Origin of the sequence: Acidaminococcus intestini DSM 21505 (genome assembly GCF_000425045.1) — a bacterium.
Taxonomy (GTDB): Bacteria; Bacillota; Negativicutes; order Acidaminococcales; family Acidaminococcaceae; genus Acidaminococcus; species Acidaminococcus intestini.
In genome coordinates this window covers 1-41,668 of sequence record NZ_AULA01000023.1, presented here as the reverse complement: position 1 = coordinate 41,668, position 41,668 = coordinate 1, and the positions used below count along the sequence as shown (strand labels likewise).

The window sequence follows — 41,668 nt, the reverse complement described above, 5'->3', positions numbered from 1 at the left end:
TGGCAGTATCAGCATGAATATTACAGAAGTGAATTGAAAAAGCATGGAATTATACAGTCAATGTCGCGTAAGGGCAACTGCTATGACAACAGTATTATGGAGACCTTTTTTGGTCGGATGAAAAATGAAATGTATTACGGAAGCGAAAAAGAATACACCTCGTTCAAGGTATTTGCTAAAGCAGTGAAAGAATACATTCATTATTTCAACAAGGAAAGGATTCAGAAAAAAACAAAATGGATGCCTCCCGAAATATATCGGGAAACATCCACTAATGCCATTTAACTAATTTATATGCGTCCAGTTTTTGGGGTACACATCATGAATCCATCATTTCTTCACAGCCTCTTTGATATCAGTAATGAACAATATTTTTGAGGTCATCCTTGCAGATGCGGGCTAGGATGGGACGAGCTTCGTCACTTTGTAGAAATGCAAGGGTGACTTCCGGAACCATGCGGGCCACGGTCTCCCAATCCCCGTCATGCAGGGCTCGGCGGACCGTTGAGGCACTCACTGTTTCCCCGTCTTTTACATTGCGGGGAATGATGCGGCAGCAGATACCCGCTTCAGGAAGGCGCTGGGCCATGATTTCATTATAGCGTCGCGTGACGGTACTTGTCGGTTCCTCCCCCACATAGCGAGCCTTGATGCCGAGCCGCTCGGCAATCTTTACAAAAATAGCAAGGTCCAGGTTGGCATGACTTTCTATGACCGCCAAATCATCTTTTTGAAAGTAGCTGGGGAACGTGGCACTGCTGATAATATAGGGACCGCTGTCATGATAAATGATATTCTTAAGGTCGGCAGTCCCCTCTTTGATGAGCCGCTTACGGACCGCATAGGGAAAATAGCTGGCATCTTCACTGACCATGAAAAGATGGAGCCAATCATTTTCCTTACAGGCCTGCTCCACCAAATAACGGTGTCCCAAGGTAAAGGGATTGGCATTCATTACAATAGCAGCAATGCGCCCTTGGGGCGTCTTTTTTTCCGCCAGGTGATCCAAATAGCAGGTAAAGCCATTCGGGTCCTTTTCCATAAAAACAACCTGATCTGGCACCCGGGCAACTTCATGGAAACCCAGATCTCCAAAAAAGAGGGCTGATGAACATTTTGTATAAAGGAAGAGGTGGATGATTCCTCGGTCATATTCATACTGGATGAGATGGGACACAATCTCATTCATGAGGCTTTCACCCTGATGGTCATGGCTAACAGCCAGGCAGCGCAGGGTATTGCCAAAGCAGCTGCCCGTGGCGATAGCATGGTACTCTTCATCGTACATGACGCAAGTGTAATCCACATGGGAATCAAGGCGAATTCCTTCCTGCTGCAGCAAAGCCTTAACATCTGCCAAGGTACGGGTATCGCCGGGATAGACGGGGCTGATTTGATAATCGGACATAACTTCTCCTTATTTCATGACCACAAGTTCATAGTCGCGGGTACCAAGACCGATCTTTTCTGCATGCTCCAGCGTCGTTTTCCAATCGACACGGGGATTGCTGTCAAGAAAATGATCTTGATGGTTCTCCCATCCCTTCTCGGCCAGATGATCAGAAAGTTGACTGTTCATCAAGGGAGAAGCGGCAAGGCAGGCGTCCGCACAGGCCTGATCCAAGGCGACAGGATCAAAGGACGCAAACATGCCGAGGTTAGGCAGGATAGGCGCGTCATTTTCCCCATGGCAGTCACAATTGGGCGACACGTCGACAATGAGGTTCACATGGAAAGCAGGCCGACCATGAACGACGGCCAAGGCATATTCCGCCATCTTACGGTCAAGCAGCTCGTTGGCATCCCACTCCACGGTTTCAATGGCATCAAAGGAACACGCCCCGATACAGCGGCCGCAGCCAGTGCATCGCGTCTTATCGATGTGGGCCTTGCCCTTTTCGTAAGTGATGGCATCCGAACCGCATTCCTTGGCGCAGCGTTTGCAGTCACGGCAGAGCGACTCATCGACAACAGGTTTTCCAGAAGAGTGCTGCTCCATCTTGCCGGCCCGGCTTCCGCAGCCCATGCCGATATTCTTGATGGCACCGCCAAAACCCGTTGATTCGTGGCCCTTGAAATGCGCCAAACTGATGAAGACGTCAGCATCCATGATAGCGCGGCCGATCTTTGCCTTCTTGATATACTCCCCTCCTGGAACCGGGACCTCCACTTCATCGGTGCCTCGCAGCCCATCACCAATGAGGACCTGACAGCCCGTTGTAATCGGGTTGTAGCCATTTAGGGCTGCACATTCAAGATGTTCCAGCGCATTTTTACGGCTGCCGGGATACAGGGTATTGCAGTCTGTCAAAAAGGGCAGGCCGCCGGCTTCCTTTACAAGGTCTGCCAGCGCATGGACGTCCTGGGGTCTCAGGGATGCCAGATTGCCCAGTTCCCCAAAATGCATCTTAATGGCCGTATACTTTCCTTCAAAATCAATTTCCTTTTCCATACCCGCACGACGACACAGGCGCTTGAGCTTTTCCGGCAGGCTAAGTCCCACAGGAACACGAAAATCCGTCATATAAACCTTAGCTTTTGTCATGTTGTTCTCCCCTTTTCTTGACAGTGCTAAAGAAAAAGGCGCTCCACAAAAGGCGCGCCATGTCCGCTCTAATTATTTTACCATAGGTCCGTTCCTCTTTAGAAGAGGCGGATTTCCGATTCATGGATATCCGGATGACCGATGATGCGCCCGTCAACAAAACGGCCGTGACAGTCGCTGCCGCCGCTGATGAGCTTATGGTGCTGCTGACAGTAGGCAAGGAGGGTCTTTGTATCTTCCTTGCTGTGGGCAGGATGACAGCATTCAAAGCCATCAAGAGGCTTTTCCCCTACTGCCTCCAAAGTCCTAGCAAGCCCCGGGCCATGAAAGTGGCTTGCCGCATGGGCCAAAAGGGCCACCCCGCCAGCTTTGTGAAGGGTCGCCACGGTCTCTTCGATAGAGGGAAAAACAGGAAAATCAAGGCCCCGCTTCTTAATGAAGATGCGGCTGAAAAAGTCCTTTACATCCCGGCATAGCCCCTTATCGATGAGATAAAAGAGGGCCTTGAAACCGCCGCGGCGCGGATCATAGACATAGGCCCGATACTCCTTGATGGAAACGGGCCAGCCTTCTTCAGATAGGATTCCAATGGCCCTTTCATCCGTTTCTTCCAAAAGACGGCAGTTATGGGCAAGATGTGCTAGAAGAATAGGGTTCGAGCAATCAAACCCATAGCCTAGGATATGAAAGCAGCGCCCTTCATAAGTACTGCACATCTCAACGCCGGCAATCACCTCGATGCCCTCTTTGGGGGCAAGTTTCATGACAGGAGCCACGCTTCCAAGAGAATCATGATCGGTCACAGCCATGATTCCGAGTCCTGCCTTTTTGGCGGCAAGAACCGCTTCCCGGGGCGTCCAGCTACCATCCGACGCAATGGTATGAAGATGTAGGTCAACTTTTCGATTCATACGGTAGGTTCCTTAGTGATGATATTTTTCGTTTCGCATAATCTTGAAGGCACGATAAACCTGCTCCAAAAGAAGGATACGAATCATTTGATGGGTAAAAGTAAGCGGTGAAAAGGACCAACGAAAATCGGCCCTTTTCCGCAGTTCATCGGTATACCCAAAAGGACCGCCAATGACAAAAGTCAGGTGGCTGACACCTTGGACCATAAGAGCTTCCAATTTCTGCGAAAACTGAGGGGAAGAAAGTTCCTTTCCCCTAAGATCAAGGAGAATGACGAAAGAATGCTCCGGGATGATCCGTAAAAGACGGTCTGTTTCCTTTTGAAGGATCTGCCTTTCTTCTTGGGAAGATACCCGATCCGGCATCTTTTCCTCCATGATGACTTTGGTCTCAAGCTGACAATAGGCGCCGAGACGTTTTACAAACTCCGCTTCGGCACGTTTTAGATAGTCTTCCTTGAGGCGCCCTACACAGGCAAGGGTGATGCGAATCACGAGTTGGTCCTCGGGATTTCCGTCAGCGTCACGGATTTATCCACTTCATCATCGCCGCGAAGGATCGTGACAGGCACCGTGTCACCGACCTTGCAGGCATTCAGGGCATCCCGAAGGGCGGCCACGGTCTTCACAGCCTTTCCATTAAACTTAAGAATAATGTCATTAGGTCTGATCCCGCCTTGATAAGCAGGTCCGCCGGCCACCAGTTTCGCAACAAAGAGACCGCCCCGAAGATCGAGTCCAAACCCCAGTCGCTGAGCTGTTTCTTCATCGATGAGGCTGGCACCGAGAAAGGGACGGGCAACCCGCCCATTTTTTGCCAGCGCTTCCAGGATTGGCTTTGCTTCGTTGATGGGAATGGCAAAACCAATGCCTTCAACACCGCTTACGGCGACTTTGGCACTGTTGATTCCAATGACCTGCCCATCGGCGTTGACAAGGGCTCCGCCTGAATTGCCCGGATTAATGGCAGCATCGGTCTGGATCAATTTAAAATTTCGTTCCCCCACATCGACAGAACGGTTGAGAGCACTGATGACGCCCGTTGTAACCGAACCGCGGAATTCAAGACCCAGGGGATTGCCAATGGCAATGGCAGGCTCACCGACCATCAGACTGTCGGAATCGCCAAATTCAGCAACAGGCAGATCTTCCTTGGCATCAATCTTTACAACAGCAAGATCCGTCGTTGGATCCGTCCCCAACACGCGGCCCGGATAAGTCCTTCCGTCCGGCAGACTGACGACAAGTTCCTTGGCGCCTTCGACGACATGGTTATTGGTCGCGATAAGCCCATCCTTACTGTAGATGACACCTGACCCGACGCCCTTTTCAACAAGCTGGGTCCTGTTGAAATAATCCCGTACCAAGGCCTTGTTTGTGATTCCAACAACCGTAGGACCAACCTTCTTGGCGGCCTTCACAATCGGCGTATTGCGCGCCGAGCTCATATTCTTTTCGACTTCCTGCATTTTCTGTTCTTGCGTGACAGCGGGCTTGGACGTCGAGTTCTCCTTTTCCGGAGCTTTTCCCGCAAAGCCGCAGCCGGCAGCAAAGATGCTCATGCTGACACTCATGGCAGCAAGGGCAAGCAAGGTCTTTTTCATCAGGGTTTTCTCAGTAATATGCTTTTTCATAGATGGCTTCCCCCTCTATTGTTATTGCAGAGCAGCTGCCTTGGAAGGAGCTGCTGCAGATTCTTGCTTCATTGCAAATAGAAGGCCTGCGATGGCCTCATCACGGCTTTCCTTAGCAATTTTTGTCCGACGCGCTTTCACTAGGTCCTTCGTTTCCTTGAGGGCGCCGAGTTCCTTTGTACTGTAATGTTCAAAATCAAGCAGAGCATAGGTTTTCTTCCCATTCCTATCTTCTTCCAGATAGCCAAGCGGAACGAGGCTCAAAGCCTTTTCCGCATCCTTTCGATGAAGAACGATGAACTCCACGGGTATAGCAACGCGCCGATTCTTTCCAAGCTCAACAATCTTATAATCCGACAGGTCGACCGCTCGGAAAAAGAGGGTCGGATTCCCAATGGTAACCTTTCCCTCATCTTTTGCTACGCGAAGGGTACGGACCTTCAAGTCAAGATTCTCCTTTTTCAGCATACTGCTAAAAAGAGCGTTGAGAACATCCATTTTCTCCGTAAGGGGAGGCATCTTGCCATCTTTATAGAGACGATTGTCTTCGACGAGCTTACTGCCTTCTGTTACGCTGACGCCATAGCGCAGTGTATTTTCGTGGATTTCCTTGGCATGAGCCTTAAGGGCGGCCTCTGCCTCTTGTTTTGTTTGGTATACCTCCGGCGCGGCTTGGACTGGGGATACCCCCACTAAGAGCAGGGCCGAAAGTAAGCCGCTGAGAAACAAGTACTTCTTTTTCATGGATTCACCTTATTTCAAGGAAAAATTGCTGACCGCCTCTTTTTGACTGGCTACATATAGGGTCACATCCCGCGTCCTGGGATTGTCTTCCAAGACGCTTTTCACCGTATCATAGGCAAGGCGCGGTGAGTTATTCATTTCGCTCAGATGAGCCAAAAAGACAACCTCAGGCGGCACATCCACCTTCTCCAGGAGATCTGCCGCGGCACGATTTGATAAATGGCCTTCCTGCCCGAGGATTCGGGCCTTTAACGGTGCTGGATAAGGACCACCCCGCACCATATCCTCATCATGGTTTGCCTCAAGGATCAAGGCTTCTGCTCCATCAACGGCCTGTTCACAGGTCTTTGTCACAAAGCCGCAGTCTGTAAGATAAGTGCATTTGCGTTCATTATAGAAAATCTCATAACCGACAGGGTCAATGGCATCATGGGGAATTGAAAAAGGTTGGATCCGGAGGCCGCCTACCACGCAGCTTCTAGGAAGGACACGCATCTGGTCACGGTTCATGGTACGCCGAAAAGGAAGGCGGGTCCAGGTTTTTTCGCTAGCAAAGATGGGAACCTCTCCATAGGTCCGTGCAAAAACCTCAAGACCTGCAATATGGTCCTTATGCTCATGAGTGAGAAAAATCCCGCCGAGGTCACGCGGCGAAAGGTTCCTCTCTTTGAGTCCTTGGACAATCCGCCGGCAGGAAATCCCGGCATCGATGAGGATTGCCGTCGGGCCAACTTGGATAAGGGCGGCATTCCCCCTACTTCCACTGGCAAGAACAGAAATTTTGAACGATGTTTTCATAGAAAATACCTGGTTTTCTCTCAATTGACCCAGGATCATGTCCTAGGCCTTATGTATCACCATTGGAAGCAGCCTTGATAAAAATGGGTCTTACCCCAACAGTATACGCCTAATTATAACAAATTCGTGGCGGAGATGTAAAAAAACACCGAACTTTAACAGTCCGGTGTTTTCTCATCACCCTTATTTCTTCTGACAATCCGGGCAGATTCCGTAGAAATAGAACTGATGACCATTGACTTTGAAGCCCGTCTCATTTTCAACAAGGCTTTCCACAGCTCTTGCATCCAGATGGGAAACGTCGTTGACGCGTCCACATTTCGTGCATTTGATGTGAGGATGTTCACTCGTCTTGGCATCGTAGCGGAAGCTGTCCTCCCCTGTGTTGAGCACTTGGATAACACCAAGCTTGCTGAAGATTTCTACAGATTTATAAACTGTAGCAAAACTCATCGTCGGATATTGTTCCTTGACCTTCTGGTAAATCATTTCTGCGGTCGGATGCTCCGTCGTATGGGAAAGCATGTCATACACAGCCAGTCGCTGCGGCGTGACCTTGCACCCATTATCCCGAAGGATCTTGGCAAGTTCGGAGGCAGTATACATAATCAATCATCTCCCGTAAAAAATATCGTCTGCGCCCTTTCCTCCAAAAGATGCGCTCATCACTAAACCCATTTTAATAGTTAATAATGATTATCTGACTATATTTTAATCATTACCTTTAAATTAGTCAAGGTTATTTTTTTAAAGTACTAGGCGCCATGCCACATTAAAGCTTTGATTTATTTTTAATAAGTATTATTAGAATTAATAATCGCGATTATTAGGCTCGTGAGTCAAGTCGTTTAGCTTCTTTCCATACAAACAGGATGATGACCAAGGTGGAAATGAAATCAGCAGCAAGTCCGGCATAAAGGATTCCATACAGCCCATAGTAAAGAGGCATAATCAGCGTTAAAGGAACGAGCAGGAAAAATTGACGCAGCATGGAAAGGATGGACGCTTTAAGCGGCTGACCGGTCGCCTGGAAATAGCTTGTTGAAATAATCTGGAATCCTGCCGTAAAGACGCCACCCAAGAAAATCCGCATGGCATCCTGGGCAAAGTGGAGGAAAAGCGGCGCATCCGAGCTCCCAAAGAACTGAAGCAGCACATGAGGAATGGTTTCGCACGCAATCCAGCCTACAGTCGTTACCAAAAGGGCATATCGGACGGCCAGAAAATATGCCTTGCGCACGCGGTCGTAGTGTTTCGCACCTGTATTGAACCCGATAATGGGCCCAGCCCCAATCCCAATGCCGACAGAAATGGAGATAAAGATCATATTGACCTTCATGACAATCCCCATGGCTCCAATGGCTGCATCCCCACCGACAGCCGCCTGATTGCCATAGTAAAGGAGGGAATTGTTGAGGATAATCTGCATGATGGTGGCACTCACCTGGACCAGGCAGCTGGAAGCGCCAATGGCGACAGCACGGCGCAGTTTTAAAAAATCCGGATGACAGAGCTTTGCTTTTTTTAAGCGCAGCGTGCCATGGTGCCAAAAATATTGGAAAAGCAGCAGCGCTGAAACAATCTGTCCGGTCACGGTGGCAATCCCGGCACCAAGGACGCCCCATCCAAGCAGGAAAATCATGACCGGATCAAGGATGCAGTTCAAAAAGACCCCTGAAAGCAGGGCCTTCATGGAAAATAAAGGTGCACCATCTGTACGGGCCATATTGGACCATCCAATCATGAGCATCGTCACAGGAAGGCCCAAGATATAGACCCCACCCAGATCACGGCTATAAGCAAGCGTAGCATCAGTAGCACCAAAAACGCGCAGCAGCGGGTCCAGATAAAAAAGTCCCAAAACCATAAGAACGATTCCCACAAAAAGACCAGCTGTCGTTTGGGTATTGAGAACCGTTTCCGCGTCCTCACGACGGCCCTCACCCAAGAGAATCGCCGCGTAAGCGGAAGACCCAATCCCGATAAGACCGCTGACTGCAATGCTGATGGTCACAATGGGGAAAGTAACGGTCGCTGCCGTAATGCCTTGATAACCAACGGCATTGCCAATGAAGATCTGATCGACCACATTATATAAAGCATTGGCCACCATGGATATGATGGCAGGCCAAGCAAACGATTTAAGAAGTTTTCCAATGGGAGCATAGCCCAAAATATTCTGCTGTGAAGTTTCTGCCATATGAGTTTCTCCTTTCCCTTTGAAATGACCGCAAGGCAGATTCCTTTCAGGGAATCTGCCTTGCCAGCAACAAAGCGCAATCCTTAGTCTTTAATTTCAACGACAGTGCCCACCTTGACGACGGAACGCAATTCCTGAAGGTCTTCGTTGTGAAGACGGATACATCCTTCAGATGCATCCGTCCCAATACTTTGAGGATCATGGGTTCCATGGATCCCAATGCCATCCCAAGCGCCTCCGCTAAGGGCCTCTGTATCGAGGCTGATGAACCAAGGGCCATAAGCCCCGGCAATTTCACCCCGTCCATCGCCAAAGTCATGGGGCCAGGAAGAAGCATCATCAATTTCATCAACCGTAAAAGTCCCAACGGGGGTCATATTGTCACCGCGCCGCTGTTTCTGTCCGAGGCCGCCCTTACCAATGGCACAGCCATAGGAACGGACCACGGTATCCCCCAACAGAAGGGACAGTCGATGGGCCTTCTTTTCGACTATAATATGGTAGCTTTTTGACGCGTCAAGGCTAATAGACTCCTTGCGGTCGGCTTCCTTTGCCTTTTCCGGGGAAATAGCCGGTTCCGGTGCCTTTTGAGGCATTTGTTTTTGTGTCTCCGTCAGGGCTGCGGTTTCCTTTCCTTTTTTAGCTGCCGCATCAGGCAAATGATAGCCCGCAGCAAAGGCCACAGCAAGAATGACAGCAACCATGGCAAGTGCCCCTGCAAGTCCCTTATGGCGAAAGAACCGGTTCTGCTTATTCATATTTAAGACTTCCTTTCTTAGGAACCCATGAATCCCAGCATCTTCAAGACGGTCAGGATCACATAGGTTATACCCCCGGCAATCAGAGGTCCTACGGCAACTCCCTTGAAGAAAATAACGCCAAGGACAGTTCCAATCATAAGGGTCAGGGTAATCTGGGGATCGGTCGTCATCATGGCGATTCCCCACCGACCCAGTAGGGCGACAAGCAGACCAATAAAAAGCGCCAAGATAGCAACGCCGCCTGAAAGACTGGCTTTCATTTCCGCCGGACCGATCCGGCCGTCAATAATAGGAACCAAGATGGCAACAGTAAGGATAATCACTCCCCAGTTGATCCCGTGACCAGCGACATACTCAAGAGCGCTGTGGGGCAGCAGGAAACGCAGGGCCAATAGGATCAGGCAGGAATAGACCATGCTCATATTATGACCAATGAAGCTTACAGCCAAAAGTGCAAGGATGAGACCAATTCCGAGCATAACGACTCCTTTCCTAAAACGGTGCAGCAGGATCCTCCGGCAGCCAGCCAAAATGGCGGCAGGCATAGAGGATGCCCCCTTTGTCAACGTCTTTGGTGATATAATCAGCTCGCTTTTTGAGGATTGGGCGAGCATTCCCCATAGCTATGGAAAAAAAAGGCTTACGGAACATGGCAAGATCATTGAGGCCATCACCAAAAACCACGGCATCATGCGGATTGGCATGCAGCAGGGCCATCATTTTCTCAATCCCCTTCCCCTTATCAACAGGTTCCACAAGATAGGTATCGTCGATAAAAGGTAAATGAGGCAAGCCATGGGTTGGCGCAGGGGACTTTCCTGCCTTTTCCCGCGCATAAGTCACTTTATAGACGTTCTGCAGGGACTCGATATCTACCGGCCCAACAAGAGTATTCATATAGTTGTGCGGATCATCCCGCGGATAATCCGCATAGGGCGTATAACGGTCATAGGTGTTGTCAATCACCACCGCCCAAGGCTGACGGCGCTGCTCCAAATCGCGAAGAAGGGCCTTTACCGGCTCAAGGGGAAGGCCTTCCATCTGGAGGAGCCTGCCGTCTACAGTAAGGCTGTTCCCGCCATCGGCAACGAGACTGCCAATACCATGAGCAGAAGCAAACTGCGCCGCATCATACTGGAGCCGTCCCGTAGCAAGGGCCACAAAATGACCGCATCGCTGAAGTTCATCAAGGCAGTACTGTGTATCAGGAGGAACCACTTTAGTAATGCCTACCCCCAAGGTCTGATCGATATCAAAGAAGAAGTATTTTTTATGCATCGGTCGAAAAGGCTCCTTCCCGCTTCAATAAAAGCGAATCCCTGTTATTATAACATAAAATAAGGGCCTCTAAAAATGACAGATTTCAAGAAATCGTGTCCTCAAAATAGGCATTACGTACCGCAGCAAGGGCATTTCCTTAGTCTGAGCTGTTTCAAAAGAAGCAATGTTATCAAAACGTCCCTTTTTCCCACACTTTTTTCACATTTCCTATTTCACTTTTCTTCAATGAATAGTAAAATAATGGAATCATGTTATTCCAAACAAAAAAGGAGGTTTCCCCATGGTCTTTCCTTTCCATAGGGCATCCCAAAAAACGGACAGCCCACGTTCCCACGGCAGGATCACAACCGTCATTGCTCTTTTCTTAATGGCACTCCTTGCAGGGGGCCTCTTTTTCCAAAATACAGCCCTAAAAGCAAAAGAACGGGAAAAAGCCCGCCAGGAAGAAATGGTCAAACGCCAGCAGGCGGATAAGGCCCGCGCCCTGAAAAAAGCGAAAAAAGAGACCGGCGTGCGTCAGCCCATGAGTCCGGGCCTTCCTCAGTCGGGGCAAAAATCCCTTCCCAAGGGATCCACGCCGTCTACCCCGCCTCAGTCTCCCGTGCAGCAGCCCCTTCACGCAGCTCCGCCTACGCCGATCAAACCGATAAAACCACGCTGATTCCACTCTTTATAAAGAAAGCAGGTGTCTAGCATGAACGACAGCAATAATCCTATGGACTCTTTTGCCACCCGCATTGGTTTCATCCTTGTATCCGCTGGATGCGCCATTGGCATCGGGAATGTCTGGAAATTTCCCTATCTCTGCGGCCAGTTTGGCGGTGCCGCATTTATCCTCATCTATCTTTTTTTCCTGCTGATCATGGGCATTCCGGTGATGATCTGTGAATTCGGTATTGGCCGCGGCAGCCGGCGCAGTGCGGCCCGCAGCTTTGATATCCTGGAACCAAAGGGAACCCGCTGGCATCATTTCAAATGGATCAGCATTATAGGATGCTATATGCTCATGATGTACTACACGACCGTCACGGGTTGGATGCTCTATTACTGTTATCTCCATTTCATCGGAACTTTTGTAGGCGCCGCGCCGAAGACCGTCGTCGCAACCTTTGGAGCCATGCTCCAAAGCCCCAGGACCATGGGGTTTTGGATGATTCTTGCCTGCCTATTTGGTTTTGTGGTCTGCTTCTTCGGAATCCAAAATGGAGTGGAGCGCATTACCAAATTTATGATGGTCCTTCTCCTAGGCCTCATGGTCATCCTTGCCGTCCATTCCCTCTTCCTTGAGGGAGCCGAAGCGGGGATCCGTTTTTATCTGGTACCGAACATTGATGCCCTTGCAAAAATTGGCTGGGGCAATGTCATCTTCGCCGCAATGAGCCAGGCATTTTTCACCCTCTCCATCGGAATCGGAGCCATGCTGATCTTTGGGGCCTATCTTCCCCATGGCCGCAGTCTCCTCGGAGAAGCGGTCACCATTACGGCACTTGATACCTTTGTTGCCCTCATGGCAGGATTCATCATCATCCCGGCCTGCTTTGCCTATGGCATCAAGCCTGATGCAGGACCAAGCCTGATCTTTCTCACCATTCCAAACCTCTTTGTAAAGATGCCCGGCGGACAGATTTGGGGCATGCTCTTTTTCATCTTCCTCTCCTTTGCTGCACTGTCAACCGTCATTGCCGTCTTCGAAAACATCATTGCCTTTGGCATGAACCTCAAGGGATGGACCCGTCGCAAGAGCGTCCTCATCAACATTGTCCTCATTATTTCCCTATCGCTTCCCTGCGTTCTGGGTTTCAACCTCTGGTCGGACTTCCAGCCTCTGGGACCGGGATCCGGCGTCCTTGACTTAGAAGACTTCATCGTATCAAATAACCTGCTTCCACTAGGAAGCCTTGTTTTTGTCCTCTTCTGCACAAAGAAAAATGGCTGGGGCTGGGAACGATTCCTGGCAGAAGCCAATGAAGGAACGGGCATGAATGTCCCTTCCGGCATCAAGAATTACCTCATGTACGGCCTGCCGTTCTTTATCCTGGTCATCTACCTCAAGGGGTATTACGATATGTTCATGCCCCAAGGGCTCGCCGTCTTTGTAAAATGGCTCTTCATGGCAGCCTGCTTCCTCGGTTTCATCATCTATGGAAGTACGGGCCGCAAAACAGAGTAACGACATCAAAAAAGGATCTCTCTCCATTTTGGGAAAGGGATCCTCTTTTTTTACCGTCCTGTAAATGGGACATTGGGATGATGGTACTGATCTTCCTTCAGGATGTGCCGCTCCCGAATAGTAATGGCCTGTTTGGGGCAGGCGTGAAGGCAGGCAAGGCAGTACGTACAGGTTTTCCCCATATGAACCGCATCCATGCCCAAGGATAGGTTCCCTACCGGACAAAGGCGCACGCAAAGACCACACTTGACGCAGCGCGCCGCATCCACACCAAGACGGAACCAGCGTCTGCCCAGGGACTTCCCCAAGGAAGTCCGGAAAAAGGAAGCCATGAGGGAGCCCTTGATGAGGGACCGGTCAGAGGTCCTGTCCTTGATCTTTTGGACAAGTTGGGGCAGGGCTTTCTCCGCCGTCACGAGTTTTTCATAAGCATAGGCAATATGCTGGCGCACGGCAGGCGTACTATTTGCCACCATGGCAAGATGGGCAGCGAAGGCAAGGTGTTGCCCCTTTTTTTGCAGGGCATTGTCAATACTCTGAAAAGCCGCACCGAAACTCGTTCCACTTGTGGCTACAGCAAAAAGATAAGGGGTCCCGGGAAACGTGAGACCTTCCAACGCGTCTGTCACAAAGTCCGGTGCATCCCCAAAATAGACGGGAAAGACGATTCCCACAACAGGATCCCGATCCTCTACAGGGCCCTCTTTCAGGGCGTGAAGGGAAAGGTTCAGGGATGTTGCCAGTTGGGAGGCAATAAAATAGGAATTGCCAGTCCCTGTAAAGTAATGAATCATGGTTCTTCTCCTTCCAGATGCCGCCGAATGGGAAGGGGGCGGCCCGTTTCACTGATGGACACATAGACAAAAACGGCGTCAGCGGCAAGAACCCGCTCACCTCCTTCTTCCACGGGTTCCAGATAGGCCTTGATTTCCACATCCAAAGAAGAGCGGCCCACATGAACAACACGGCCTTCAAGTTCAAGGACACGGCCATAGTGAATAGGCACATAGAAATTCATGCCCTTTACAGCAGCCGTTGTCACCCTTGTCCAGACATAACGGTGTGCTGTTATGCCCGAAAGTTCATCCATCCAGGCCATCAGGGTACCGCCAAAAAGATGACCCGCTGAATTGGCCATCTTGAGCATGACAGACCTTGTCATGACGGATACATCACGGCTCATACACGATCTCCCATAAGAGGACGGAAAAAGTCCACAAACGCATCGGCAAGCGCGGCATATCCTTTTTCATTTGGATGGATACCATCAACAAGGAGATTTTCACTGGCTTTTTCTTGGATTGCTTCAAATACGGCCTCCATATCAAAGAAAGGAAGGTCACGGCGTGCAGCCTCTTGTTTGAGGAACTGCCGGTAGGCCTTTAGGGCTGCATCATGTTTAGCAAATTCACTGGGAAGCTGCCATCCCTTTTCCGTGCTTTCCGGCCGCGCCAAGATAGGGCTTCCCAGCATAATGAGGGGGATGCCGCCTTCTTTTGCCGTATCAAGGGTCACGCAGATATTTTCTTTCATCTTTTCCAGGGGTTCATCAAGCAGAACATCATTGATGCCGCATTGAATAAAGACGCCGTCCGGGGCTTCTGCCAAGGCATCGCTGCAAAACATCCCCCGCATAAGGATGGTCAGGCGACCGCCGGCAGCATGATTGACAGCCGTAAAGCCAAGCTTTTTGGCGGCAATTTCCGGCCACGTGGCGGCAAGGGCAACATTGGTGCAGCTGACGAGGCTGTCTCCGACGAATACGATTTTCATCTTGTTTTCTCCTTTTGGACGGTCTCAAGTCTTTGACGAATGGCTTCATCTATTTTTTTGGTCACAGGGACAGGAACTGCATATTTTTTAGCCATATCAATAAGAAATCCGGAAAACAGTTCCAGTTCACCGGCTCGCCCCAAGACGATATCCCGGGAAAGAGAGGTCGTCTCCATTCGGTCTTCTTTTTGGGTGATACGTTCAAAATGGGCCCGTTTGAGATCATTAGGCAGGATAACACCCATCGCGCCAGCAACAGCCGCACTTTCTGCAAGCAGGCCCTGGATCAGGTTCTTACTTTCTGGTTCAGCAAGGACGCTGCCCAAAGGTTTTCCATAATAAGCCGTAATAAGGTTCAGTGCACAGTTAAAAATATACTTTTCCCACGTCTCAAGGCGGATATCCAAGGTTTCATAACAGCGAAACCCCGGATGGATGAACAGGTTATGGACAGCGGTCACCGCTTCTTCATCATCGCCGCCTATATAAAGACGCACCACTTTGCCTCGTTCATGGATTCCATAGTGTTCATCCATTTCACTGTTGATGTACAGGGCCGTATCCACGATACGCCCCACAGGAAGGATGCGGCGCAGCCACGTTTTGTGCTCAGCTCCATTCATGATGGGAACGAGGATGGTTCCATCTGTCACAATGGGTTTGATGTTTTCCAGTGCTTCCGTCAATTGGTCAGCCTTGACGCAAATAAAGATGACGTCCTGTGCTGGAAGCTGGGAAGCATCTTCGACGACAGGCAGCTGCAGATGAAGCGTTCCCAAGGCATCACTTTCCACATAAAGTCCCTGCTCAATAAGGGCCTTTTTGTGATCTTTCCGAGCAATCAAGGTCAGATTCCCTGATTCATATTTTTTTAGGTATCCGGCAAGGTAACCTCCGACCCCGCCGATCCCAATAATGGATATTTTCACAAAATCACCTCTTTGCATTTTGGTACTCCGGCGCCTCTAAGAAAGGCTTCCATCTTTTTGGAAAAAGGCATGATCTGCTGAAAGGGCGGCGAGGGCCTTGATGACTACGCCAGCCATCAGCCGAGATCCCACTTCAAGAGCCTTTTCATCAGGGCAGCAACGAGCATTATGAAGCCCGGCAGCCGGTGTACCAGGGGTACTGCAGCCTAGCCACAAAAAGGCCCCTGGCACTTTTTGAAGATAAAAGCCAAAGTCTTCGGCCGTAAGATCCGGTTCCACATGAGCCATGACAGCCTCTTCGCCCAGTGTTTCCTGAGCCGTCTGCCTGACAAGTTCAGCCGGCTTGGGCCAGTTCATCAGGACCGGATAACCTCGAAAATAGTTAAATTCATAAGTGATGCCTGCGCTTTGTTCAAGTCCCTTCAGGATGCCCTCAAGCCACTGGGGGATATGGTCCCTCGTTGTTTCGTTAAGGGTCCGGATGGTTCCCTCTAAGATACAGGAACCGGGCACTACATTGTAACGGCTCCCGCCGGAAATGGTTCCCACATTGATGGTTGCTGTATCAAGGGGGCTCACACGCCGTGAAACAATATGGCTGACTTCCTGCAGAAAATCAGCGGCAGCCAAAATGGCATCAACCCCCTCATGGGGATGCCCCGCGTGGGCCGTACGCCCCTTGATGGTGACACGGAACCGGTCAGAAGCAGCCATGAGGGGACCACCTTTGATGCCAATCCTACCTACGGGATAGCTAGGCCAGACATGAAGGCCAAATACACCGGAGACCCCGTCAAGGAATCCATCCTTCATCATGAGCCGGGCGCCGCCTGTAGGTGACAGTTCCTCCGAGGGCTGAAAGAGGATACGAACCGATCCAAACAAGTCATCGCGGCGCTGCAGAAGCCGCAGGACGGTTTCAAGCAGGATTGCCATATGGACATCGTGACCGCAGGCATGCATGACGCCTTCATTTTGGGAAGCAAAGGGCAGCCCTGTTTCTTCCCTTACAGACAGGGCATCCATATCGGCGCGAAGGGCAATCAGCGGGCCCTCTGACTTTCCTTTGAGGGTCGCCGCCACTCCATAGTGGCCCGTTCCCCTTACAGGGGAGAGCCCCCACTCTTCAAGAAGCGAAAAAATCTTGGCACTGGTTTCCGCTTCCTGGGTGCTTATCTCTGGGTGAGCATGAAAATAACGACGGCATTCCCGCCCTATTTCTACGATTTTCTCTTCAGACAGCGCAGCTGGGTTCATTTCAATCCACCTTCCTTTATAAAAAAAGAAGCGCATACTCGTATTGTATCACGGATAGGGCCCATGCGTAAGAGGCAAGTCCCTATTCCAAGAACGCCTTTGGCTTTTCATCATCCGGAGATAGAAAAAAGACCGCGAAGAGGGAGCATCTCTTCACGGTCTGTTTTGCCTTAGGCAAATTCCGCACCGTCCCAAAGGATAATCCTCTTTTCCTTGAGAGAGCGGGGTACATCAATGATTCGCTGGTTCCTGCTGCCCTTGAAGCGCAGGTTGAGGTCCTTTTCAGAAAGGACGAATTCCCCGTCAACAAGAACGTCCAAATAGCCCAGCATTTCCATCGTAATGGATGGGTCACCCAAGCGCCCTTTCAGCATATCTTCATCAAAGAGATAGCCGCTGTAGCACCAAATGGTCTTTTGAGGATAGTGCTCACGCACATGGCGCAGGACGCCAACAAGAACCGCTTGATTTTCCGGTTCAAAGGGCTCCCCACCCAAAAGGGAGAAGCCCCTGATATAGTCAGGTTCCAAGGCTTCCATGATTTCCTTGACGGCATGTTGGTCAAAAGGCTTGCCATAAGAAAAATCCCAAGCTTCCTCATTGAAACAGCCTTTACAGTGATGGGTACAGCCGCTTACGAAAAGGGAGACACGGACACCCGGTCCATTGGCGACATCTGTTTTTTTGATAGCGGCATAATTCACGGTGCGGCCCCCTTACAGATGAAGGACGCGGGACTTGATTTCCTTCGTTTTCCCGACGTTCCAGAAGTTTTCGCCCAAATAGCCACAGGTCCGGCGCACAACATTCATCTTACTCTGGTCCTTATTATGACATTGGGGGCATTCCCATTCCAAGTTGTCATTGACCTTGATTTCTCCGTCAAATCCGCAGACCTGGCAGTAGTCGGACTTTGTGTTAAATTCGGCATACTGGATATTGTCGTAAATAAAGCGAACAAGGTCTTCCACAGCTGTCGGATTCTTCTTCATATTAGGAATCTCGACATAGGAGATGCAGCCTCCTGTAGAAATGGGCTGGAACTGATTTTCGAACTTGAATTTGCTGAAAGCATCGATATGTTCACGGACATCAACATGATAGGAATTGGTATAGTATCCTTTGTCCGTAATATCCTTGATAGTGCCGAAGCGTTCCTTGTCGATGCGGGCAAACCGGTAGCACAGGGATTCAGCCGGGGTTCCATACAGAGAGAATCCCAGTCCCGATTCAGCACGCCACTTCTTGCAGGCCGCGTTGAGGTGCTTCATGACACGCATAGCAAATTCCTCGCCTTCCGGTGTCGTGTGGCTGCATCCCTTCATGGCCACCGTGCATTCATAAAGGCCGATATACCCCAACGACAGCGTGGAGTAGCCATTTTCCAAGAGCTTATCAATGGTTTCGCCCTTCTTTAGACGGGCAATGGCCCCGTTTTGCCAATGGATTGGGCTGACATCGCTGCGAATCCCCTTGAGGGCATTATGACGGACCATAAGTGCTTCACGGCAGAGTTCCAAGCGTTCGTCAAGGAGTTTCCAGAACTTATCCTCATCGCCCTTGGCAATGATGCCAATCTGGGGCAGGTTGATGGAAACAACCCCTTGATTGAAGCGGCCTTCAAATTTATAGTGTCCATCCTTATCCTTCCAAGGTACGAGGAAGCTTCGGCATCCCATGGGGGAAAAGACATTGCCTTCATAGTTTTCGCGCATCTTCTTGGCCGAAATATAGTCCGGATACATCCGTTTAATGGAGCAGCGTACAGCAAGCTCAGTCAAGTAATCATACTTACCACCCTTGAGGCAGTTATTTTCATCAAGGACATAAACCAGTTTCGGGAAGGCCGGAGTAACGTAGACACCGGCTTCATTCTTGATGCCTTCCAAACGTTGCTTGAGGATTTCCTCGATGATTTGAGCATTTTCTTCAATGTACTCGTCCTTGGGATCCAAATGAAGGAAAAGGGTTACGAAAGGAGACTGTCCATTAGTCGTCATCAAGGTATTGATCTGGTACTGGATTGTCTGGACACCGCTTGCCAGTTCTTCCTTCATGCGGGCATCGAGGATTTCGTTGAGTTCCTTTTCACTCAGTGAACCTTGGGTGGATTCCACAAGGCGTTTACGGAACTTATCCCGGCTGCGGCGGAGATATTTGCCCAGGTGGGAAATATCAACGGACTGTCCGCCATATTGGGCAGACGCGACAGACGCAATGATCTGGGTCATGACCGTGCAGGCAACTTGGAAGCTCTTTGGGCTTTCAATGAGTTTGCCATGCATGACCGTTCCATTATCCAGCATATCCCCAATATTGATAAGGCAGCAATTGAACATGGGCTGGATAAAATAGTCCGAATCATGAAAGTGAAGGATACCTTCATCATGAGCACGGGAAATCTTTTCCGGCAGCACAATCCGGCGCGTCAAATCACGGGATACTTCTCCGGCAATAAGGTCACGCTGGGTGGAAACCATAACGGCGTTCTTGTTGGAATTTTCTTCCATGACATCCTTGTTCTTGTTGCTGATCAGAGACAGGATGGATTCATCCGTCGTATTGGCTTTACGGACAAGGGCCCGGTTGTAGCGATAAATAATGTAGGCTTTGGCCAGTTCGTAACGGCCGCGGTTCATGATCTGCTTTTCGACCATATCCTGGATATCTTCCACAAGGAAGCGTTTCCTTTTCTTTCCTTCTACGAAGGAGGCGATGGTATCAATATCAGATTCCGGAAGTCGTTCTCCCTCCTCCACTGCTTTATTGGCCTTTTGAATGGCAACCACGATCTTATGCCGATCAAAGGATACAGTTGACCCATCCCGCTTTATGACTTGCATTCCCATCGCACTCATCCTTTCTTGATTTTTCTCTTATAGAAGGTGAAAGAACACGCTGTCCTAACGTGCCCTTTGCTGACCAAACATAAAAGCATCCGCTCCCTTTCCTTAAAAAAGCGGTGGAATAAAAAGCGAATCCGCCCAGAGCGATTACGCATATAGAATACACCATATTGGGTCGGAGCGCAAGAAAAATATCAACATATAGTGCTATTTGGGTAATTTTTCACGGCTACTACACAACACCTAGTTTGCACATTTGTCATGGACAGAGGTTACGATTGAGCATAAAAAGAAAGGACTGGACAATTTTCCAATGAGAAGATTTTGCTTCACAAAGTCACGCTAACATGCCATTCTCATCATAGAATGGCAGGAGGAAACAGGATTACACTTTTTAAACACGATTAATAGACAAAGAGGAGAAAAATCCACTGAAATATCATGAGAATTTTTTTCCTTCCTTTATCCGTTAGTAATGTTTGTAATAATTATTACTTCTTGATAAAAGCAGCCAGAAACATCCCCATATGAAAAAGGCTGCCCCCAAAGGGACAGCCTTTTTGCAATCATCAGAGGCTTTCAGCAAATGCTTCGAGAGCCGTCGTAGCTTGACCAAAGTCACGGGTCATTTGATCGACGCCAACTTTGATATGAGGAATGTGGTGACGATCCAGCGCCTTCTTCAGGTCAGGATATTCCATTTCCTCAGGATCGCAGAACTGCATCATGAAGACAATGACGCCTTCAGCACCGCTTTCCTTCACAAGGCTGCAGACATGTTCATTTCTCGTATCTTCCTGGTAGGAAGGATCGTAGAGGAGAACATCGTTGCCCTGTTTGGAGAACTGGACAGCCAGTGCCTGCAGGCCATTATCCAGGTCTTCCGGAGCATCCACAGCGAAGCTGCGGCTTTCATAAGCACAGTCATCAGCAGCAATGGCGAGTTTGTTGTCATCAAGGGCTTTCAGGATGCCAGGCATATTGTAGATAATTCCGGAAACGACAACCTTATGGCCATCGAACTTGCCAACAGGAGCAGCGGCCAGTTCTTTGTTGAGGGCTTCCAGTTTGTCCGAATATTCATCCTTCAGCATGAAGTAAGCTGCACGCAGAACGGCTGCACGAACAGAAGCAGGGATCAGGTCAGGATGGGCGTTCGTCAGCTTGCAGAATTCGCGGCGGGCCTTACGGCTGCGATTATACACTTTGATGGCATCAAGGATGGCATCATTGGTGATTTCATGACCGCAGATTTCTTCCAAATGGCCTTTGACTTCATTGTATGCGTCATAGGTGAACTGCTTGCCGGCAGCATTCTGACGGACCTGAGGATGAGCCAGGAAGATAACAGGCATCTTGTCTTTCATGGCAACCTTGAAGTTCTGACTCATCGGACGCAGGGTATCGCACAGAACCGGCGTAATGATTCCGTCAATATCATCGAGGGTCCCATCAAGCAGCATTTCGAGGGACTGCTGAGCAATCGTGCAGTAGAAGGTTGCACAGTATTCCTTGGAACGGATCTGCTGTTTGCCGTTGCTGCCCCAGATTCCCATCGGAACCATACCAGCAGCATAGACGAGTTCTTCCGGAACATAGTAAGGCAGGCAGCCAATTACTTTTTTGCCTTGACCCTTATATTTGGCCAACATGGTCTTCGGGCTGGCAGATACTTTTTTGAATTCTTCAATCAGTTCACTGATAGCCATTGTCAATTCCCCTTCTTTGCGTCATTTGCTTCCATGGCTTCGACCAAGCCCTGTACACGCGTTTCATACTGAGCAGCGTTGAAGTTTCTCGGGTCAGCCTGGTCACCGTCGAAGCCGGCGGTCGGAATGCCCAGATCCTTCGTGAAGCGGCGCTGCATTTCAGGCATGTACCCGCTCCAAGGTTTGCAGGAACGGTTGTAGTGGACCAGAACGCCGTCGACTTTGTTGTCACGGATAAGACCCTCACGCCAAGCAACACCTTGTTCGATGGAAACGGAGTTCGGAGCCTTGCAATAAGCCTTGACGAGTTCATCAAGATTGTTATAAACAAAGCCAAAGGCCGGTGCGTACACAACGCCCGTGATGTTAAGGCCGTTAGCTTTGAGCGGCTTGAAGAGGTCAGGCAGTTTCGGCCAGCAAGGAATGCCTTCGAACATGATACGATGCTGTTCCTTGAAAGGAGCGGTCGTCGTGCCGTTCTTGACGTGTTCTTCCAGTTCGCTGGCGAGCAGTTCGAATGCTTCAGCAGCTTCGACACGGCCGCGGGCCGTTACGACGTCAGCCATATGGTTGAAGAGGTCAAAACCGTTGAACGGGGACGGTTTGTACTGGAGGTAGTCACAAACCTTCAGCCAAGCTTTTGCCGTACGGTTGGCGTTTTGGCAGCACTGTTCAAACTTATCTTCGTCGAACTTCTTGCCGGAAATTTCTTCCATTTGACGGATAGCCGTATCGAGCTGGCTGCGGATATATTTGACGTTGGCTTCGTTGACATGGTCAAATTCATTGTAAGGAACGTCGATCATGATGAGGGGAATGTTATGACGGCGGGCAATGTCTTCATACCATTTGGTCATGCAGTTGCAGATGTTGTTGCAACACAGAACGAAGTCCGGCATCGGCATGGTCATCTGACGATATTTATGAAGCGCGTTCTGACGGCGGGTCTTTTCTTCTCCGTCCGGAAGGGCAGCAATTTCATAGATATTATCCGTCGTTGCATACGGTTTCAGGGTCTTCGGATCCTTGACCGGCTTACCATTTTCATCGAGGACTTTATTGCCATTGGCATCTTTCAGGGGTTTGCCACTGTTCGGATTGATGACATAGTTGCCATCTTTATCCATTTTGTTGGCACCACGGTAACCAGCAGCATAAGCCAAGGAAATACGGGAATAACCACAGATATCGTTGTCATAGCCCAGGTCTTCAGCAGCCTGACACATAACTTCGCCGTCACGGTTAGCTGCAATACCGGCAGCCTGGTTTTCAGGGTAACCAACATGCAGCCCAAAGGATTCAGCCAGTTCGCAAGGGAACTTGGAAGACGACCAGCCTACAGGTTCGCCAGCTTCTTTAGCTTCTCTCAATTCACGATAAACTTTTTCAACTACGTCTCTTAATGCCTGGACGCCAGGACTTACAGTTTTTGCCATAATGATCCTTCCTTCTTTTCATCAAGTTGAGCGCTTACTTGCTCGCCTTTCGATATGCATAGAGAGCCGCTCCCAAGGCCCCATTGTACTGGGCCAAGGGAGATGTCTTGATTTCTACGCCAAGGCCTTCCTCCAATGCATGGACAATGCCGTAGTTTTGTGCCACCCCACCGGTCATGGCCACGTCTGGAGAAACCCCGACGCGGTTGACAAGACCAATGACACGGCTGGCAACGGAACGATGGATACCGGCAATGATGTCGATTTTATTGGTTCCTTTCGACAGCTGACTGATGACTTCCGATTCCGCAAAGACCGTGCAGGTTGAGCTGATAGGCACACGTTTTGTAGACTGCGCCCCCAGCGGAGCAAGATCACTGACCTTGACTTCGAGGACACGGGCCATAACATCGAGGAAACGTCCCGTACCTGCGGCACATTTATCGTTCATCTGGAAGTTGGTCATCGCACCATTTTCAATATGGATAACCTTGGCATCCTGTCCCCCGATATCAATGACCGTGTGGACATTAGGCCAGAGGAAATGGGCCCCCATGGCATGGCAGGAAAGCTCACTCATCTGCTTATCAGCAATGCCTTCCAAGGAATTCCGGCCATACCCTGTTGCCAGGGTAAAGGCCAGATCTTCTCTTTTCATGTTGGCACTCTCAAGGACTTCGGAAATGGCACGGGCCGGTCCAGTCGTGCCAGCCCCAACGTCCACGAGGGACTTGGCGACAATGTCTTTGCCATCCTTGAGGATGATGCATTTTGATGCAGTGGAACCAATATCAATTCCGAGGGTATAGATACTCATTCAGTAAAGTTCCTCCTAAGGAAATTATTTCTTCGTGAAGGTATCGAACTCTCTGATGGCTCTTGGCAGCAGCATTTGATGGAACGGGCAAACAGATTTCGGATTCTGGTAAGCAGCTTCGGCGAAGGCTTCTACATAGCCACGAAGGTTAGTGAAATCAACGATTTCATCGACAAGGCCGAGTTCAGCACAAACCTTCGGACGAGATTTCGTATGGAAAGCTTCGATTAGGGCATTCATCTTGTCTATGGTCGGCTGCAGGTCCTTGCCGGCTTTCTTATCTTTAGCAAGACGTCTGGAATACATAGCCACAGCAGCGGTTTCGCCGTTCATGACATAGATTTCCGTGGCAGCCGTGCCAATGGAGAACGCGTTCGTATCGTTGCCCTGAGGCCCGCCCAGTACGTAGTGAGCAGCTGCAGAACCTTTTCTCAGAGTAATTTCGAATTGCGGAATGTTGGAATTCTGGATGGAATAGATCAGGGATTGACCCAGACCAAGCAGTTCGGCTTTTTCAGCGTCGTTGCCAACGTCGATACCGGACGTATCCTGGATCCAGATGATTGGCAGACGGTCTCTCGAGCAGAGCGTCACGAATTCGTTCATCTTGATGAGACCCTGCCGATAGAGCTTACCGCCCATACCAACAGCACCGGTCTTGTATTCAGGATAGTTCATCAACAGGCCCATGAAGTTGGCAACAACACCGACCACAAGGCCGTTGACCTTTGCCATACCGGTAATCATTTCAGGGCCGTAACCCTTCTTGTATTCACTGAATTCACTGTTATCAAAGAGTCGGCCAATGACGTTATACATATCATAGGCTCTCTTGTCGTTCAGCGGAACCAAGGAGTAGAGGTCATCCAGAGGCAGGGCCGGTGCTTTCGGATCGTCAACACGGAAGAATTCCGGATTGTAGCTCGGCAGCATGCCAATATATTTTTTGATGCCTTCAAGAACACCTTCTTCGGAAGCATAAACTTCACGGAAGAAACCCGTTTCAGTGTAATGGATATCAACCGCTCCAGGGGGCTCGGTCTTGCCGCTTTTTGCAACAGATTCAGCAATCTGTTCAGCGCCTTCCATATCAATGTAGCCTTTCGGGCTCATTCCGCCAAGGATTCCGGCGCCGCCAACAGCCATATTGGCTTTTTCGTGGGCAATGAGGATGGTCGGGCTGATGGAGTGGTAACCGCCGCCAGCAGGGTTCGTCCCATAAATGCCTACGATAACAGGAATACCGAGTTGGTTCAGTTCAGCATTGCGGAAGAAAGGCGTACCACCGCCACGGCGGTTCGGATAAACCTTTTCCTGTTCGTCGAACTTAACGCCAGAGCAATTCAGGACATAGACAAGAGGGATGCGCAGGGTCTTTGCCGTGTCAGAAGCACGGAGCAGGCATTCGGCCTGGCCCGGTACCCAGGCACCGGCAAGCTTCTTGTTGTCAGAAGCAACGATAACAGCCCACTTGCCGTTAATGCGGCCCAAGCCCTTGACAATGCTGACGGAACCGTTCTTGTTGCCTTCGGGATTGTACAGGGTGTTGAGCGGTCTGAAAGTGCCCGGTTCAACCAGTTTTTCAACGCGCTGCAGTGCAGTCAGCTGACCGGATTCATTCAGGGATTCATCACTGCGGCCAGCAGACTGGGCGGCTTTGATGAGTTCGTGGATCTCGGCTTCGATGGCTTTCAGCTGAGCTTCGTTTTCCGGATTCGCTTTCTTCATCGGTTTGCCGACCTGCGGCATATGTTCAAAATAACGGGGCATAGAGTAAAAACCCATGTTTTTCGTTCCTCCTACTTATCTCTTATTTGGCTTCCGGCACAGGCACTTTGATGAAGGCTTGGCCCGGGTCAATTTCTTCACGAATCAATTTGATAACGGACGGTTCCGGAGCTTCCAATTCAACAGCGCGGGAAACGTCGATTTCAAAACCCGTATTTTCAATGACGTCTTCGGGGGAAGAGGTCGGATAATATCCAGCCAGGTACATTCTCTTGGTCTTTTCGTCGAATTTGAGGATCCCGCGGTCCGTAACAACCATTTGAGGCCCTACTTCGCCGGGAAGGCCCAGTCTTTCACGTCCGCCAGGGCCATCAATCCAACCCGGGCTGGTCACGTAGTCGATCTTGTCCATGAATCTGCGTTTTTCATGCTGCATCATGATGATCGTATTGGAATAGGTTGCAATGCCGTTTGCGCCGCCAGAACCAGTGAAACGGGTCTTCGGATGATGATAGTCACCAATAGAGGTGGAGTTTACGTTACCATAGGGGTCGATCTGCGCACCGCCGATGAAAGCGATGAGACGGTTTTCCTTATGGAGGTATTCGTTGATTTCAAAACCGACGAAACGAACGTTAGGCCAAATGGTACCGCAGTGAGCCATGAATCTCAAGTCACCAACGGAACGAGGTACTTCAACAGGGGAGCAGTCCATGAGGCCACTTTCTACGATGATGTGGCAGTCCGGAGCATAGACTCTCTTAGCAACGCTGGCACCGATCAAGGGGAGCCCGGTCCCAACGGTTACGACTTGACCATTTTTAATCTGCTTGGCAATGGTAACTGCCTGCATTTCTTTATTGGTGTAATTCGTGTAATCAGCCATCCTAATTAGCCCTCCTTCGTCATATCAACATGATACCCAAGACCAGGAACAACCTTCAGGTTGATGAGGCGGGTTGCGCCCAGTTTGTTCAGGTATTCATCGTGATCTTTCAGGTCGAAGACCCATTCCTTGCAGAATGCATCGAAATCTTCCTGGGTCTTGGAAACAACATCGTAGACCTTCAGGAACGGATTATCATAGTCATACAGGCCGAAGCACTGAGACGGATGAGCGCCATAAGGAGCCAAGACAACCGCATCTACGCACATGCAGGGGATGTCGTTTTGGGTCGGATCGCGGCGGATTTCTTCGTTGCTGATGATTTCTTCGCACGTAACAATGGTGTGCTTAGCAGCCATAGCAATATCGACATCCTGGAACTTGCCGCCCCAGATGCGAACCGTACCATCCGGAGAAGCCTGCTGGGCATGGATGATGGCTACATCAATCTGAGGAACAGGAATGGCGAGGACGCGCTGTTTGTCGTTGAACGGGTTCTTGATTTCGACAAATTTGTCATCAGGAACCTTATCGAGGGTCTTGCGGACTTCCTTACTGATGCCCCATTCGGTTTCAAGACTGGAGCCCTGCATCAGGGAAACCGGAAGGAACGGAAGGCCAAGGGCAGCGGCATGCCACATCATATAGATGACATCCTGGGAATAATCTTCCATGGTGAGTTTGCCCGCTTCGAACCATTTACGGAAGCGTCTGGAAACATTCGTTACACCAGAGTTAGCCGTGTAGCAGTTGATATATGCCTTGACACGGCCACAGCCAATGAGCATATCCCAGTCACCGCCGGCAGCACCGGAAAGTCCGGTCAGGTCCGTGATTCCCTGTCTCAGGATTTCATAGACGGCTGCATACGGTTTACGGTCAGTCGTAAAACCACCCAGTGCAAGATGGTCACCACTGTGGACATACTTTGCAATAGCGTCTTTTAACGTCATTACTTTACTCAAAGCAAAAACCTCCTTTTAATTTCCATACTTTGGCTAAGCATGCTGAAGTTCCGGAACCATCGTCCGCTAAATCATCCATCCCCCTTTGAACATTCTCGATTCAGGTTCCGATTGGTATCACTCTTCATAGTACAAAGCGATTATAACACAAATAACTATTTTTTTAAATTCAATTTCAAGGATTTATGCGTTTTTTAACAATTTTATATGAATTCGGACAATTTTTTTATTAAAAAACTAAAAAAGCCCATTTTTCCTAGGTTTTTTCTAAATAGGCCCCATAACAATAATCGTGCTTTTTCCTTTTTTCCACGAAAATAGATAAAAAAATGTTACATATGAAAAAAAACCGGGACCCCGTTTTCAAGGGGTATCCCGTATGCAATCAAAATGTAGTTATATTTTTAAACGGAAACGTTAAGACGTGGGTCCTTTTTCTTTTTCCTTTTTCCACCAGATGTCCGCTGCTCTCTGGAGCGCTTCAGGGGTATTGGAAAGATTTCGGTCCTGAACACGGGAAAGAAGCAGGGGCAGCAGCCTTTTAAGGACCCTTTGCGGAATTCCCGCAGCAATAAGGTCCCGCCCGCTTATGGCAAGGTCTGCTGTATGGACGGGCATAGTACCGGCCATCAGAAAAAGCTGATCTGCAAAATGGCGCGCCAGCGCCTGACTTTCTGCCGAAGCCGTTGTGGCTGCCATATCGGCAAGGCAAAGGGTCCCCAATTCCCGGAATGCTTCCTGCAAGTCCTTGGTACAGCGGAACGCCCCGCTGCGGGCTTCCTTCCGAAGCCAGCGCCAAAGTGCCGCATCCGGCAGGAATCGAGCAGGTCCAAAATGCATATGGTTTCCTACAAGAAAAGCCACACGGTTCACTAGGGCTCCGTTTTCCCCCAGACGGTGGAGAATGCTTTCCGCCATGGCTTTTCCCACCTTGTCGTGTCCATGGTCACTGGGCATGCCATCGGGGCGAATGCCCCTGACACCTTTCCTTCCCTTCCCCACATCGTGAAGCAGGATGGCCCATCCCAAAGTCAGGGAACCGTCACTGTGGTCCAAGGCATGCCAGATATGGCCCCATACATCAAAGGGATGGAAGCGAGGATTTTGAGGGACACCCACAAGATCGAGAAGCTCCGGCAAAATGGGGACGCTTTCATAGGTTCCCTCTTTTTTGATTCGGCACGACATCCCTGCAAGACCGCTTTGGACCATGAGATTCATGCCCTGACCAGCGTAGGGTGCCCTAAGAAGTTTATGCAGCTCCGCCTTGACACGGGAAAGAGAGAGGCCCTTTGCACGCGGTGCCTCCGCCTTGATTGCCGGGAGGATACCAGCCTCGGGAAGAAAGCCGAGCTGTGCGACAAAACGGCAGGCCCTGAACATGCGCAGGGCATCTTCAGAAAAACGGTCCGAAGGAGATCCTACCACACGCAGGACATGATGCTCAAGGTCACGCTGTCCGCTATAGGGATCGGTCAAGTTCCCCGCAAGATCCATCGCCATGGCATTGACCGTAAAGTCCCTTCGTGCCAGGTCTTCTTCCAGGGTCTGGCAGTACGCAACACCGCTAGGGCGGTGCGCATCCGTTCCATAAACTTCCTTGCGGTAGGCAGCAACTTCAACGGCTCGTCCTTCTACAAGAAGGACCAGGACACCGAAATTTTCGCCCAGGTTTTCCACAACAGAAAGACCCGCCCCTTTGCAAAGACGGCGGGTTTCTTCCGGTCGGGCGCTCGTGACAATATCGTAGTCATGGGGATGCTTTCCGCAAAGCAGATCGCGCACGGCTCCGCCAACGACATAGGCTTCAAATCCATGTTTTCGGAACAGTTCCAGAACCGTTATGACATATGAAGGAAATAGGGCCGCCATCAAGGGGCCTCCTTTCATGACTTAATCCCCATCAGGGGCATTGAGGAGCGTAAAGACACCCACGGCCAATGATGGATTGGAAACCAAGCGAATCTTGGCACCAAATTCCTGTTCCATGTCTTTCATCCCATGGATGCGAATCCATTCCTCTACCAGAGGGTGAACAGAAAGGACCAAACTGCGGGCCATGGCATGATCGAGATAAAGGCTGCGCAGCCGGCGCCGGATTTCCACATAGACCGTTTCTGGCGATTCCACACGGCCGCTTCCCTGACACATGGGACAAGTCGTATAGACGGTACCAAAGAGATTGCGCCGCGCCTTCATCCGCGTCATCTCCACAAGATTCAAGGCTGTCATGCCCATAACACGGGGCTTCATGCGGTCCATCGCAAATTCCCGGCGCAAGAGGTCCAGGATTTCCTCCTGTTCCTCCTTGCGCTCCATATCAATGAAATCAGCAACGATGATGCCGCCGATATCCCGCAGCCGTAACTGACGGGCAATTTCCAAGGCCGCTTCCCGATTCGTGGCAAGGCTCGTCTCCTCCCTGTCACTGCCAGTTGAATAGTGCCCGCTGTTGACATCAATGACCGTCATGGCCTCCGTATAGTCAAAGACAAGAGAACCACCGCCAGGCAGGGGAACCACCCGGTCAGAAATGCTGGCAATTTCTTCATTGAGTCCATAATGGGTAAAGAGATCTTCCTTTTCCTGATACCATTCGGTCCGGATTTCCGTAAGGCCCATATCTTGAAGAAGTTCTTCCACCGTATGATAGGTCGCTTCATCATCGACAATGATTTTTTGCACATCTTTTGTCACATAGTCCCGGATCATACGGATGGACAGATCCAGTTCCCGATAAAGCAGCTGCGGGCCCCTCCCCACTTTGCTTCGGCGCAGAAGGACCTGCCAACTGGCAAGGAGCTGACGCAAATCATTTTCGATTTCCTCGTCGGCGGCCTTAGCCGCTGCGGTTCGGATGACAACCCCCATCCCCTCAGGAAGACTCTTTTGGACGAGCGTCCGCAGACGAGTACGGAGGGATTTGCAGGTAATCTTCCGCGACAGGGAAATACGATTGCCAAAAGGTTCAAGGACGATGTAACGGCCCGGCAAGGTCACGTTTCGCGTGACACCCGGCCCTTTGGTTCCCCGACAGTCCTTGACAACCTGGACAAGAAGCATCTGGCCTTCCGTCAGGCGATCCTGTTTATGCAGTGTCAGGAACCCATTTTTCCCCACATTAAGATCGATAAAGGCAGCCTGGATGCCAGGCACAACATTCGATACACGGCCTCGGTAAATATTGCCAACAAGGTTTCCCTCCCCACGGCGCTCAACGGCAAAGTCGCGGAGCTTGCTGTCAAATACCAGTCCCATGCGGGTTTCTTCCGGTTTGACACTGACAAAGATGGCGGTCATAGGGCGCCGCTTTCCAGCGTCATACCATCTGCCTGAAGGAGCGGCCTTTTTTCTCCATTAGGGCCTGCTGCGTATAGGTCAAGACGGGCAATATCCGCTTTTTCAAGGTCAAGGGAGAGACCGAAGTCATCGTGAAGGACCTTCAAGAGCTCGGCGGCCTTCATGCTGCCTTCCTGGGAAACCAGACAGTCAAATTGGAGCGTCAGCATGCCCCCTTCATATGAAGCCTGCACATAGGGGACGAAAGCTTTGGCATCCACGATGCGCGGGCTGCCCTTGCCCTTGCCATGTGTTTTCGTATAAAGAGCCTTTTCCGCCCTTTCATAGCGCTGAAGCCCGTCTGAAGGATCTGCCGCACAGGGGACCTTCACCAAATAAGTCGTTCCTGCAACCGAAGCCATGAGTTTCGGGGCCTTATCATCTGCTAGGTCGGCACGTACGATATGGATGCCCATGGGAAGATTACAGGAAAGGGCATCAACGAGGTCCTTTAGGGGAACGGGCTCCCGCAGATATAGTTCCAGAAATTCGGCCCTGCTCGTCACCCCTACACTCAGGGCAGAAGCCAAGGAAAACTTCATATGGGGATTAAAGCCTTGGGAATAGGCAACAGGAATCCGAGCCCGACGAATGGCTTTTTCCAAGGTTTTCAGATATTCCAGATGGGAAATGAACCGGATTCCGGATTCTTTTGTGATCTGCAACCGTAGTTTCATGCTTCCTTCCCCTTCCAATCAATGATCTTGACCCCCAGCTGCTGACAGACCTGACAGCCCGTACAGGCTCCACGCCGACAATCCGGGGTCAAAGCAGCTTCCTGGGCCCGTTCGTATTCTTTCCACAGGAAGCCACGGGAAACGCCGCAGCTCGTGTGCTCCCAAGGAAACTTCTCATTTTTTCCGCGCGGGCGGTTGTTGTAGAAGGCCATATCAAGTCCAGCTCCTTCAATGGCTTTTTTCCAGCGGTCAAAGGAAAAATGTTCGGACCAGCTGTCAAAACGGGCCCCGTCCCGAAAAGCCAAGTAGATGGCTTTGGAAAGACGGCGGTCGCCCCTGGCAAGGACGCCTTCCATGAGACTTGTGAGGGAATCATGATACTGGAAATTGACATTTTTCATCGTGTCGAAGACTTCCTTAAGGAGCATATGCTTCCGGTCAAATTCTGTTTTTGTATTCTGTCCCACCCAAGCAAAAGGCGTATAGGGTTTGGGGACAAAGTTGGACACGCTTACCGTAACGCGGGCCCCAAAGCGGCCCGTAATCTTTTTGTACTGCCATTTCACGGCCCGGGCAAGATGAGCAATCGCAAGGATATCCTCATCGGTTTCTGTCGGCAGGCCGATCATGAAATAAAGTTTTACCTGGGACCAGCCATTTTCAAAAGCCGCGCCCACCGCATCCATGAGATTTTCTTCTGTAACTCCTTTATTGATCACATCACGCATGCGCTGGCTGCCGGCTTCAGGAGCAAAGGTCAGCCCACTCTTACGAACGGCCTGAACTTCCTGTGCCAGTTTTACAGAAAAACTGTCAATGCGCAGACTCGGCAGGGAAACGCTCACCTTGTCATCCTTGAATTCTTCCAAAAGATCCCGTACCAGGGGATCCAACTGAGAGTAGTCCGCCGTACTTAGGGAGAACATGCTCATTTCGTTGTATCCTGTTGCCGGTACCAGTTCGCGGGCCAGTTTCTTGACGTTCTCCGGTGTTCGTTCCCGAACCGGACGGTAAATGATGCCTGCATTGCAGAACCGACAGCCGCGGGAACAGCCGCGGAAGAGTTCCAGCATGATCCGGTCATGAACCGTGTCTCCATAAGGAACAATTGGATGGGTCGGAAAATCAAGATCGTTGATATCCGGTTCCACCCGCTTATAGACCGTTGCCGGAACGCCCGGTTCATTGGGTGTCACAGACTTGATGGTCCCGTCAGCATGATAGGTCACGGTGTAGAAACTCGGTACATATACGCCCTGGATCCTAGCCACACGGCGCAGGAATTCCTTCCGTCCACCGGGTTTTCCTTCTGATTTCCAGGCCCGGTAGGCATCGGAGACTTCCACAATGATGCGTTCCCCATCGCCAAGCATACAAAAATCCAGGAAATCAGCCAAAGGTTCACTGTTAAAGACACAGGGACCGCCAGCACAGACAAAGGGATCATCAAGGCCGCGGTCCTTGGCCCAAATGGGAACCCCGCCTAGATCCATCATATTCAGGATATTGGAATAGCTCATTTCATAAAGGAGGGTAAATCCTACAAGATCAAAATTACCAAGACGGCGGCTCGTTTCAAGGCTTTCCAAAGCAATCCCGCGCTCTCGCATCTTGTCTTCCATATCCACCCAGGGCGCAAAGACCCGTTCAGCTTGGATATAGGGCTGTTTATTGAGAATGGCATAAAGGATCTTAAACCCCAGGTAACTCATGCCAATTTCATAGGTATCAGGAAAAGCGAGGGCAAAGGAAACCTCGACCTCGCTTTCCGGTTTGACGATGCTGCCAAATTCCATTCCCGTATAACGGGCTGGTTTTTCGACAGCACTGAGGATATCAATCGGTAAATCCTTGTGCATAGGGCCTCCTTACTAAAATCTCAAGGTCTTGGGATGAGCATGGATATTCATTAAAAGAGCCACCATGAGCATATTGGTCGTAAGGGAACTGACACCATAGCTCATAAAGGGCAGCGGAACCCCTGTTACGGGCATAACATTGCTCGTCATGCCCACATTGACCAGGATATGAAAGGTAAACATAGAAACAATCCCAACAGCAAGCAGGGTTCCAAAATCATCGCTTGCATGAAGGGCAATCGTGATGCCCCTGACGATGACAATCAAGTAGAGAATCAGGATCAGTGTCACCCCAACAAACCCAAACTCTTCGCCGGCCACGGCGAAAATAAAGTCCGTGTGATTTTCAGGAAGAAAGTTAAGCTGGCTCTGGGTTCCATTAAAAAGACCACGGCCAAAAAAAAGACCGGAACCAATAGCAATCATGGACTGAATGACATGGTAACCACTCCCGTACGGTTCAAGTCCGGGATTGAGGAAGACGCGGATCCGGTTTTTCTGGTACTCATGAAGCATGTGCCAGATAAGAGGTGCTGAAGCAAGACCCAAACCGCCCATGATGAGAAAATAACGGATCCTGAAGCCGCAGATGATCATTGTACCTAAGAGAATCGCCATAAAGACGAGGCTTGTTCCTAGGTCAGGCTGACGCATAACCAGGAGAAAAGGAACAAAGACATAGAGAAAAACAGGGATCCAACTGCGAAAGTCCGTTAACGTCGGCAGCCGCGATTCCACAAAAGAGGACAGACAGACAATCATGATAGCTTTGGAAAACTCACTGGGCTGAATGCTGATGGGGCCCAATTGGAGCCAGCGCTGCGCACCTAAAGCACTTTTCCCGACAACCATGACGGCAACCAGCATAACCAGATTGAAAATATACAGAGGTTTGGCAACATGTTTTAAGATGCGGTAATCAAAACGCATCAGGTAACCGCCCAAAATGAGGTTCACGATAACAAAAAGAGCCTGCCGAAAAACAAAGCGGTAGCGATGGGGACCGGGAATATTGGCATGGGTAGCACTGGCAATCAAAACAAGGCCGATAGCAATGAGCAGCATGACGCTCAAAAAAAGGACCTTATCCACGTTCCGAAAATACTTTTTAAAGGAATGACGCATGCTTTCTCCTCACTTACCCTTTCTTCTTCGGGGTCGTTTTATCTTTCGAAGACCCGCTGCCGGGCTTTTTGACACCCGGTGTCGTAAAGGCATATTCCAAGATAGACTGAACAATAGGCGCGGCTGAAACCGACCCATAACTGCCCTGCTCCACAACGCAGACCACAACAAGGCTGGGATTCTTGGCCGGAGCATAAGCAATGAACCAGCCATGGTCCCTGCCATGGGGGTTTTCTGCCGTACCGGTCTTACCGGCCACATCAACAGGCAGGGATTTTAGGGCCGATGCTGTCCCACCTTCTTCCGTCACCGCTCGGAGACCGTCCTGGATAAGGTCCAAGGTTTTCTGGGAAACCGGCAGACTACCTTCTTCCTGCGGTTCAAAGCGTTCGGCTACACTGCCGTCGTCGTTGATGATCTTGCTCACAAGATGGGGCTTGTAGCGCTTTCCATCGGTCGCCACAGCCGCAAGCATTTCCGCAACCTGCATGGGTGTTGCCAAGGTAAAGCCCTGACCAATGGCTGTATTGAACGTATCGCCCAAGTACCATTCGTCTTCAAAGACCTTTTTCTTGTAAGCCGGGGTTGCAATAAGGCCTGAGGCCTCCCCATGAAGGTCAATCCCAGTTTTCTTCCCAAAACCGAACTTTTCGGCATATTGGTCAAGCAAATCGATGCCGAGGCGATTGCCCATTTCATAGAAATAGACGTTATCCGAAGCGGATAGGGCCCGTTTGAAATTGATCCATCCTAAGGCTTCACCGCCAGCATTGCGCATATCGACGAGCCAGTGTCGGCCAGAGTCAAAGATGAGTTCATCGGGAGTAACTTTCTTTTCTTCAAGGGCTGCCGAACCCGTAACAATCTTAAAAGTCGATCCCGGCGGATATTCGCCGGCAATGGCTTTATCCGTCATAGGATGAAATGGATCCGTATTGATGTAGTTCCAGTTCTTTTCACTGATACCGTTTACGAACCAGTTGGGATCAAAACCAGGTCGGGAAACAAGGGCCTTGATTTCCCCGTTATTGGGATCAAGGACCACGACGGCGGCACCGCGGGCTCCAATGGCTTTGAGCTGCCGGTCGACGGCGGCTTCAGTGATACGCTGGAGCTTAGCGTCAATAGTAAGCACCAGCCCTTGACCAGGCTTTGGTTCCACCTTGTCCATGACCTGGATAACGCGGCCATTGACGTCGACTTCCTCTCGGTAACTGCCGTCCGTACCGCGCAGGTACTTATCATAATAGCTTTCCAGGCCAAATTTACCGATGATGTCACCTGCTTTGAGGTTTTCATAAACACCCTGTTCGATTTCATATTCACTGACTTCGCCCACATACCCCAAGGCGTGGACAGCCAGTTCCTTATTGGGATAAGTTCGGACAGGCTGGACCTCAATCATGACATCAGGCAGGTAGCGCAGGTTTTCTTCTACTTTGGCGACCACGTCGGGCGGTGCGTTGCGCACAATACGGATAGGTTCTGCCGAACCGCCATGGAGATTGATGGTTTCCTTGATCTTGTCCACAGGAATATGGACCAGTTCCGATAGGCGCTCGATTGTTTCATCCCTGTAGCCCGTGTTGCGGTGTGCCAAGGAAACCATGAAACCGGGCTGATTATTGGCCAGTTCCTCCCCATTACAGTCATAGATGATGCCCCGCGGCGCAAGGATCCGCGTGTAGCGCGTCCGATTACCCTCGGCTTGACGGCTGTAGTAACTGCCCTTGATGATTTGCAGATAGAACATGCGGCCAATCAAGAAAAAGACGATGAGGGCAGAAGCGACGAGCATGAATTCCAAGCGATACGCATATTTTTTATTCAGCACGATGGTATCCTTCCTCACTCGTTACAGATGATAATAATAGGAATGGCGGCGCAAGAAGCGCTCCTTGACCTTTTGGTAGATGACCCAAACAAGAGGGGCCATAATGAGGTTCCAGCCAATGGAACGCAGTGTCCAAAGCGCAAAGGGGACAAAAGGCATCCAGCGATGGAGCATGACGCAGAGAAACAGGCCCCGCACCACACCCAGAAGGAGCGTCACGAGTGCGGTTAGAATCATATAAGTAGGCATCCGATCAGCAAAGACGTTCATACGGTTGCTGCCAATAAAAGCACCCACCAAAGCGCGTGTCACCAAATGATAGCCAAAATAGCCAAAAGAGACCACATCGAGGAAAAGCCCCATACCAATTCCATACAGGGCCCCTTTGCGGCCTCCTTGATCAAGGGCATAGAGGATAAGCAAAAGAAGAAGAAAATCAGGAGAATCATACGTGGTAAAAAGGAGGAACCAATGGGTTTTCAAGGAAAAGAGGAAGAGATTAAGGAAGAGCCACAAGAAGGTGTTCATCGGCCAGCTCCCCCTTTAATGTTCTTATTAGGATCTTTTCCCTCTTCGCGGAGAAAGTCAGCAAAACCGGCATAGTTCGTAATGACAAGGGCTTCTTCCAGATGGGTATAGTCCACAGAGGGAATGATTGAAGCCGTTTTGGTCAGACCTCCCGGATCCATCTGAACATCTTCCACGGTGCCAATGACAAGCCCCTCTGGATGATAGCCAGTATATCCGCTTGAAACAATTGTATCACCAGGGAGCACATCCGCGTTCCGGGCAAGGTTGCGCATTTCAAGGGAAAGATCGGGGCCGGCAACACCATTTACAATCCCGGCGGCCCTGGAATCACCGCGCAAGTTAAGCCCTCCCAAGCTGCTCCGCGAACTCGTAATCAAAAGAACCTTGGACATATGGGGATAGACCGCATCGATGATGCCAATGATCCCGGAAGCATTGACGACAGGCATATTAAGTCGCAGCCCCTCATCACTGCCTTTATCAATGAGGATAACATCCTTAAAATCCCCCATGTCCCGGCTGATGACCTTGGCCGGCATGAGTTCGTATTTGGGATGGAGCTCCTTGAACTTCAGAAGTTTGCTGAGCCGTTCGTTCTCTGCCTTCATGGCAATGAGTTCCACATTGTTCTGACGCAGGTCGTCGTTCTCCGTCTTGAGTGCCGCATTTTCTTTCTGCAGCGTCCCTTTCGACGTAAAAAAATCCGATACACTGCGGGCGCCAGAAGCGGCCCCACCGACTATGAAATTGATGGGTCTTACAAGGGTGGCAATGGCCGAATTGACCACAGTAAAACGTGAGAGGGCATCAAGGATGATTCCGCCCACGAGAAGGCCAATGACCACAAAAATGGCCAGCCTAATTTTTCTTTCCTGCATCATGCTTCTACTCTTCCTTATTTATGACTCTTGGCAGGATGGTTCTTCCGCCGGAATGAATTAAAGTTGCGTGCGGCCCTACCCGTACCGAGGACAACACAAAGAGGTGCATCGGGCGCAATCCGTACGGGCATGCCCGTATCACGGGCCATGACCCGGTCGAGATTGCGCAAAAGAGCTCCGCCGCCCGTCAGGACAATGCCCCGGTCCATGATATCGCTGGCAAGTTCCGGCGGGGTCATTTCAAGGGTGGTCTTCACCACATCGATGATTTCACGAAGGGGCTCGTAAAGTGCCGGCAGAAGTTGATTCTGGTTTATTGCAAGCGGCTTGGGAAGGCCTGTAAGCAGATCCCTGCCCCGGATTTCCATGGCCTGGGGCTGTGTACTTTCAGCAAGGGAACCAATTTCCATCTTCATCCGCTCAGCCATTGCGGGACTGATCATGAGATTGTACTGTCTCCTGATATACTGAACCAGAGATTCATCAAGGGCATCGCCGCCCAATCGGAGCGTCCGGGAAAGGACAATCTTTCCCATGGAGATGACCGCCACTTCCGTTGTACCGCCGCCCAGGTCCACCACCATGTTTCCCGCCGCTTCCCGGACGGGCATATCAGCCCCCAATGCAGCAGCAAGGGGTTCCTCAATAAGATAAGCGTCCCGCGCGCCGGCTTGAGTTGCCGCGTCGATGACAGCCCTGCGTTCCACGGCTGTGACACCGCAGGGAACGCTGACAACAAGCGTGGGCTGAACAAATTTACGCCCACGAAGTGCTTTTTTGAGAAAGATGCGCAGCATCGCGGCAGTTACATCGAAATCAGCAATGACCCCATCACGCAAGGGATGGAGGGTTTCAAGAAAATCCGGTGTCCGGCCTTCCATCTGTTTGGCTTCGCTGCCAACAGCCAGTATCCTGCCCGTTTTTTTATGGCGCGCTACCAAGGAGGGTTCCCGGACAATGATGCCATTTTCTTTTGTATAAATCAAAGTATTGGCTGTTCCCAGGTCCACGCCCATGGTGGAAGACAGGGAGCCGAACAAATCAAACACGCATGATCCCTCTTTCTTTATAACTGATCCGCATCTTTAAAACTGTAGTAGATTCCATCACCAATAATGATATGGTCCGCCAGCGGAATGTCCATCAAGCCCCCCACTTGAGCCAGGCGCTCTGTCAGACGGATATCGGGACGACTGGGCATTGGGTCCCCGGACGGATGGTTATGGACAAGGATCAAGGCAGACGCATGATGATGAAGGGCGGTCTCGAAGATTTCCCGGGGATGCACCGTTGCCTGACTGGCACTGCCAACAAAGACCTCTTCGATTCCCAGTACTTTTCCCTTGGCAGAAAGCAGAAGAGTCAGGACATGTTCCTTCACTTCATAGCGAAGCCGTTCCATAACCATACGGGCGGCATCGCCGGGACATCTGATCCGGTCTCCTTGGCGGCTTGTTTTTTCCGCAAGGCGACGGCCCAATTCAAGGGCAGCGACAATGACCGAAGCCCGAGCTGGGCCAAGTCCCTTCACATGGGTGAGTTCCTCAATCCTTGTCACACGGGCCAATTGGTCGAGATCCATCTCCCTACTGGTCAAAAGTGAAGCGATTTCAAGGGCCGATGCACTGCGCGTTCCCGAACCAATGAGAATGGTCAATAGTTCCGTTACGCTTAGGGCCTTGGCCCCTTTTTGCTTAAGCCGTTCCCGAGGCCGTTCCTCGCGAACAATTTCGTGCATGGAGCAGTGTTGTGTCATCTAGTTTCACATCCAGTTCATCGAGTGCTGTAAAAAGAGTGGCAAGAGGCAGACCAACAACATTGCTGTAGGAGCCTTCTATGTGAGGAATGAAAAGGGCGGCCGCCCCTTGGATCCCATAGGCCCCAGCCTTATCCATTGGTTCTCCTGTTCCAATATAGCGATGAATAAGCCTGTCCGTAAGGGGGCAAAACGTAACCTGCGTTGTCGTCACGGAAAGATGTTCTTTGCCGCCTAGGCTCACATAAAGACCTGTATGGACCTTATGGGTCCTACCGGAAAGGCGCCGCAACATGCGTACGGCCTCCTCCCGATCCTTCGGTTTGCCAAGGATGCCACGCTCATCAGCGACAACCGTATCAGCAGCAATAACCAGGGCATCTGGTGCCACCGCAGCCGCAACTTTCCGCCCTTTGCGAGCGGCATTTTCACGAACCAGGGTCTCTGGAGAAAGGGCTTCCGTCACTTCCTCCACATAGCTGTCCATCACAAGTGGATCCATGCCGACCTGCACAAGAAGATCCTTGCGCCGAGGGGACTTTGATGCCAAAATGACCTGCATGACAGCCTCCTTATAGATGCTGAAAGATCACAAGGGCCAAAATCATGCCGATGATGGCCACCAAATTGGGAGAAAACGTAAAGCCAAAGGTAATCTTGGCGATATAAAGGTCCACATCGACAGGGGGAATGTTAAGGACCTGATACTTATGGATCAAAAAGGCCGTACCAGCCCCAAAAAATTGAGACGCTTCAAGGAAGTTTCCCAAAAGACCGCCGATGATGGCACCGGCCGCAAGAAACAGGAAGAACCAGAAGCGATCCTTGGAACCAAAAGTCATATCAGCTTTCCACCCTTTCTTCCGGAAGCATGCCTTCCGTATAGTATCCTGTAACGGCCCATTGCTTACCGCGGCGGCTTGTGACATCCCGTTTAAAGGTTCGGGCATACTGAAATCCCAAAAGCCCCCAGACAATAGCGCCTATGAACATAGTCACGCCGAGGTCAAAGGGCAGATAGCGGGATACAGCACGGCCAAAAATAGCTCCCGCAAGAAGGGTCAGTAAGGGAATCCCACGAACGATCCATTTACCCTGCCGCTCACCAAGGGTCTGTTCTTCCACTTCCACATAGGTTCCTTTTTTCGCTTCACAGGTATTCCAGCAGTCAAGGATGCGCGGTTTTTCACCCTTTTTGAGGCCCCGTTCAATACGGACCTTGGCTCGTTGTCCACTGACTGCTGTCACAATTCCAATATAACGCTCCATAAAGGCCTCCTTATGCTCCGAAATCGAGAAACTGGCTGGGGTAACGGCGAGCCAGTTCGGCAATCATGCGGTCTGAACACTTAAAGAGCAGGCCGCAAAGTTTCTTTCCCTTCCGATAGACCAGGATGCGCTGGGGATTGGGATCAAGTGAAGAGTAACGATGGGTATAGCTGCCAATCTTCGTTTTCCTAAAGAAACTCTTCTTATAGTGGTTGCTGAAGCTTTCCATGTCGTTAAGGGAGATGGAAAGACGCCGTTCAATCCCTAAGCCATACATGATAATAATGAAATGACTGGGCGTCAAGGCATAGGTATAGGAAAAAGCGGTCCGCCACAGATAAAGCAAAAGGAACAAAACATTAAAGCCCCATCCCATGAGGCTGAAGCGGTATAAGGCAAAGGTGCGATACCCTTCATAGACCCAGAAAAGGGCAATGACAAAAAGGGTGACATACTGCAGGGTCCGGCGGGTTTCACCGATACCGGAGAATTCTTTCATTTCCTCGATCAATGGGAGTTCTCCTTTATAAAAATTGCTTATAGGGAACAATGGGTTCCCTTCCACGATAAACATTCTATATTATATCAAAAAATCCCTCGTTTTCATACCTTTTCCCATAGGAAAGAGTGCCTTCTTGGGCATAGAAAAAAGGGTTCTATAATAAATGTTGGGGTGAGGAAATATTCTTTCCTCACCCCATTTTTGCATAAAAAAGTGGACATAGACGGCATCCACTCTTACAATTAAATCGCCAAACCTAAATGAAAGGAAGATGGCCTATGTCCACATTTGATTATATAGCAAATTCCTTGAATGTCAAAGGTAACGTAATAAAAAAATGCATCCACAGTGAGCAACAAATTGAATTTATTATGGAACTGAATCGAGCTGTTGTCCAATGCCCTAATTGTCATGCGAAGACCGATAGAATCAAGGATTACCGTTGGCAAAGGATTGCTATCGGATCCATTTTGCACCAACAGGCTTTTGTCCGATTACATAAAAG

Annotated in this window: 43 protein-coding genes; 4 read left to right on the top strand and 39 right to left on the bottom strand. The window is 50.3% G+C overall.

Annotated elements, in window-relative coordinates; all coding sequences use genetic code 11:
* Nucleotides 1-285: IS3 family transposase (locus H503_RS11955; protein WP_026385636.1), on the top strand; the 285-nt coding region annotated here is incomplete at its 5' end.
* 70 nt (nucleotides 286-355) lie between these two features.
* Here the strand turns inward: H503_RS11955 and citC are convergent.
* From citC to H503_RS0107960, 12 genes are all read right to left on the bottom strand, one after another.
* Entirely contained in the window at nucleotides 356-1,408 is a 1,053-nt protein-coding gene (gene citC, locus H503_RS0108015) for a [citrate (pro-3S)-lyase] ligase (protein WP_014128107.1), read from the bottom strand.
* Nucleotides 1,409-1,417: 9 nt separating this feature from the next.
* The gene (locus H503_RS0108010; RefSeq protein ID WP_026385664.1) at nucleotides 1,418-2,545 is read right to left on the bottom strand and encodes a DUF362 domain-containing protein; all 1,128 of its coding nucleotides are present in this window, start codon (nucleotides 2,543-2,545) and stop codon (nucleotides 1,418-1,420) included.
* Between the two features lie 98 nt (nucleotides 2,546-2,643).
* Nucleotides 2,644-3,456 carry a PHP domain-containing protein gene (locus H503_RS0108005; protein WP_026385663.1) on the bottom strand — a complete coding sequence of 271 codons (813 nt, stop codon included), beginning with the start codon at nucleotides 3,454-3,456 and terminating at the stop codon, nucleotides 2,644-2,646.
* Nucleotides 3,457-3,468: 12 nt separating this feature from the next.
* Entirely contained in the window at nucleotides 3,469-3,951 is a 483-nt protein-coding gene (gene rlmH / locus H503_RS0108000; protein WP_009016268.1) for a 23S rRNA (pseudouridine(1915)-N(3))-methyltransferase RlmH, read from the bottom strand.
* Nucleotides 3,948-5,090, bottom strand: coding sequence for a S1C family serine protease (locus H503_RS0107995; RefSeq protein WP_009016269.1), 1,143 nt, complete (start codon nucleotides 5,088-5,090; stop codon nucleotides 3,948-3,950). The genes rlmH and H503_RS0107995 overlap by 4 nt, the downstream gene beginning before the upstream one ends.
* A gap of 21 nt (nucleotides 5,091-5,111) precedes the next feature.
* Nucleotides 5,112-5,834: a hypothetical protein gene (locus H503_RS0107990; protein ID WP_009016270.1), complete on the bottom strand. Its 723-nt coding sequence runs from the start codon at nucleotides 5,832-5,834 to the stop codon at nucleotides 5,112-5,114.
* A gap of 9 nt (nucleotides 5,835-5,843) precedes the next feature.
* A complete protein-coding gene (locus H503_RS0107985; RefSeq protein ID WP_009016271.1) occupies nucleotides 5,844-6,632 on the bottom strand; it encodes an MBL fold metallo-hydrolase in 789 nt (262 codons plus the stop codon).
* 183 nt (nucleotides 6,633-6,815) lie between these two features.
* Nucleotides 6,816-7,238 (bottom strand): transcriptional regulator PerR, encoded by a 423-nt coding sequence (gene perR / locus H503_RS0107980; RefSeq protein ID WP_009016272.1) that lies wholly within the window; start codon nucleotides 7,236-7,238, stop codon nucleotides 6,816-6,818.
* Nucleotides 7,239-7,458: 220 nt separating this feature from the next.
* Nucleotides 7,459-8,832, bottom strand: a complete 1,374-nt coding sequence (locus tag H503_RS0107975) for an MATE family efflux transporter (RefSeq protein WP_014128104.1) — start codon at nucleotides 8,830-8,832, stop codon at nucleotides 7,459-7,461.
* 83 nt (nucleotides 8,833-8,915) lie between these two features.
* The gene (locus tag H503_RS0107970) at nucleotides 8,916-9,590 is read right to left on the bottom strand and encodes a L,D-transpeptidase (protein WP_009016274.1); all 675 of its coding nucleotides are present in this window, start codon (nucleotides 9,588-9,590) and stop codon (nucleotides 8,916-8,918) included.
* 17 nt (nucleotides 9,591-9,607) lie between these two features.
* Nucleotides 9,608-10,072, bottom strand: a complete 465-nt coding sequence (locus H503_RS0107965; RefSeq protein WP_009016275.1) for a DUF441 domain-containing protein — start codon at nucleotides 10,070-10,072, stop codon at nucleotides 9,608-9,610.
* Nucleotides 10,073-10,085: 13 nt separating this feature from the next.
* On the bottom strand, nucleotides 10,086-10,871 hold the full coding sequence (locus H503_RS0107960) for an HAD hydrolase family protein (RefSeq protein WP_009016276.1): 786 nt from the start codon (nucleotides 10,869-10,871) through the stop codon (nucleotides 10,086-10,088).
* Nucleotides 10,872-11,154: 283 nt separating this feature from the next.
* Here H503_RS0107960 and H503_RS0107955 point away from each other — a divergent pair, with 283 nt between their 5' ends.
* Nucleotides 11,155-11,535: a hypothetical protein gene (locus H503_RS0107955; RefSeq protein WP_009016277.1), complete on the top strand. Its 381-nt coding sequence runs from the start codon at nucleotides 11,155-11,157 to the stop codon at nucleotides 11,533-11,535.
* Nucleotides 11,536-11,568: 33 nt separating this feature from the next.
* A complete protein-coding gene (locus H503_RS0107950) occupies nucleotides 11,569-13,044 on the top strand; it encodes a sodium-dependent transporter (protein WP_016459932.1) in 1,476 nt (491 codons plus the stop codon).
* Nucleotides 13,045-13,094: 50 nt separating this feature from the next.
* Here the strand turns inward: H503_RS0107950 and H503_RS0107945 are convergent, their stop codons facing one another.
* The 27 genes from H503_RS0107945 to H503_RS0107815 form a co-directional block, all read right to left on the bottom strand.
* On the bottom strand, nucleotides 13,095-13,838 hold the full coding sequence (locus H503_RS0107945; protein WP_009016279.1) for an EFR1 family ferrodoxin: 744 nt from the start codon (nucleotides 13,836-13,838) through the stop codon (nucleotides 13,095-13,097).
* Nucleotides 13,835-14,227 carry an acyl-CoA thioesterase gene (locus tag H503_RS0107940; RefSeq protein WP_009016280.1) on the bottom strand — a complete coding sequence of 131 codons (393 nt, stop codon included), beginning with the start codon at nucleotides 14,225-14,227 and terminating at the stop codon, nucleotides 13,835-13,837. Before H503_RS0107940 ends, H503_RS0107945 begins: the two co-directional genes overlap by 4 nt.
* The gene (locus H503_RS0107935; protein ID WP_009016281.1) at nucleotides 14,224-14,817 is read right to left on the bottom strand and encodes an SGNH/GDSL hydrolase family protein; all 594 of its coding nucleotides are present in this window, start codon (nucleotides 14,815-14,817) and stop codon (nucleotides 14,224-14,226) included. The genes H503_RS0107940 and H503_RS0107935 overlap by 4 nt, the downstream gene beginning before the upstream one ends.
* The gene (locus H503_RS0107930; protein WP_227077598.1) at nucleotides 14,814-15,746 is read right to left on the bottom strand and encodes a ketopantoate reductase family protein; all 933 of its coding nucleotides are present in this window, start codon (nucleotides 15,744-15,746) and stop codon (nucleotides 14,814-14,816) included. The genes H503_RS0107935 and H503_RS0107930 overlap by 4 nt, the downstream gene beginning before the upstream one ends.
* A gap of 36 nt (nucleotides 15,747-15,782) precedes the next feature.
* Nucleotides 15,783-17,003 carry a M20 metallopeptidase family protein gene (locus H503_RS0107925; RefSeq protein ID WP_035196198.1) on the bottom strand — a complete coding sequence of 407 codons (1,221 nt, stop codon included), beginning with the start codon at nucleotides 17,001-17,003 and terminating at the stop codon, nucleotides 15,783-15,785.
* 170 nt (nucleotides 17,004-17,173) lie between these two features.
* Nucleotides 17,174-17,707, bottom strand: coding sequence for an anaerobic ribonucleoside-triphosphate reductase activating protein (gene nrdG / locus H503_RS0107920; RefSeq protein ID WP_009016064.1), 534 nt, complete (start codon nucleotides 17,705-17,707; stop codon nucleotides 17,174-17,176).
* A gap of 12 nt (nucleotides 17,708-17,719) precedes the next feature.
* Nucleotides 17,720-19,846 carry an anaerobic ribonucleoside-triphosphate reductase gene (nrdD, locus tag H503_RS0107915; protein WP_026385659.1) on the bottom strand — a complete coding sequence of 709 codons (2,127 nt, stop codon included), beginning with the start codon at nucleotides 19,844-19,846 and terminating at the stop codon, nucleotides 17,720-17,722.
* 572 nt (nucleotides 19,847-20,418) lie between these two features.
* A complete protein-coding gene (hgdB, locus tag H503_RS0107910) occupies nucleotides 20,419-21,558 on the bottom strand; it encodes a (R)-2-hydroxyglutaryl-CoA dehydratase subunit beta (RefSeq protein WP_014128098.1) in 1,140 nt (379 codons plus the stop codon).
* A gap of 2 nt (nucleotides 21,559-21,560) precedes the next feature.
* Complete coding sequence (hgdA, locus tag H503_RS0107905) at nucleotides 21,561-22,994, bottom strand: (R)-2-hydroxyglutaryl-CoA dehydratase subunit alpha (RefSeq protein WP_009016067.1); 1,434 nt, start codon at nucleotides 22,992-22,994, stop codon at nucleotides 21,561-21,563.
* A 34-nt stretch (nucleotides 22,995-23,028) separates the two neighbouring features.
* Complete coding sequence (gene hgdC / locus H503_RS0107900) at nucleotides 23,029-23,811, bottom strand: (R)-2-hydroxyglutaryl-CoA dehydratase activase HgdC (protein WP_009016068.1); 783 nt, start codon at nucleotides 23,809-23,811, stop codon at nucleotides 23,029-23,031.
* A gap of 24 nt (nucleotides 23,812-23,835) precedes the next feature.
* Nucleotides 23,836-25,596, bottom strand: a complete 1,761-nt coding sequence (locus H503_RS0107895; protein WP_009016069.1) for an acyl-CoA carboxylase subunit beta — start codon at nucleotides 25,594-25,596, stop codon at nucleotides 23,836-23,838.
* Between the two features lie 25 nt (nucleotides 25,597-25,621).
* The gene (gctB, locus tag H503_RS0107890) at nucleotides 25,622-26,425 is read right to left on the bottom strand and encodes a glutaconate CoA-transferase subunit B (RefSeq protein WP_009016070.1); all 804 of its coding nucleotides are present in this window, start codon (nucleotides 26,423-26,425) and stop codon (nucleotides 25,622-25,624) included.
* A gap of 5 nt (nucleotides 26,426-26,430) precedes the next feature.
* The gene (gene gctA / locus H503_RS0107885; RefSeq protein ID WP_009016071.1) at nucleotides 26,431-27,390 is read right to left on the bottom strand and encodes a glutaconate CoA-transferase subunit A; all 960 of its coding nucleotides are present in this window, start codon (nucleotides 27,388-27,390) and stop codon (nucleotides 26,431-26,433) included.
* A gap of 417 nt (nucleotides 27,391-27,807) precedes the next feature.
* Nucleotides 27,808-29,262, bottom strand: a complete 1,455-nt coding sequence (locus tag H503_RS0107880; RefSeq protein ID WP_009016072.1) for a CCA tRNA nucleotidyltransferase — start codon at nucleotides 29,260-29,262, stop codon at nucleotides 27,808-27,810.
* 21 nt (nucleotides 29,263-29,283) lie between these two features.
* On the bottom strand, nucleotides 29,284-30,690 hold the full coding sequence (locus tag H503_RS0107875) for an Rne/Rng family ribonuclease (RefSeq protein ID WP_021736352.1): 1,407 nt from the start codon (nucleotides 30,688-30,690) through the stop codon (nucleotides 29,284-29,286).
* Entirely contained in the window at nucleotides 30,687-31,406 is a 720-nt protein-coding gene (locus H503_RS11950) for a TIGR03936 family radical SAM-associated protein (protein ID WP_016459927.1), read from the bottom strand. Before H503_RS11950 ends, H503_RS0107875 begins: the two co-directional genes overlap by 4 nt.
* Nucleotides 31,403-33,265, bottom strand: coding sequence for a TIGR03960 family B12-binding radical SAM protein (locus H503_RS0107865; RefSeq protein WP_009016074.1), 1,863 nt, complete (start codon nucleotides 33,263-33,265; stop codon nucleotides 31,403-31,405). Before H503_RS0107865 ends, H503_RS11950 begins: the two co-directional genes overlap by 4 nt.
* 12 nt (nucleotides 33,266-33,277) lie before the next feature.
* Entirely contained in the window at nucleotides 33,278-34,390 is a 1,113-nt protein-coding gene (gene rodA / locus H503_RS0107860) for a rod shape-determining protein RodA (RefSeq protein ID WP_009016075.1), read from the bottom strand.
* Nucleotides 34,391-34,403: 13 nt separating this feature from the next.
* Nucleotides 34,404-36,224: a penicillin-binding protein 2 gene (gene mrdA / locus H503_RS0107855; RefSeq protein ID WP_009016076.1), complete on the bottom strand. Its 1,821-nt coding sequence runs from the start codon at nucleotides 36,222-36,224 to the stop codon at nucleotides 34,404-34,406.
* A 21-nt stretch (nucleotides 36,225-36,245) separates the two neighbouring features.
* Complete coding sequence (gene mreD, locus H503_RS0107850) at nucleotides 36,246-36,752, bottom strand: rod shape-determining protein MreD (protein ID WP_009016077.1); 507 nt, start codon at nucleotides 36,750-36,752, stop codon at nucleotides 36,246-36,248.
* The gene (gene mreC / locus H503_RS0107845; protein ID WP_009016078.1) at nucleotides 36,749-37,636 is read right to left on the bottom strand and encodes a rod shape-determining protein MreC; all 888 of its coding nucleotides are present in this window, start codon (nucleotides 37,634-37,636) and stop codon (nucleotides 36,749-36,751) included. Before mreC ends, mreD begins: the two co-directional genes overlap by 4 nt.
* 14 nt (nucleotides 37,637-37,650) lie before the next feature.
* Nucleotides 37,651-38,685, bottom strand: coding sequence for a rod shape-determining protein (gene mreB / locus H503_RS0107840; RefSeq protein WP_009016079.1), 1,035 nt, complete (start codon nucleotides 38,683-38,685; stop codon nucleotides 37,651-37,653).
* Between the two features lie 17 nt (nucleotides 38,686-38,702).
* Nucleotides 38,703-39,392, bottom strand: coding sequence for a RadC family protein (gene radC, locus H503_RS0107835; RefSeq protein ID WP_009016080.1), 690 nt, complete (start codon nucleotides 39,390-39,392; stop codon nucleotides 38,703-38,705).
* Nucleotides 39,331-39,954 carry a Maf family protein gene (locus H503_RS0107830; RefSeq protein ID WP_009016081.1) on the bottom strand — a complete coding sequence of 208 codons (624 nt, stop codon included), beginning with the start codon at nucleotides 39,952-39,954 and terminating at the stop codon, nucleotides 39,331-39,333. The genes radC and H503_RS0107830 overlap by 62 nt, the downstream gene beginning before the upstream one ends.
* Nucleotides 39,955-39,964: 10 nt before the next feature.
* Nucleotides 39,965-40,234, bottom strand: a complete 270-nt coding sequence (locus tag H503_RS0107825; protein ID WP_009016082.1) for a DUF4321 domain-containing protein — start codon at nucleotides 40,232-40,234, stop codon at nucleotides 39,965-39,967.
* Between the two features lies 1 nt (nucleotide 40,235).
* Entirely contained in the window at nucleotides 40,236-40,661 is a 426-nt protein-coding gene (locus H503_RS0107820; RefSeq protein WP_009016083.1) for a SoxR reducing system RseC family protein, read from the bottom strand.
* A 10-nt stretch (nucleotides 40,662-40,671) separates the two neighbouring features.
* Nucleotides 40,672-41,172 carry a hypothetical protein gene (locus tag H503_RS0107815; RefSeq protein WP_014128090.1) on the bottom strand — a complete coding sequence of 167 codons (501 nt, stop codon included), beginning with the start codon at nucleotides 41,170-41,172 and terminating at the stop codon, nucleotides 40,672-40,674.
* Between the two features lie 269 nt (nucleotides 41,173-41,441).
* Here H503_RS0107815 and H503_RS11945 point away from each other — a divergent pair.
* Nucleotides 41,442-41,668, top strand: a 227-nt coding sequence (locus tag H503_RS11945; protein ID WP_035196195.1) for a transposase family protein, incomplete at its 3' end; no start/stop codon positions are given.

Bases quoted from the DNA above. Each gene is read 5' to 3' on its own strand.
- H503_RS0107990 (WP_009016270.1), bottom strand. From the start codon at position 5,834: ATGAAAAAGAAGTACTTGTTTCTCAGCGGCTTACTTTCGGCCCTGCTC.
- H503_RS0107830 (WP_009016081.1), bottom strand. From the start codon at position 39,954: ATGCAGGTCATTTTGGCATCAAAGTCCCCTCGGCGCAAGGATCTTCTT.
- mreD (WP_009016077.1), bottom strand. From the start codon at position 36,752: ATGAACACCTTCTTGTGGCTCTTCCTTAATCTCTTCCTCTTTTCCTTG.
- H503_RS0107970 (WP_009016274.1), bottom strand. From the start codon at position 9,590: ATGAATAAGCAGAACCGGTTCTTTCGCCATAAGGGACTTGCAGGGGCA.
- hgdC (WP_009016068.1), bottom strand. From the start codon at position 23,811: ATGAGTATCTATACCCTCGGAATTGATATTGGTTCCACTGCATCAAAA.
- rodA (WP_009016075.1), bottom strand. From the start codon at position 34,390: ATGCGTCATTCCTTTAAAAAGTATTTTCGGAACGTGGATAAGGTCCTT.
- nrdD (WP_026385659.1), bottom strand. From the start codon at position 19,846: ATGCAAGTCATAAAGCGGGATGGGTCAACTGTATCCTTTGATCGGCAT.
- H503_RS0107865 (WP_009016074.1), bottom strand. From the start codon at position 33,265: ATGCACAAGGATTTACCGATTGATATCCTCAGTGCTGTCGAAAAACCA.
- H503_RS0107875 (WP_021736352.1), bottom strand. From the start codon at position 30,690: ATGACCGCCATCTTTGTCAGTGTCAAACCGGAAGAAACCCGCATGGGA.
- H503_RS0107940 (WP_009016280.1), bottom strand. From the start codon at position 14,227: ATGAGCCGTGATGTATCCGTCATGACAAGGTCTGTCATGCTCAAGATG.
- H503_RS0107935 (WP_009016281.1), bottom strand. From the start codon at position 14,817: ATGAAAATCGTATTCGTCGGAGACAGCCTCGTCAGCTGCACCAATGTT.
- H503_RS0107995 (WP_009016269.1), bottom strand. From the start codon at position 5,090: ATGAAAAAGCATATTACTGAGAAAACCCTGATGAAAAAGACCTTGCTT.
- H503_RS0108010 (WP_026385664.1), bottom strand. From the start codon at position 2,545: ATGACAAAAGCTAAGGTTTATATGACGGATTTTCGTGTTCCTGTGGGA.
- H503_RS0107880 (WP_009016072.1), bottom strand. From the start codon at position 29,262: ATGGCGGCCCTATTTCCTTCATATGTCATAACGGTTCTGGAACTGTTC.
- H503_RS0107945 (WP_009016279.1), bottom strand. From the start codon at position 13,838: ATGATTCATTACTTTACAGGGACTGGCAATTCCTATTTTATTGCCTCC.
- H503_RS0107955 (WP_009016277.1), top strand. From the start codon at position 11,155: ATGGTCTTTCCTTTCCATAGGGCATCCCAAAAAACGGACAGCCCACGT.
- H503_RS11950 (WP_016459927.1), bottom strand. From the start codon at position 31,406: ATGAAACTACGGTTGCAGATCACAAAAGAATCCGGAATCCGGTTCATT.
- H503_RS0107985 (WP_009016271.1), bottom strand. From the start codon at position 6,632: ATGAAAACATCGTTCAAAATTTCTGTTCTTGCCAGTGGAAGTAGGGGG.
- H503_RS0107895 (WP_009016069.1), bottom strand. From the start codon at position 25,596: ATGGGTTTTTACTCTATGCCCCGTTATTTTGAACATATGCCGCAGGTC.
- H503_RS0107975 (WP_014128104.1), bottom strand. From the start codon at position 8,832: ATGGCAGAAACTTCACAGCAGAATATTTTGGGCTATGCTCCCATTGGA.
- H503_RS0107925 (WP_035196198.1), bottom strand. From the start codon at position 17,003: ATGAACCCAGCTGCGCTGTCTGAAGAGAAAATCGTAGAAATAGGGCGG.
- hgdA (WP_009016067.1), bottom strand. From the start codon at position 22,994: ATGGCAAAAACTGTAAGTCCTGGCGTCCAGGCATTAAGAGACGTAGTT.
- hgdB (WP_014128098.1), bottom strand. From the start codon at position 21,558: ATGGCTATCAGTGAACTGATTGAAGAATTCAAAAAAGTATCTGCCAGC.
- H503_RS0107965 (WP_009016275.1), bottom strand. From the start codon at position 10,072: ATGCTCGGAATTGGTCTCATCCTTGCACTTTTGGCTGTAAGCTTCATT.
- citC (WP_014128107.1), bottom strand. From the start codon at position 1,408: ATGTCCGATTATCAAATCAGCCCCGTCTATCCCGGCGATACCCGTACC.
- H503_RS0107820 (WP_009016083.1), bottom strand. From the start codon at position 40,661: ATGGAGCGTTATATTGGAATTGTGACAGCAGTCAGTGGACAACGAGCC.
- perR (WP_009016272.1), bottom strand. From the start codon at position 7,238: ATGTATACTGCCTCCGAACTTGCCAAGATCCTTCGGGATAATGGGTGC.
- H503_RS0107950 (WP_016459932.1), top strand. From the start codon at position 11,569: ATGAACGACAGCAATAATCCTATGGACTCTTTTGCCACCCGCATTGGT.
- H503_RS0108005 (WP_026385663.1), bottom strand. From the start codon at position 3,456: ATGAATCGAAAAGTTGACCTACATCTTCATACCATTGCGTCGGATGGT.
- mreC (WP_009016078.1), bottom strand. From the start codon at position 37,636: ATGATGCAGGAAAGAAAAATTAGGCTGGCCATTTTTGTGGTCATTGGC.
- H503_RS0107960 (WP_009016276.1), bottom strand. From the start codon at position 10,871: ATGCATAAAAAATACTTCTTCTTTGATATCGATCAGACCTTGGGGGTA.
- radC (WP_009016080.1), bottom strand. From the start codon at position 39,392: ATGACACAACACTGCTCCATGCACGAAATTGTTCGCGAGGAACGGCCT.
- H503_RS0107825 (WP_009016082.1), bottom strand. From the start codon at position 40,234: ATGACTTTTGGTTCCAAGGATCGCTTCTGGTTCTTCCTGTTTCTTGCG.
- gctB (WP_009016070.1), bottom strand. From the start codon at position 26,425: ATGGCTGATTACACGAATTACACCAATAAAGAAATGCAGGCAGTTACC.